General features: G+C 48.3%; 52 protein-coding genes and 2 riboswitches (1 of these 54 running past the window's edge). Of the genes, 14 read left to right on the top strand and 38 right to left on the bottom strand.

Annotation, left to right across the window (positions count from 1 at the left end):
• From QMA09_RS12840 to QMA09_RS12805, 8 genes are all read right to left on the bottom strand, one after another.
• Nucleotides 1-430 carry the 5' portion of a hypothetical protein gene (locus QMA09_RS12840; RefSeq protein WP_290213381.1) on the bottom strand. Its footprint begins 227 nt before the window's first position, so only the first 430 of its 657 coding nucleotides appear in the window; its start codon is at nucleotides 428-430; its stop codon lies off the left edge, out of view.
• Nucleotides 431-548: 118 nt separating this feature from the next.
• On the bottom strand, nucleotides 549-1,001 hold the full coding sequence (locus QMA09_RS12835; protein WP_290213380.1) for a hypothetical protein: 453 nt from the start codon (nucleotides 999-1,001) through the stop codon (nucleotides 549-551).
• Between the two features lie 105 nt (nucleotides 1,002-1,106).
• Complete coding sequence (locus QMA09_RS12830; RefSeq protein WP_290213379.1) at nucleotides 1,107-1,331, bottom strand: hypothetical protein; 225 nt, start codon at nucleotides 1,329-1,331, stop codon at nucleotides 1,107-1,109.
• Between the two features lie 86 nt (nucleotides 1,332-1,417).
• Nucleotides 1,418-1,606, bottom strand: coding sequence for a hypothetical protein (locus QMA09_RS12825; protein WP_290213386.1), 189 nt, complete (start codon nucleotides 1,604-1,606; stop codon nucleotides 1,418-1,420).
• A 334-nt stretch (nucleotides 1,607-1,940) separates the two neighbouring features.
• Nucleotides 1,941-2,276, bottom strand: a complete 336-nt coding sequence (locus QMA09_RS12820) for a zinc ribbon domain-containing protein YjdM (RefSeq protein ID WP_135504621.1) — start codon at nucleotides 2,274-2,276, stop codon at nucleotides 1,941-1,943.
• Between the two features lie 197 nt (nucleotides 2,277-2,473).
• Nucleotides 2,474-3,772, bottom strand: coding sequence for a C4-dicarboxylate transporter DctP (dctP, locus tag QMA09_RS12815; RefSeq protein WP_135504623.1), 1,299 nt, complete (start codon nucleotides 3,770-3,772; stop codon nucleotides 2,474-2,476).
• 120 nt (nucleotides 3,773-3,892) lie between these two features.
• Nucleotides 3,893-4,588, bottom strand: a complete 696-nt coding sequence (locus QMA09_RS12810; RefSeq protein WP_290213378.1) for a response regulator — start codon at nucleotides 4,586-4,588, stop codon at nucleotides 3,893-3,895.
• A complete protein-coding gene (locus QMA09_RS12805) occupies nucleotides 4,578-6,176 on the bottom strand; it encodes an ATP-binding protein (protein ID WP_290213376.1) in 1,599 nt (532 codons plus the stop codon). The genes QMA09_RS12810 and QMA09_RS12805 overlap by 11 nt, the downstream gene beginning before the upstream one ends.
• Nucleotides 6,177-6,252: 76 nt before the next feature.
• On the opposite strand from QMA09_RS12805, the gene QMA09_RS12800 reads away from it, so the two are divergent.
• Nucleotides 6,253-7,320, top strand: coding sequence for a DctP family TRAP transporter solute-binding subunit (locus QMA09_RS12800; protein ID WP_416143757.1), 1,068 nt, complete (start codon nucleotides 6,253-6,255; stop codon nucleotides 7,318-7,320).
• A gap of 99 nt (nucleotides 7,321-7,419) precedes the next feature.
• Here the strand turns inward: QMA09_RS12800 and QMA09_RS12795 are convergent, their stop codons facing one another.
• From QMA09_RS12795 to QMA09_RS12785, 3 genes are all read right to left on the bottom strand, one after another.
• On the bottom strand, nucleotides 7,420-8,154 hold the full coding sequence (locus QMA09_RS12795) for an amino acid ABC transporter ATP-binding protein (protein ID WP_135504626.1): 735 nt from the start codon (nucleotides 8,152-8,154) through the stop codon (nucleotides 7,420-7,422).
• A 30-nt stretch (nucleotides 8,155-8,184) separates the two neighbouring features.
• Nucleotides 8,185-8,952, bottom strand: coding sequence for an amino acid ABC transporter permease (locus QMA09_RS12790; protein ID WP_135504627.1), 768 nt, complete (start codon nucleotides 8,950-8,952; stop codon nucleotides 8,185-8,187).
• Between the two features lie 63 nt (nucleotides 8,953-9,015).
• The gene (locus tag QMA09_RS12785; RefSeq protein WP_183736482.1) at nucleotides 9,016-9,861 is read right to left on the bottom strand and encodes a transporter substrate-binding domain-containing protein; all 846 of its coding nucleotides are present in this window, start codon (nucleotides 9,859-9,861) and stop codon (nucleotides 9,016-9,018) included.
• Nucleotides 9,862-9,993: 132 nt separating this feature from the next.
• Nucleotides 9,994-10,175, bottom strand: a riboswitch (Lysine riboswitch).
• Between the two features lie 215 nt (nucleotides 10,176-10,390).
• On the opposite strand from QMA09_RS12785, the gene QMA09_RS12780 reads away from it, so the two are divergent.
• On the top strand, nucleotides 10,391-13,072 hold the full coding sequence (locus QMA09_RS12780) for a cation-translocating P-type ATPase (protein ID WP_290213375.1): 2,682 nt from the start codon (nucleotides 10,391-10,393) through the stop codon (nucleotides 13,070-13,072).
• A 38-nt stretch (nucleotides 13,073-13,110) separates the two neighbouring features.
• Here QMA09_RS12780 and QMA09_RS12775 read toward each other — a convergent pair whose 3' ends face one another.
• Nucleotides 13,111-13,896, bottom strand: coding sequence for a nucleotidyltransferase domain-containing protein (locus QMA09_RS12775; protein ID WP_290213374.1), 786 nt, complete (start codon nucleotides 13,894-13,896; stop codon nucleotides 13,111-13,113).
• Between the two features lie 185 nt (nucleotides 13,897-14,081).
• On the opposite strand from QMA09_RS12775, the gene QMA09_RS12770 reads away from it, so the two are divergent.
• Together QMA09_RS12770 and pgeF are read left to right on the top strand one after the other, a co-directional pair.
• Nucleotides 14,082-14,531: an SRPBCC family protein gene (locus QMA09_RS12770; RefSeq protein WP_290213373.1), complete on the top strand. Its 450-nt coding sequence runs from the start codon at nucleotides 14,082-14,084 to the stop codon at nucleotides 14,529-14,531.
• Between the two features lie 108 nt (nucleotides 14,532-14,639).
• Complete coding sequence (pgeF, locus tag QMA09_RS12765; protein WP_290213372.1) at nucleotides 14,640-15,398, top strand: peptidoglycan editing factor PgeF; 759 nt, start codon at nucleotides 14,640-14,642, stop codon at nucleotides 15,396-15,398.
• A 200-nt stretch (nucleotides 15,399-15,598) separates the two neighbouring features.
• Here the strand turns inward: pgeF and QMA09_RS12760 are convergent, their stop codons facing one another.
• The 5 genes from QMA09_RS12760 to QMA09_RS12740 all read right to left on the bottom strand — a co-directional run bounded on the left by QMA09_RS12760 (nucleotide 15,599) and on the right by QMA09_RS12740 (nucleotide 21,089).
• Nucleotides 15,599-16,648, bottom strand: coding sequence for a lipid II:glycine glycyltransferase FemX (locus QMA09_RS12760; protein WP_290213371.1), 1,050 nt, complete (start codon nucleotides 16,646-16,648; stop codon nucleotides 15,599-15,601).
• A 159-nt stretch (nucleotides 16,649-16,807) separates the two neighbouring features.
• The gene (locus QMA09_RS12755; protein WP_290213370.1) at nucleotides 16,808-18,004 is read right to left on the bottom strand and encodes a cation:proton antiporter; all 1,197 of its coding nucleotides are present in this window, start codon (nucleotides 18,002-18,004) and stop codon (nucleotides 16,808-16,810) included.
• A gap of 73 nt (nucleotides 18,005-18,077) precedes the next feature.
• Complete coding sequence (locus tag QMA09_RS12750; RefSeq protein WP_290213369.1) at nucleotides 18,078-19,070, bottom strand: Gfo/Idh/MocA family protein; 993 nt, start codon at nucleotides 19,068-19,070, stop codon at nucleotides 18,078-18,080.
• Between the two features lie 116 nt (nucleotides 19,071-19,186).
• Entirely contained in the window at nucleotides 19,187-19,606 is a 420-nt protein-coding gene (locus QMA09_RS12745) for a universal stress protein (RefSeq protein ID WP_290213368.1), read from the bottom strand.
• A 22-nt stretch (nucleotides 19,607-19,628) separates the two neighbouring features.
• The gene (locus tag QMA09_RS12740) at nucleotides 19,629-21,089 is read right to left on the bottom strand and encodes a SulP family inorganic anion transporter (protein WP_290213367.1); all 1,461 of its coding nucleotides are present in this window, start codon (nucleotides 21,087-21,089) and stop codon (nucleotides 19,629-19,631) included.
• Between the two features lie 180 nt (nucleotides 21,090-21,269).
• Here QMA09_RS12740 and QMA09_RS12735 point away from each other — a divergent pair, with 180 nt between their 5' ends.
• A complete protein-coding gene (locus tag QMA09_RS12735; protein WP_290213366.1) occupies nucleotides 21,270-21,812 on the top strand; it encodes a recombinase family protein in 543 nt (180 codons plus the stop codon).
• Nucleotides 21,813-21,842: 30 nt separating this feature from the next.
• Nucleotides 21,843-23,732 (top strand): LTA synthase family protein, encoded by a 1,890-nt coding sequence (locus QMA09_RS12730; RefSeq protein WP_290213365.1) that lies wholly within the window; start codon nucleotides 21,843-21,845, stop codon nucleotides 23,730-23,732.
• Nucleotides 23,733-23,781: 49 nt separating this feature from the next.
• Here the strand turns inward: QMA09_RS12730 and QMA09_RS12725 are convergent, their stop codons facing one another.
• On the bottom strand, nucleotides 23,782-24,645 hold the full coding sequence (locus tag QMA09_RS12725) for an HAD family hydrolase (protein ID WP_135505571.1): 864 nt from the start codon (nucleotides 24,643-24,645) through the stop codon (nucleotides 23,782-23,784).
• A 628-nt stretch (nucleotides 24,646-25,273) separates the two neighbouring features.
• Here QMA09_RS12725 and glcT point away from each other — a divergent pair.
• Both glcT and ptsG read left to right on the top strand, forming a co-directional pair.
• Nucleotides 25,274-26,113, top strand: coding sequence for a glucose PTS transporter transcription antiterminator GlcT (glcT, locus tag QMA09_RS12720; protein WP_290213364.1), 840 nt, complete (start codon nucleotides 25,274-25,276; stop codon nucleotides 26,111-26,113).
• Between the two features lie 186 nt (nucleotides 26,114-26,299).
• Nucleotides 26,300-28,366 carry a glucose-specific PTS transporter subunit IIBC gene (gene ptsG, locus QMA09_RS12715; protein ID WP_290213363.1) on the top strand — a complete coding sequence of 689 codons (2,067 nt, stop codon included), beginning with the start codon at nucleotides 26,300-26,302 and terminating at the stop codon, nucleotides 28,364-28,366.
• Between the two features lie 78 nt (nucleotides 28,367-28,444).
• On the opposite strand, the gene QMA09_RS12710 is transcribed toward ptsG, so the two are convergent.
• Entirely contained in the window at nucleotides 28,445-29,386 is a 942-nt protein-coding gene (locus QMA09_RS12710; protein WP_290213362.1) for a Gfo/Idh/MocA family protein, read from the bottom strand.
• Nucleotides 29,387-29,512: 126 nt separating this feature from the next.
• On the opposite strand from QMA09_RS12710, the gene QMA09_RS12705 reads away from it, so the two are divergent.
• Nucleotides 29,513-29,695, top strand: coding sequence for a hypothetical protein (locus tag QMA09_RS12705; RefSeq protein WP_290213361.1), 183 nt, complete (start codon nucleotides 29,513-29,515; stop codon nucleotides 29,693-29,695).
• Nucleotides 29,696-29,710: 15 nt separating this feature from the next.
• On the opposite strand, the gene QMA09_RS12700 is transcribed toward QMA09_RS12705, so the two are convergent.
• Nucleotides 29,711-31,753, bottom strand: a complete 2,043-nt coding sequence (locus QMA09_RS12700; protein ID WP_290213360.1) for a GAF domain-containing sensor histidine kinase — start codon at nucleotides 31,751-31,753, stop codon at nucleotides 29,711-29,713.
• Nucleotides 31,754-32,316: 563 nt separating this feature from the next.
• Between QMA09_RS12700 and QMA09_RS12695 the strand changes: the two genes are divergently transcribed.
• Together QMA09_RS12695 and QMA09_RS12690 are read left to right on the top strand one after the other, a co-directional pair.
• On the top strand, nucleotides 32,317-32,862 hold the full coding sequence (locus QMA09_RS12695) for an ECF transporter S component (protein ID WP_290213359.1): 546 nt from the start codon (nucleotides 32,317-32,319) through the stop codon (nucleotides 32,860-32,862).
• 152 nt (nucleotides 32,863-33,014) lie between these two features.
• Nucleotides 33,015-33,761, top strand: a complete 747-nt coding sequence (locus tag QMA09_RS12690) for an alpha/beta hydrolase (protein ID WP_290213358.1) — start codon at nucleotides 33,015-33,017, stop codon at nucleotides 33,759-33,761.
• A 149-nt stretch (nucleotides 33,762-33,910) separates the two neighbouring features.
• Here QMA09_RS12690 and QMA09_RS12685 read toward each other — a convergent pair whose 3' ends face one another.
• From QMA09_RS12685 to QMA09_RS12665, 5 genes are all read right to left on the bottom strand, one after another.
• Nucleotides 33,911-35,455: a malate:quinone oxidoreductase gene (locus tag QMA09_RS12685; protein ID WP_290213357.1), complete on the bottom strand. Its 1,545-nt coding sequence runs from the start codon at nucleotides 35,453-35,455 to the stop codon at nucleotides 33,911-33,913.
• 263 nt (nucleotides 35,456-35,718) lie between these two features.
• Nucleotides 35,719-36,657, bottom strand: a complete 939-nt coding sequence (gene mmuM, locus QMA09_RS12680; RefSeq protein ID WP_290213356.1) for a homocysteine S-methyltransferase — start codon at nucleotides 36,655-36,657, stop codon at nucleotides 35,719-35,721.
• Between the two features lie 40 nt (nucleotides 36,658-36,697).
• Nucleotides 36,698-37,438 (bottom strand): amino acid ABC transporter ATP-binding protein, encoded by a 741-nt coding sequence (locus tag QMA09_RS12675; RefSeq protein WP_290213355.1) that lies wholly within the window; start codon nucleotides 37,436-37,438, stop codon nucleotides 36,698-36,700.
• Entirely contained in the window at nucleotides 37,435-38,157 is a 723-nt protein-coding gene (locus QMA09_RS12670; RefSeq protein WP_290213354.1) for an amino acid ABC transporter permease, read from the bottom strand. Before QMA09_RS12670 ends, QMA09_RS12675 begins: the two co-directional genes overlap by 4 nt.
• A gap of 21 nt (nucleotides 38,158-38,178) precedes the next feature.
• Complete coding sequence (locus tag QMA09_RS12665) at nucleotides 38,179-38,988, bottom strand: transporter substrate-binding domain-containing protein (RefSeq protein ID WP_290213353.1); 810 nt, start codon at nucleotides 38,986-38,988, stop codon at nucleotides 38,179-38,181.
• A 114-nt stretch (nucleotides 38,989-39,102) separates the two neighbouring features.
• Nucleotides 39,103-39,209: riboswitch (SAM riboswitch) on the bottom strand.
• A gap of 301 nt (nucleotides 39,210-39,510) precedes the next feature.
• Between QMA09_RS12665 and QMA09_RS12660 the strand changes: the two genes are divergently transcribed.
• Complete coding sequence (locus tag QMA09_RS12660; protein WP_290213352.1) at nucleotides 39,511-40,446, top strand: NADP-dependent oxidoreductase; 936 nt, start codon at nucleotides 39,511-39,513, stop codon at nucleotides 40,444-40,446.
• A 283-nt stretch (nucleotides 40,447-40,729) separates the two neighbouring features.
• On the opposite strand, the gene katG is transcribed toward QMA09_RS12660, so the two are convergent.
• The 6 genes from katG to QMA09_RS12630 all read right to left on the bottom strand — a co-directional run bounded on the left by katG (nucleotide 40,730) and on the right by QMA09_RS12630 (nucleotide 49,356).
• Nucleotides 40,730-42,982, bottom strand: a complete 2,253-nt coding sequence (gene katG / locus QMA09_RS12655) for a catalase/peroxidase HPI (RefSeq protein WP_290213351.1) — start codon at nucleotides 42,980-42,982, stop codon at nucleotides 40,730-40,732.
• Between the two features lie 675 nt (nucleotides 42,983-43,657).
• Nucleotides 43,658-44,716 (bottom strand): Gfo/Idh/MocA family protein, encoded by a 1,059-nt coding sequence (locus tag QMA09_RS12650; protein WP_290213350.1) that lies wholly within the window; start codon nucleotides 44,714-44,716, stop codon nucleotides 43,658-43,660.
• 11 nt (nucleotides 44,717-44,727) lie between these two features.
• Entirely contained in the window at nucleotides 44,728-45,702 is a 975-nt protein-coding gene (locus tag QMA09_RS12645) for an ABC transporter permease (RefSeq protein WP_241666078.1), read from the bottom strand.
• Nucleotides 45,695-47,209 carry a sugar ABC transporter ATP-binding protein gene (locus QMA09_RS12640; protein WP_290213349.1) on the bottom strand — a complete coding sequence of 505 codons (1,515 nt, stop codon included), beginning with the start codon at nucleotides 47,207-47,209 and terminating at the stop codon, nucleotides 45,695-45,697. The genes QMA09_RS12645 and QMA09_RS12640 overlap by 8 nt, the downstream gene beginning before the upstream one ends.
• Before the next feature lie 63 nt (nucleotides 47,210-47,272).
• Nucleotides 47,273-48,256 carry a substrate-binding domain-containing protein gene (locus tag QMA09_RS12635; RefSeq protein WP_290213348.1) on the bottom strand — a complete coding sequence of 328 codons (984 nt, stop codon included), beginning with the start codon at nucleotides 48,254-48,256 and terminating at the stop codon, nucleotides 47,273-47,275.
• A 110-nt stretch (nucleotides 48,257-48,366) separates the two neighbouring features.
• A complete protein-coding gene (locus QMA09_RS12630; RefSeq protein WP_290213347.1) occupies nucleotides 48,367-49,356 on the bottom strand; it encodes a LacI family DNA-binding transcriptional regulator in 990 nt (329 codons plus the stop codon).
• 199 nt (nucleotides 49,357-49,555) lie between these two features.
• Here QMA09_RS12630 and QMA09_RS12625 point away from each other — a divergent pair, with 199 nt between their 5' ends.
• Nucleotides 49,556-50,524, top strand: a complete 969-nt coding sequence (locus tag QMA09_RS12625; protein WP_290213346.1) for a sugar phosphate isomerase/epimerase family protein — start codon at nucleotides 49,556-49,558, stop codon at nucleotides 50,522-50,524.
• A 68-nt stretch (nucleotides 50,525-50,592) separates the two neighbouring features.
• Here the strand turns inward: QMA09_RS12625 and QMA09_RS12620 are convergent, their stop codons facing one another.
• The 5 genes from QMA09_RS12620 to QMA09_RS12600 all read right to left on the bottom strand — a co-directional run bounded on the left by QMA09_RS12620 (nucleotide 50,593) and on the right by QMA09_RS12600 (nucleotide 54,005).
• Complete coding sequence (locus QMA09_RS12620) at nucleotides 50,593-51,786, bottom strand: DUF4317 domain-containing protein (protein WP_290213345.1); 1,194 nt, start codon at nucleotides 51,784-51,786, stop codon at nucleotides 50,593-50,595.
• Between the two features lie 147 nt (nucleotides 51,787-51,933).
• Nucleotides 51,934-52,416, bottom strand: coding sequence for a nucleoside deaminase (locus QMA09_RS12615; RefSeq protein WP_290213344.1), 483 nt, complete (start codon nucleotides 52,414-52,416; stop codon nucleotides 51,934-51,936).
• A 66-nt stretch (nucleotides 52,417-52,482) separates the two neighbouring features.
• Nucleotides 52,483-52,974, bottom strand: coding sequence for a GNAT family N-acetyltransferase (locus tag QMA09_RS12610; RefSeq protein WP_290213343.1), 492 nt, complete (start codon nucleotides 52,972-52,974; stop codon nucleotides 52,483-52,485).
• A 107-nt stretch (nucleotides 52,975-53,081) separates the two neighbouring features.
• Nucleotides 53,082-53,219, bottom strand: coding sequence for a hypothetical protein (locus tag QMA09_RS12605; RefSeq protein WP_290213341.1), 138 nt, complete (start codon nucleotides 53,217-53,219; stop codon nucleotides 53,082-53,084).
• 168 nt (nucleotides 53,220-53,387) lie between these two features.
• Nucleotides 53,388-54,005: an NAD(P)-dependent oxidoreductase gene (locus QMA09_RS12600; protein WP_290213340.1), complete on the bottom strand. Its 618-nt coding sequence runs from the start codon at nucleotides 54,003-54,005 to the stop codon at nucleotides 53,388-53,390.
• A gap of 433 nt (nucleotides 54,006-54,438) precedes the next feature.
• Between QMA09_RS12600 and QMA09_RS12595 the strand changes: the two genes are divergently transcribed.
• Entirely contained in the window at nucleotides 54,439-55,683 is a 1,245-nt protein-coding gene (locus tag QMA09_RS12595; protein ID WP_290213339.1) for a DUF4153 domain-containing protein, read from the top strand.
• A 191-nt stretch (nucleotides 55,684-55,874) separates the two neighbouring features.
• Here QMA09_RS12595 and QMA09_RS12590 read toward each other — a convergent pair whose 3' ends face one another.
• Nucleotides 55,875-56,987 carry an SPFH domain-containing protein gene (locus tag QMA09_RS12590; RefSeq protein WP_290213338.1) on the bottom strand — a complete coding sequence of 371 codons (1,113 nt, stop codon included), beginning with the start codon at nucleotides 56,985-56,987 and terminating at the stop codon, nucleotides 55,875-55,877.
• A gap of 17 nt (nucleotides 56,988-57,004) precedes the next feature.
• Complete coding sequence (locus QMA09_RS12585) at nucleotides 57,005-57,592, bottom strand: PH domain-containing protein (RefSeq protein WP_290213337.1); 588 nt, start codon at nucleotides 57,590-57,592, stop codon at nucleotides 57,005-57,007.
• Nucleotides 57,593-57,671 lie beyond the last annotated feature (79 nt).

The raw sequence follows: 57,671 nt of genomic DNA, 5'->3' as shown, positions 1-57,671 counted from the left end.
CAATATACGGGTAGTCCTGGATTGACCGTTTTAATAAGAATTCGTAATGAGCCTTATCCTTGCTCTGATAGTGGTCGGCAAGCAGCAGTGAAATAATGGATGCTATTTCCGGATCTGCTTTGTGCTGCACTTCTTCGGCTTGCTCCACGAGTTCGTCATCCAGTTCTCCTCGGTACCAGGGAGTAAAAGAAAGAATCAGGATAAAGTAAAGCAGATTGGTTGGGTGGTAATACAAGGCGTCCTGAGCAAAGTCAGCGGCTTGTTCATAATCCTCAAATGGAGCTAATGCTTCCAGCATAATCAATCGATTCCACCCCTCGATATCATAGGGATTCTGCTCGACGTAGTCGATCAATAGACGTTCAGCTGTCTCCATTTTCCCTTCCATCACCAATGCGGTAATCTGTTTTTGTAATTCTTCATCAACCATATTCTCACCGACTTCTCGTTCGATTATTTATATTCTGGCGTGACCAATAAACTTCAGAAACGAATGTAACTTAATTAGGATTAAGTTACATTCAGTTTTATATTTTTAGTTGAAGGAATTACAGAACTGATTTTTCACGCTTTAGTATTTTTTCTAAAAAACCTCTTTCAAGAACCCATAAAACTTGGAAATAAAGAAATAGCGCTATAAACCAGAATGCTAGTGTTTCAATAAAATTATTCAAGTAATTTTGCGTTGATCCCATTAGCAAATTATAAGCTGTTCCTAAAAATAAACCTGCAAGAGAGTAAAGGGCTAACCCAATAAAATATTGATTAGTAATTGTAGTTTTTTTAAAACGTTTTCTGCATCTGTCTATTATCCAAGAAGAAGGAACGACCACCACTAGGTAGAAGAGTAGATAAACCCATAGAGTTAAAATAAAGTAAACTCCTTCACCTAAATAATACACATCAGATTCTCTCTGGTTTAGTGAGACATAATTTAACACAGCAACCCCTAATCCCAGTATAACTGCGCTAAGAAAAACTCCTATAATTCTTTTAAACACTCTTCCAGCCTCCTATTTAACAACCCTTATCTGATTTATCGAAGCTGCTGATATACAACAAACGAATGTAACTTAATTCACAATAAGTTACATTCTGGTCAGGCATTAATATTCCCTAAAAGTATCGCTATATTTCTTGCTTTTCCATTCCTTTTTAAAGCGTCTGTAATTCCATGATTCAAACAGAAGAAACCATGTTAATGAACCAATAGGGGCTGAATATGTCACAGGACCACCAATCAAAATGACACTTGAAACATATCCAATTGTCATTGCAAGAAGAAAAAGTGATATCATCCATTTCTCTTGTTTTAAAAAATCTTTTTTCATGTTCTTGTCTCTTTTCCTTAATTATAGACTGGTTTGAATGTAACTTAACTGCACATAAGTTACATTCAGATCCTTGATATTCTATGTTATTTCAGTTCTTTCGTTTCTATGAGCTTCTTGCAGATATATACGACAATGTATTCTCTCTTTGTTATTTCTTTGATGTCCTGATTTTCAACTAACTCATCTAGTGCCTGATCTATTTTTTTCCATAGCTCTGTATTTTCATATTTTTCATATGGATGTGGCATTCTACTATTTACCTTCACTTTCATTTTTGTGTCTCTTCTTTATAATACTTATTTTACCATTCTTGAGTTTTATAGATAGAAGTCGATAAATTATTTCTCGCTAAAAAAGCGTTCGTAAAAGTACACCTTTCCGAATGCTCTAAAAACAGCCAAAAACCCAAAAAAAGAACGTTCGTAAATGTGCCATAACACTTTACAAACGTTCGCGATTTTTGCTGCACATTTACGACCAATCCCTCTCATCAAACAAGGAAGTCCATAGAAAAACTAGCCGCAGCGCAACCAAAAGAAGCTGCCGAATTTTCTCGGCAGCCGGCTCTTTCATTTTATAAGTATGTCCGTTTCATGTGGAACAACTTCAGCCTTTTTTGACGAATTCCGATTTCAGTTTCATCGGTCCGAAGCCGTCAATTTTGCAATCGATGTCGTGGTCGCCTTCGACAAGTTTGATGTTTTTGGCTTTGGTGCCGATTTTCAGCACTGATGACGTGCCTTTCACTTTCAGGTCTTTGATGACGGTGACGGAATCGCCGTCAGCGAGAATGTTGCCGTTTGCATCGCGCACGACTTTCGCTGTTTCTTCCGCTTCCTCTGCAAGTGTCCATTCGTGGCCGCATTCCGGGCACACCAGCAGGTTTCCATCCTCATACGTATAGGCTGACTTGCATTCAGGGCAATTTGGCAATGTTTCCATCTTTGTTTCCTCCATTCGTTGTTGAAACCGCTCGCTAAGTAGTTTCTTCTATCCTATCACGCCAGCCGTTGTTTTCGCAGCTGCTTCTTAAATACCGTCGTTCCCCCATTCGATCAGATCAATGAAAAAACGGCAGGCCTCCCGGTTTCCCGGAGACGCCTGCCGTTTGAAATTCTTGTGCATAAGGTTTTGGATTTTCAGCTTTCTGAATTCGCCGCAACCGCTGTGCCCAGCTTTTTCCGTTTGACCATTTCCGTGAAGGCTTCTTCGCGTTTCGTTTCGTCAAATTCACCGACGCTTTTCGCTACGACGATCGTCGCGATGCCGTTGCCGATCAAGTTAACAATTGCGCGCCCTTCACTCATGAAGCGGTCAACACCCAATAGCAATGCCAGGCCTTCAAGAGGAATGACCTGCAGCGCGGACAATGTCGACGCAAGAACGATAAAGCCGCTTCCCGTCACACCCGCTGCGCCTTTAGACGTCAGCATCAACACCAAAATGATGGTGATTTGCTGGGCGATCGACAAATCGACGCCGAATACTTGCGCCAGGAATACCACTGCCATCGACAGGTAAATCGATGTGCCGTCCAAGTTGAACGAATAGCCCGTCGGAATGACCAGTCCGACAACCGATTTCGAAGCACCGTAGCGCTCCATTTTATCCATCATGCGCGGCAGCACCGATTCCGAAGAGCTCGTGCCCAAAACGATGAGGATTTCTTCTTTGATGAATTTCAAGTATTTCCATAAGCTGAATCCGTACATTTTGCAGATCAAGTTCAAGACGACAAAGATGAAGATGAACATTGTCGTGTAAACGGAAAACATCAATTTCGCCAATGGCACCAGCGACGTCAGCCCGAAATGCCCGATCGTGTAGGCCATTGCGGCAAATGCACCAATCGGCGCAGCTTTCATGACAAAGCCGATGATTTTGAAGAATACCAATGACAGCTTGTCCAGCAAATCGATGATCGATTTCCCTTTTTCCCCAAGCGTAGCAAGCGCCACACCGAACAGCACAGAGAAGAAAAGCACTTGCAGAATGTCGCCTTTAGCGAACGCATCGACCATATTGGACGGTACGATGTGGGTAACGAATTCGATCCAGTTGATGCCTTGTGCGCCGGTTTCGGTGTACTGGGACACGTCCCCTTTTTCAAGTTTGCTGAAATCGAGTCCAGCACCCGGTTTGATTACGTTGACCACGATCAGTCCGATGACCAACGCCAGCGTCGTGACCACTTCAAAATAAAGGAATGCTTTCCCGCCGACTTTGCCGACTTTTTTCATATCGCCCATTTTTGCAATGCCGAGAACGATGGTCAGGAAGATGATCGGCGCGATGACCATTTTCACCGCGTTGATGAACGTATCGCCGACCGGCTTCATTTCCTTGCCGATGTTCGGCCATACCAGCCCGACCAAGACGCCAAGGGCGATTGCGGCCAGTACCTGGAATGTCAGGTTCTTGTATATTTGCTTTTTCATATGCTCTCCTCCTCAATTGAATGTCGCTTCATTTTCTGATTCTTTCAAAATGATAACGCTTTCAGTGAGAGAGGAGAAGTTTATGGTCATAATGGCTGTTTTGGTCTTTTTGGTCTCACTTTACTCGGGGTTGTAGACATAGCGGTTGACCGGCCGGCCGACTCCACCGTATTGGACATCCAGCGCAATGACGCCGCTTTTCTCCAGGTAATCCAAATAGCGGCGCGCCGTGACCCGGGCAATGCCGATCGCACTCGCCACTTCTTCGGCTGACCGCGGCACTTCCTGTGCTCGGATGGTGACGATGATTTCGTTCAACGTAAACTCATTCAAGCCTTTTGGCAATAAACCCGTCTCCACTTTTTTCGCCGGTCCTGCGTGCAGCAAGACATCCAATTGTTCTTGGGACACGGTTTCCGACCGGTTGAAGCTGGCGCGGTATGCCTGGTATTTCTCTAATGCCAGCTGGATGCGGTGCAGCTTGAACGGCTTGATGATGTAATCCATCGCACCGTTCTGCAGCATCAATTTAATGGTGTCGCTGTCTTTCGCCGCTGAAACGACAATCGTGTCCACTTCAATTTTCTGTTTGCGAAATTCCCGCAGCACCTTGATGCCGTCTTTTTTCGGCATGAAGATGTCAAGGATTACCAAATCCGGCTCCAGCTCTTTCGCCAGTTGTAGGCCTTCTTCGCCGTTGTCCGCAACCGCGAGCACGCGGAAGCCTTTGACGCTTTCGATAAATTCCTTGTTCACTTCCCTGACCATCGGATCGTCTTCGATCAATAACACAGTAAATCCTTCATCAATTGCCATGCGGTTCATCCTCCTCCATCGGGAAATCGATTATGAACGATGTCCCTTCCCCGTGCTGGGAAGAGACGCTAATCGTTCCTCTTGCTTTGTCGACAATCTGTTTCACCAAATACAGGCCATAGCCGGTGCCTGTTATTTTATTGGCCGTGAATCCTTTTTCGTAGATCTTGGGCATATGCGTTTCCGGGATCCCGGAGCCGTTGTCTTCCACCAGAATCGCGCAAATGCTGGGCGATTGTTCAATGCTGATATCGATGCGCTTCGCGTCTTTGTCGGTGCCTTCAAACGACCCGAACGCGTTTTCAATCAAATTGCCGAGCACCACCACGAAATCATGCTGGTCAGATCCCGGCGGAAAATCGGTAAAACGGCTATTGGCGTCAATGGCGACGTCGATTCCCAGCTCTTTCCCCCTTTTCACTTTGCTGAGCAGAAGGCCTGCAATGGCATCGTTCCTGATTTTTTCATTGAGGAAATAAGCGGACAATTCCTGTTCTTCAGCTGCGTGGTGAGCCAGCTGCAGCGCTTTTTGCGGTTTGCCGAGCTGAATCAAACCTGCGATGGTATGCAATTTGTTCATGTGTTCGTGGCTTTGCACGCGCAGTGCGTCCACGAAGTTTTTGACGCCGGTCAGTTCTTCTGCCAGTTTCGCCACTTCCGTTCGGTCCTGGAAAATAGCGACGGCTCCGATCAGCTCATCGTCTTTCCAGATCGGGATGCGGTTGCTGACGATGACTTTGCCGCTGACTTTGATTTCTTCGTTGTAAACCGCCTCGTTTTTTTCGACGATTTCCGGCAGACGGGTGTCTTTTAAGACCGAACGGATCGGGCGGCCGACAAATTCGCCCGTGACATTAAAGATCTTTTTCGCCTTTTCGTTGAATACCGTGATGATTTCGCTGCTGTCGATGGCGATGACGCCTTCGTTCATCGAATGGAACGTCGCCGTCCGCTCTTCGTGCATCCGTTTGATTTCAAACGGTTCCAGCTGGAACATCTGCTTTTTGATGTGGTTTGCCAGCAGGATCGAGCCGAGCAGCCCGAACAGCAGCGTCACGACGACGATGAACAGGATTTCTTTTGACAGGCCCGACATGATGTCGAGGACGCTCGGGATGCGGTTGCCGACCACGACTACTCCGGTCTGGTTCAACTCGCTGTCTTTTATCGGCACGAATGCCCGGATGACGGTGCCGAGTTCCCCTTTCGCTTTCGAGAAATACGTATGTTCCGCAAAAGAAGGCTCTTCGTCCGTGCCTTCCGAAATGGTGCCGAGCATGTCCGGGACCGGGTGGGAATAGCGGATTTTCTCCATGTTCATGACGACGATGTAATCGGCTTCGTTGATGGTCCGGATTTCTTCGACGACTGGATTGATCTCTTTCCAGCCTTTGGGCTGGTTGATAGCCGATTTGATATCGGACAATTCAGCGACTGTCCGCGCCGTGTTCATCGACCGCAGCCGGAGTTCCCGCTCTTCGGTCTGCTGGATATTGACCGCAATGACAAGTCCGCCGATCAACAGCGAAAAAATCACCACGGCATAGGACAGGATCATGATTTTCCACCGGATGGGAAGCTGTTTCATCTTCCGCCCTCCTTTCGCTTTACGGATAACGGGCTTGTGATTATGCTTATGGTATGGATTTATGAGGAGGCCAATTGTGAACAAAACTTATAAATACGCGCTGCTTTTATTGATTGGCATGGCGGCTATTGCCTTGATGGTCTTCCAGCGCATTTCATCCGAAGCGGAGACTTTGCCTTATGATGACGACCAGGAAGGGCTGAGCGGCCAGATTGTTTTTAAATTCAGCCATGTGGTCGCCGAGAACACGCCAAAAGGACAGGCGGCGGACAAATTCGCCGAACTGGTTTATGAAAAATCAGATGGCGCCATCCAAATCGTCGTTTTTCCGAACGGCAGCCTGTATTCGGATATTGAAGAAATCAATGCCTTAAAAGACGGGCAAGTCCAGATGATCGCCCCTTCGACCTCCAAACTCACGAGGCTGTCCGAGAAATGGGGCGTGTTGGATCTGCCTTACGCCTTTACTTCTTATGCTGCCATCACCGAAGGCGTCCATGGGCCGATTGGGGATGAGCTGCTGAAATCGCTCGAAGCGGACGGGCTTAAGGGGCTCGCCCATTGGCCCAGCGGATTTAAGCAATTGACCAGCAATAAAGGGCCCATCGAAAAGCCGGAAGACCTGGCCCGGCAAACGTTCCGGATCATGCAAAACGACATCATCCAATCCCAATTCAACCTGCTCGGCGCAACGGCCAAGCAGGAATCCTTCAACTTCACTTACAACCTGATCGAAGCGGGTGAAGTGGACGGCGAAGAAAACACCATTTCCAATATCTACTCGAAGAAATTCTATACTGTCCAGGACCATATGACAATCACGAACCATGGTTATTTGGGTTATGCCGTCATGATGGACCAAGATGTATGGAACCAGCAAACGGATCAGACGCAGCGGATTTTGCTGGAAGCGATGAACGAAACCACTGCCTGGAACGATGAAAATGCGCAAAAGCTCGAGTCGGAACAACTGCAGCTCATTAAAGAAAAATCGGCTATCCGCATACATGAACTTTCCGAAAAGGACAAGCTCGAATGGGAAGAGAAATTGGCGCCGGTTTATGCCGAATACGCCGATGCGATCGGAGCCGGCTTGTTGCAGGAACTGGCTGCACTTCAGAAGAAACACCTGGAAAACCAGTAAACGCATGCACAATAAAACCCGCAGCCAGAGAGGCTCTTGAACCTCTCTGCCCTGCGGGTTTTGCCTTTGTTCTCGGTGTTAACGATAGGCTGGAACGGTTTAGCGAAGCGTCCGTTTCAAAAACTCCTGGGTCCGCTCTTTCTTCGGATGGTTGAAAATCTGTTCCGGCGGCCCTTCTTCCACAATGACGCCTTTGTCCATAAAGACGACCCGGTCTGCGACTTCTTTAGCGAATTCCATTTCGTGCGTGACAATGAGCATCGTCAGCCCGCTTTTTGCTAAGTCTTTCATGACTTTCAGCACTTCACCGACCATTTCCGGATCAAGTGCCGAAGTCGGCTCGTCGAACAGCATGACCTCGGGCTCCATCGACAACGCGCGCGCAATCGCCACACGCTGTTTCTGGCCTCCGGAAAGCTGTTCCGGCTTCGCGTTGACGTATTGGTCCATGCCCACGACGTGCAGGAATTTCTTCGCGGTCTTTTCGGCGTCCTGCCGTTTGCGCTTCAGCACCTTGATCTGCCCGACGACGCAATTGTTCAGGACGTTGTGGTTGTTGAACAAATTGAATTGCTGGAACACCATGCCGAGCTTCGTGCGGTAGGAATGGATGTTATGATGGGCATCGAGAATATTTTTTCCGTTGTAGATGATCTTGCCGCCGCTCGGTTTTTCGAGCAGGTTGACGCAGCGGAGCAGCGTCGATTTCCCGGATCCCGAGGACCCGATGACGCATACCACTTCCCCTTTGCTGACAGAGAAATCGATATCTTTCAACACTTCATTCGTTCCGAAGGATTTGCTTAAATGCTGGATTTCAATTACTTTTTCCATAAGGTCTCCTCTTCTGCTTCTGCGGATTTCTTATTCTTTGATTTTGTGCTCCGTGTCTTCCGGAGTGACCACTTGCATCGGCAGTCCGCCGATCATGCTGTAATTGGACGGCCCCGCCATCTTGCGCTCAAGCTTGCGCAGCAGCAATGTGATGGTGAACGTCATGACAAAGTACAAGACGCAGGCAATGAAGAACGATTCGAAATACCGGAAATTATTGCCCGACACCGATTTGGTCTGGAAAAATAATTCCGTCACACCGATGACGTTCAATACGGCCGTATCCTTGATGTTAATGACGAATTGGTTGCCGGTTGCCGGCAGGATGTTGCGCACGACCTGCGGCATGACGACATTCATCATCGTCTGGAAATGGTTCATGCCGATTGCCTGTGCCGCTTCGAACTGTCCTTTGTCGACCGAAATGATGCCGCCGCGGACAATCTCTGCCATGTATGCGCCGGTATTGATCGAGACGATGAATATCGCCGCCGTAAAGACATCCATATCAATGCCGAACGCCATCGCCGAGCCGTAGAAAATGACCATCGCCTGTACGATCATCGGCGTGCCGCGGAAAAATTCCACATACGCGGACAGCAGGAAATTGATCGTTTTCTGGAACAGGCGCTTCACGCCGCGCTCCGGCATCGGAATGGTGTTGACGATGCCGATGATCAACCCGATAGCGGCGCCGATCAGCGTGCCGATGATGGAAATCAGCAGCGTCATGCCGGCTCCGCGCAGGAACATCGGCCAGTTGTTTGTAAGTATCGTGATAACCCATTCAAGACTCATGGTTTTCCTCCTAAAAAAATTTAAAGCCGGCTGCATTTAGCTGCAGCCGGCACCGCCTAAGCTTTATTGGGCAGCTGGTTGGTTTTGGATCGCTGTATCCATGATTTCCTGGCGCTGCTCTTCCGAGATGCCAGCCAATGTTTCGTTGATCTGCTCCGTGAACTCACTGCCTTTTTCCAAGCCGACTGCAACCGCTGTGTCGTCTTCTGACGTTTCAAAGCCGTCCGTGAATTCCACCATTGCAAAGTTTTCGTTGGCAGCGGAAGCACTGACCGCTTCCGGGCGCTCTGAAACGTAGCCGTCGATTATGCCGGACTCAAGTGCAACCCGCATTGCCGGGAAGCTTTCCATTGCCGTTTCTTTGGATACGCCTTCGATCTGGTCGATGACCGAGTAATGGAACGTGTTCAATTGCGCTGTGACTTTCGCGCCGTTGAAATCTGCCAATGTGCTCGCGCCTTCAAATTCGCCGCCTTTTTTCACGACCATCACCAATTCCGATGTGTAATAATGATCGGAAAAGTCGATGGTTTCTTTGCGTTCTGCTGTCGGGGACATGCCCGCAACAATGGCATCAATCTTGCCGGAGTTCAGTGCCGGCACCAAGCCGTCCCATTCCGTTTTGACGATTTCCAGTTCCATCCCGAGATCTTCCGCGATTTGTTTCGCGATTTCCACATCGTAGCCGCCCGCATATTCCGCATTGCCGGAAATCTTCACAGCGCCATTGGAATCATCGCTCTGCGTCCAGTTGAACGGCGCGTAGCCCGCTTCCATCCCTACTTTAAATGTCTTGCCTTCTTCACTCGAACCGCCGCCCGACGATGCGCCTTCTTCCGACCCACATCCCGCAAGCAGCATACCCAGTGACAGCATAGCCGTTAACATCAACCCTGATTTCTTTTTCATCTTCTCATTCTCCCCCTCGTGTGTTCTGTAAAATAGTTCTGAATACAGCAAAAAGGGCAGCTATGTACAAAAAAAGACCTGAGATAGACTCAGATCGCTATATGCATAGTTGCCCTAAATCCTCTTTTCCCGTATCGAGATAGCACACCGCATCAGACTGGGAGTCCCATGCGGCAGTCCTGCAATTGTTCACTGCAGACCCAGCAAGTAATAATGAGAACTATTACAAACTTCGGCGGTCTTTCCTTCTCCATAGCATCCTTGCTTCTCAAACTCTTCTATGGACTAATAAATCCCGCGCCTCTACCTCACCGGAAAGTGAGGTTATATTCACTTGTTTTTCATAGTCTACATTATTACTTTTTTCCTGTCAACGCCGCCCTAAATTCCATTCCACGCTCGACTGCTGGACCTTGCCATCAATCAAAGCTGTCCATAGAATCTGGAGCTGTTATAATTAATTCGAATATTCAATTTATTTAGGATGGTGTTATCCATTGAACGCCAGAAAACGGAGGGAGAGTTGGCCATGGATTTTCACGAGATGGACCGGGCGCAATTGCTGGAGGCAGTCAAAACCGATCCGTTGCACGGATTAAGCGCTGAAGAAGCCCGGCTGCGCCAAGACAAGCACGGCTTCAATGTATTGGCTGAAGCCAAAAAGCAGTCCCTGCTCCTGTCTTTCTTCAGCCAATTCACGGACTTGATGATTGTGGTGCTATTGGCCGCTGCCGTTATCTCTTCCGTCCTTGGCGAATGGATTGACGCGGCTGCGATTGTGTTGATCGTCATCCTCAACGCCTCCCTAGGCTTCTATCAGGACCGCAAAGCCGAAAAATCACTGGAAGCGCTGAAAAAACTTTCAGCTCCCCAAGTCCAAGTGCTGCGCAGCGAGAAATGGGCACGCCTGCCTTCGCGCGAAATTGTGCCGGGTGATGTAATACGTTTCTCCAGCGGCGACCGCATCGGAGCGGACGTGCGGCTGATTGAAGCGGCCAGCCTGGAAATCGAGGAATCCGCACTGACCGGTGAATCGATGCCCGCTGCGAAGCGGACCGAATCGCTGGCGATTGTCGACCCGAACCTGGCGGACATCAGCAATATGGCGTTCATGGGAACATTGGTGACAAGAGGCAGCGGCGTCGGGGTGGCCGTCAGTACCGGCATGAACACCGAAGTCGGGCAGATTGCGGGGCTTTTGCAGGCGTCCGAAGGGATGGATACGCCGCTGCAGCGCAAGCTCGGGCAGCTCGGGAAAATCCTGATCATCGCCGCTTTGCTGCTGACGCTGTTAGTCGTTGCCATCGGTGTATGGCGCGGCAACGATTTTTACACGATCTTTTTTGCGGGCTTGTCGCTTGCTGTCGCCGCGGTTCCCGAAGGCCTGCCGGCTGTCGTCACCATTGCCTTGTCGATTGGCGTCCAGCGGATGATCAAAAAAGACGCAGTGGTCCGTAAACTGCCGGCTGTTGAGATTCTGGGCAGCGCTTCTGTCATTTGCTCGGACAAGACCGGCACAATGACTGAAAACGAAATGACCGTTACACATTTATGGAGCGGCGGGCAGGAATGGACGGTCGAGGGAACCGGGTACGAGCCGGATGGCCGTTTTTTTGAAGCAGGCACCCCCGTCGAATTGCAAGGCGTCCCTGCGCTGCATGAGCTCCTTTTATATGGGATGTTATGCAATAACGCGAAAGTTTTTAAGAAAGACAAGGAATACGCCATCGAGGGAGATCCGACCGAAGGCGCCATGGTCGTGGCCGCGATGAAAGCGGGCATAAGCGAAAAATGGCTCATGGAAAATTTCACCGTGGTCCAGGAGCTGCCTTTTGACTCTGAACGCAAAATGATGAGCGTCATTGTCAAAGACAGGAACGGGCAGCTTCTCGCAGTGACAAAAGGGGCTCCTGATCTGTTGGCCACCCACTGCGGTTCGATTCGATGGGGCGCGCAGCAGCTGCCGCTCACTGCTGAACGGGCTGCCGAAGTGGAACGCGCGGTAATTGGCATGGCCAGCAATGCGCTCCGCACGATGGCGATTGCCTATAAACCGCTGCCCCCTCAGAAAGACATTTTTACCGAGCAGGAAATTGAAAAGGACCTCGTGTTCATCGGGCTCGAGGGGATGATCGATCCGCCGCGCGAGGAAGTGAAAGCCGCCATACAGGAATGCTGGAACGCCGGTATCCGCACGATCATGATCACCGGGGATCATGCGGTAACAGCGCTGGCGATTGCCGAAAAACTACACATTTCCGGCGAGGACGGCATTGCAGTGGAAGGCAAAGAGCTGGACGAGATGTCGGCGGAACAGCTGCAGGAAGTCGTGGAAAAGGCTTCCGTGTTCGCCCGGGTCACGCCCGAACACAAGCTGCGGATCGTCCAGGCACTGCAGCAAAACGGCCGCGTCGTCGCCATGACTGGCGACGGCGTCAACGATGCGCCTGCCCTCAAGACGGCGGATATCGGCGTTGCGATGGGCATCACCGGCACAGACGTCGCAAAAGAAGCCGCTTCCCTTATCCTGCTCGACGATAATTTTGCAACCATCAAAGCGGCGATTGTCGAAGGGCGCAATATTTATGATAATATCCGAAAATTCATCCGCTATCTGCTGGCGTCCAATGTCGGAGAAATCCTCGTCATGCTGTTTGCGATGATCCTCGCATTGCCGCTGCCGCTCGTTCCGATTCAGATTCTTTGGGTCAATCTCGTGACGGACGGGCTGCCGGCAATGGCACTCGGGCTCGACCGCCCTGAAGACGATGTCATGAAAAAGAAACCGCGCGATCCCGCTGAAGGCGTCTTCGCCAGAGGCCTCGGCTGGAAGATCCTTTCCCGCGGTTTCCTCATCGGCGCGGCCACTTTGGCGGCGTTCCTCTTTGTCTACGAGCGGAATCCGGCCGACCTGCCTTATGCGCAGACGACCGCTTTCGCCACACTTGTCATGGCGCAGCTCATCCATGTTTTCGATTGCCGCAGCGAAAAAACGATTTTTGCGCGCAATCCCTTCGGCAATAAATACCTCATCGGCGCCGTGCTGTCTTCTGTGGCGTTGTTGCTGGCCGTCATCTACCTGCCGCCGCTTCAGCCGTTTTTCCGGACCGTTTCCTTGGCCGCGGCCGATTGGCCTTTGATTCTCGGCCTTGCCGCCCTGCCAACATTCCTGTTAGCCGGGACGTTCTTTTTCAAATCCAAAAAAGACTGATCTGCTTTTTCCAAGCCGATCAGCCTTTTCGGCTGTAATTATTTCCAGACTTGTTCCAAAGTCTCTCTGAATAAGGAATCGAGCTTATCGGTCGGGTCGCCGATGCGCGGGGGCAAGGTTTTTGCATAAGCTTCCAGCGCTTCGATTTCGTTGTCCAGGAATTGGTGGATGGCCGGGATCCGATGCTCGAGGTCCAGCTCTTCCCCCGCTTTCTTGCGCACCAGCAAATCAAGGATTTCCTCTTTCAACTTCCCATCGGGCACAAGCGCTTCCATCAAGTCGTAAAAATCAATCGGCGGAATGGTCTGGCGCTCTTTGATCCAAGCCGCTGCCAACACAGGACGCAATGCGTAAAAATATTTCTTGATCTTCACCTGTTCTTTGCTGAGGTGGGTTCGGTAATTGCTTTTCGCCATGTTCAAATAATGGTAGAGGCTCGCGTTCGGGAAAAAAACTTCATCTTCCAGCCCTTTTAATTTCTCCTTGAACGAATAGGCCTCGTAATACTGGATCTCGCTGTACATCCACTCCAGAAATGGCGGGTTGCTTTTCCGGAACAGCCGCAACGCTTTCGTGATTTCCCATCCGCTGATGTCGAGCATGTCGTTAATCGGCATCTCGATGACATCGCGCTTGTCGCCGATGCCTTGCGGGTCGATCGCCAAATACCACTCCGGCTGATGGATGTAGACGAACCGGACGTCGTAATCGCTGTCCGTTGACGGAAATCCCCATGCCCGGCTGCCGGACTCAACCGCAAACAACACCTTTACTTGGAATTGCTCTTCGATTTCTTTTAACTTTTCCTGTATGATTCCATCCATCCACGCCACCACTTTCGCCTGTTATTTGATTAGCATAATGGATTTGCTGCTGGATGCCAAATTGCTCCTCAATCAAAGCAACAGTTCTTTTTATTTAAATATTCCGATATATTAGCGGTTTAATGATTTCTTCGTTGTATAATAGAACCAGAAATCATCTTTTACTCCAGGAGGCGAATGAACGCATGGCTCATACAAAACAGACCATCTTCATCAATGCTCCACTTGAAAAAGTTTTCCGCTACACCATCAATCCTGAAAACTGGGCACATTTCTACAATAACTTGGCGTCCCCGAAAAAAATTGACGGCAACGGCGAGGTCGGCACCATCGTTGAAGCCGAGTATGCCATCATGGGCATGCATTTCCCGGAAACCATTCAAGTCACGGAGTGTGAAATCACCGACACGACTGCAAAATGGACCGGCATGATGAGCGGCAGCTTCAACGCACGGCAATCAAGCTATTACGTTACGAGAGACTCTGGCACAGAGCTCAGTTTTGAAATCGAAAGCTATATCCCAGATGACTTGTTCGGCAAAATCACCGACCGGATCATCTACGAACGCCTGAGCCGGAACTCCGCTGCCCATACGCTTGAAAACATCAAAGCCATTTGCGAAAGTTCGGACTAGCGTAAAAGGAGAGTGCGCAGCACAGCGTGCTTTCCTTTTTTTGATTGGCTTATGTGCGCTGCTGCTTTATATTTTAGAGAAGGACATCCATTGAAAAGAGGTGCGAAGATGAAATCGATTTTTTATACGGACGACAGCAAGCTTCTTGCAGGCATCACAATGAAGGACGAAACGGCACCGGAAGCGAATAATATGGCGCTCCATGCGTGCGAGGATCCTGCAGTGATTGTTGAAAACCGGGCAGCCCTTGCTGCCTCGCTCAACCGCAATTTGGATGATTTGGTGTGCGCCCAGCAAACCCATAGCGCCAATTTTCACCGCGTCGAAACGGCGGATAAAGGACGCGGTGCCACAGAATTGGGGAGCGCGATAGCCGATACGGACGCGCTTTATACATACGAACCGGGCATCGTGTTGTCGAGTTTTGCGGCCGATTGCGTGCCGCTCTTGTTTTCAAATGAATCGGCCGGCGTTGTCGGCGCGGTACATTCCGGCTGGCAAGGAACGGTCAAAGAGGTTTCATTGAAATTATTCCAGCACTTGATCGAAGTGGAGCAATGCCGGCCGGAGGATTTCCGCATCCAGATCGGCCCTGCCTTGAGCCAGGAGAAGTTCGAGGTCGATGAAGATGTCTATTTGAAGTTCAAGGCGCTTGGCTATGCGGACAGCTTTGCGTATTTCAATGAAGAAACCGGCAAATACCACATCGACAACCAGCTTGTGGTGAAAAAGCAATGTGAACTCGCCGGCATCCCCGCAGATGCCATCGCGGTCGACCGCATCTGCACCTATCAGGACCCTTCCGGCTTTTCTTACCGCGAAGACCGGCAAGCCGGCCGCCATATGGCGTTTATTATGAAGAAATAAGGTCCATTCGAATAGCAGCAGGCGTTCCAGTGAAACCTGGAGCGCTTTTTTCATGGAATTGAATCAAAAGGGTTGCAAATAGAGGGTTTTAATTGGGAAATTCCGGATTTACTTCCCTTGCTGAGCGAAATACTTTCTCTTCGCCGTCAAATACGTTCCGCACGCAAAAAGGGCGCCCCGGCAAGGACGTCCTTTCTAAATCAAGCTCTGTACAAAGGGAAATATGCGCTGCTTTCATCTTTCTGTTTTTCAAAACACAGCATTTGATACAACGCAGGATTGTGGATTTTCTTCCCAATATGGAATGCCAGCGGCGCGTCTTGAGTGAATGTCTTTTTGAAGCGGTACAGGCTGTCGTCCTGTCCGGAATAACCGCCGCCCAGATGAAATGCTTCCGTGCCCCGCGCTTGGCCCCATTCGGCGATTTTGAAAAGCAGTAAATTGTTCGCGCCGAGGTTCCGGTATTGCGTCAACGAGCCGGATAAATGGTAGTGGATGAATTTACCGTGGCTCAACACCAAAGTCGCTGCGATCATTTTGCCTTCGAGGAATGCGCCGAAGAAATGAAGGTCAGGTCCGAACAGGCGGATGGTTTTACGGAAATAATCCTCTGTGAAGAAATAGTAGCGAGTGGCGTTATTGCGGCGCATCGTGTCGTAATACATCAAGATGAATTCTTCGAGGTAATCCTCTGAACTGATCTCTTTGATTTCGATGTTGTTCTTCATCGCTTTGCGGATCATGTTGCGGTTTTTGCCCGGGATGCGGCTCAGCAAATCGCCGTCCTGCTGCAGGTCGATGGCCACTGTATCGCTGACGTGGGAAATCTGCATGTCATTTTCAAAACCTTGCTGATTCCCCAATAGTGGATGGAACCGGGCAAATTCCGAAACGATGTGATGGCGCTGGCAGTAAGCGCCGAATTCTTTCCGGAATTCCGCCAACAGTGCTTGCTCATTGCCGCTGCAAGAAATCAGCGGCCCTCCGTAGCCGTAGGGTGTCGTGATATCGTATAATTCCAAATCGCTTTCATTGGCAATCGTCCGTTTGATGACTGGATATGCAATTTTGCCGTCCGCATTTTCAAAAACGAACAACATGGCCTCCCCTTCATCCAATAACAGGGCGCTCATAAAATATTCATGTGAGAAATAGATATCGGTATTTGAAAATCCGGCCAAAAGGCTATTCCAGCGGACATTGTCTGTACCATCAATGACTGTCAGCAATCTTGTTTCCTGCACCTGCATAATATGACCCCCCTGATTTTGAAAAGGCATCGGCTGCTTCACCTGATCTTATTCCCTACTTTAAAGACTGCGAATGAAATTCAGGTGAAAATGCAAAGGGGTTTTAATTTTTTTGCATGAAACGCAAAAATCGGCCGAAATTTAATTCGGCCGACAATCTTACGTGTTCTTCATTAATTTAGCTAATGGGTAAATTCCGATGCTTTGGATGACCAGCGACATCAAGATGACTGCAAACGACAAGGAAACCAGCAGCCCGGCCTCACCGGAAGCCCCTTTCTCCAGCCACAGCACCAGCGCAATGGACATCGAGCCTTTGATGCCCGACCAAGTGATCAAGGAAATCGTCTTGAAATCATTGGTGAATTCGTTTCTCCAAGCGGGTACCGCATAGATGAAACCGCCGAGCATCAGGAACCTGGCGATCAGCGTCAAAATAAAGATGATAGCGGCAAAGCCCCATTCCGGAAAATCCAAATACGAAGCTGCACGTATGCCGATCAACAAGAACAATACGGACAATAATGTCGGCGTAATAATGTCCCAAAACCCGTCCAGGGAATCTTTGATTTCATGCGCTTCAGCGGTGCGGCTGATTTCATAGGAAAGCATGATTCCGGTGACCACTGTAGCGAGAACGCCCGAAACGCCGATGGCTTCTGCGGCATAGAAGCCGCCATACGCAGTGATGATGCTCAGCATGACCTGGTACTGCTTATGATGTGTGAAATGGATGATTTTGCTCAAAATCCAGCCCAGAACAAGGCCGCTTGCAATTCCGCCAAGCGAAACGCTTAAGAATTCCACGAAGAACTTGCCCGCTGAAAATCCATTGCCGGTTTCGTACATCGCAAGGAAAATGGTGAAAAGAACGATGCTCGTGCCATCGTTCACCATCGATTCCCCCTCGACAACATCGGCAATCCCTTCCGCTCCAGTGCTTTCTTTCAAAATGGAAGTCACCGAAACCGGATCGGTCGGTATGAGGATGGCCGCAAGCAAGAAGGCGCCAGCCAATGACAGCGGCATGAAAAAGCTGCTGGCCCAATAGATGGAAAACCCCGACAATACAGCCGTCGCCAGCAAACCGAGAGTGCTCAGCGCCGTAATGATCCCAAGGTTTTCCTTAAGCTGCTTCAGTGGAAACTGATAGGCCCCCACAAAAAGCAGGGCTGGCAGAAATACGTGGAAAATCGTATCTTTCGACAGGTTTACAGATGAGAAAGCAGGGATAAATGACAGGCCAAGGCCGATCAGCACCAACACCACTGGTACTGGAAAATATTTTTTCTTCAAATCTACTGTATAGACGACATAGCCGATCAGCAACAGCAAAAGAATTTGGTGGGTTATCAATGCAATGCGCCTCTTTCCGAATCGATAATTCTACTCCCTTCCCTTATTCCACTCTTGCTGCCGGCTAAACACTTTACGCCAGGCTGTCTAAAATCCGGTCGCACAATGCCATCGTCCGGACGTTGTCTTGCGCGTTCGATAACGGCGCCGCGCCCGTTCGGCAGCATTCAAAGAAATGGGCCATTTCACCAACGAATCCGCGGAGGTACAGGTCCCGGTAAGCGCCGGACATCGGCGTTGCGGACGGCTTGTAATGGGTGTCCGCTTCTTCGATCGATTGCCATGGCTGTTCTTCGTGATGCTGGGATTTGTGGATCGTCAGCGCATTGATTTCATCCGCCAACGCGAATCCTTCATCAAATGTCACCGTGATATTCTCACTTTCGCGCGTCCAGGCGGTCATGCCGCTGAAATACACGCTGCCGACGACGCCCGTTTCAAACTTCAGCGAAATGCTATGTGAAATAAACCCGTTGCTGCTGTTTTTGAAGCCTTTCACTTCCACCGCTTCGCCGAACAGGAACCGCACGAGGTCGACCATGTGGATGGCGGCGAATTTCATGAACTGCTCGTCATTTTCGCAAAACAATGTGCTGTCGACAGCAAAACGCGCCTGGAAAGAACGCGCCATTCCGAGCGACCCGCCGTCGATCACTTCTTTCAGCTTCTGGTAAATCGGTGCGTAGCGCTTCATGAAGCCGACCATCACTTGGACGCCCGCTGTCTCAGCAGCTGCTGCAATGTCAGCCGCTTCCACTTCGGTCATTCCCAGCGGCTTTTCGACGAAAACACTCTTGCCGGCGTTGATGCAGTCAAGCACTAGCGCGGCATGGTCTTCCGGCTGCGCAACCACCACCACGCCTGCACATTCTTCTGCCTCCAGCATGCGCCGGTAATCGTCATAAGCATTGCCGTCGCTCCCCAGCCGCTGAAGCGTCTTTTGCGACCGCTCGAAACTGCGTGTCGCAATCGCTTGGATATCCGCCCCTGCTTCCAGTGCTGCGGGGTAAATATTCGTCGTCGAATGGAGGCCGGCTCCAATGAAACAGACATTTGTTTTTTTCATATGACCTCTCCTTTTTTCTTCATATCATATACCAAGAGCGTCAAAAAAAGACTATTTTCCGCACAAAAAAAGCCGTGGAATGCTTTTGCATTTCACGGCTTACATAGCTATTCGTTTTATTTAACAATCAGCACCGGGCAGTTCGCCCGTTTCACAACTTTGTGGCTGACGCTGCCGAGCACCATTTCCTGAAGCGAGTTCAAGCCGCGGCTGCCAATGACCAGGATGTCGAATTTTTCTTTATTGGCATATTCGACGATCGCCGGACCCGGCGTGCCATGAAGGATCTCGACTTTGTAAGGGATGTTCTCCGCAGCCATTGTTTCTTCGACAGGCTGCAGTTTTTTTCTGCGCTGCAGATCCAGTTCCAGGGAACTGCCGCTGTGCAGCACTTCGTTTTTGGCGTTGTCGTAATCTGCCACAAAGACGATCGTCACTTGCGACTCCGCAGAACCCGCCGCTAAATTTACCGCTTCATTCGCCGCGCGCACCGAATGGTCCGAGCCATCTACCGCAAGCAATATCCGATTATACATTGTTCAACACTCCTTCATGGGTTTAATGGGTTGGCAATTTGGCCTTATCGTTATTGAAAATAGCCAATTGGTCAATCAGTTTCTGGCTTCCGGAATCGAGGCCGGTGATCACGACGTCGTTGCGGTTTTCCTTGAATTTCAAGACGACCCGGTCAACAGCACCGACGCCTGAATCATCCCAGATATGCGCATCTGTGAAATCGATAAACACTTGCTGGCCTTCGACTTCGTAGTCGAATTTCTCCAGGAAATCGTCGACCGAGGCAAAGAACAATTGGCCGACCACCCGGTAACGGGCAGCTTCCTGCAATTCCTTCTCCACTTTGATCTTCGAAATTTTTGCGACAAAGAAAATCGCGCTCAATAAAACACCTGCAAATACGCCTTTTGACAAATCGTGCGTGTACACCACAATCGCAACGGTCGCGACCATGACGATGGCATCGGCTTTCGGCGCTTTTTTCAAATAGCTGAACGAAGACCAATCGAATGTGCCGATCGACACCATGATCATGATGCCGACAAGCACGGGCATCGGAATCTGGATAACGACGTTGCCCAGAACGATGATCAAAAACATCAGGAACGTCCCGGCTACGAACGCGGACAATCTGCCGCGGCCGCCGGATTTCACGTTGATGATCGATTGGCCGATCATGGCACAGCCCGCCATGCCGCCGAAAAATCCGTTGACGAAGTTGGCGATTCCCTGCCCTCTCGACTCTTTGTTCTTGTCACTCGACGTTCCTGTCATGTCGTCGACAATATTGGCGGTCAATAACGATTCCAGCAAACCGACTACCGCCAATGCCAATGAATACGGCAAAATAATCATCAAAGTTTCAAGATTGAATGGTACGTCCGGCAGCAGGAACGTCGGCAAGGTTTGAGTGATGGTGCCTAAATCCCCTACCGTGCGCATATCAAAACCGTAATAAATCGTAACGGCGGTCAATGCCACCAAGGCGATCAACGGAGCCGGAATGGCGGTGAAAAAACGCGGTACGATGTACACGATTGCCAGGGTGATGGCGACAAACACATACGTAAGTGTATTGATGCCGAGGAAATGCGGCACCTGCGCCATGAAAATCAGGATGGCCAGTGCGTTGACGAAGCCGATCATGACAGCCCGTGGGATGAACTTCATCAATTTCGCGACTTTGAATACCCCGAATAGAATTTGGATAACCCCTGTTAAAATGGTGGCTGCCAATAAATACTGCAGCCCGTGGTCGCGGACAAGCGGCACCATGAGCAAAGCCATAGCGCCTGTTGCCGCAGAAATCATTCCCGGCCGCCCGCCGACAAATGCGATGATGACGGCGATGCTGAACGACGCGTAAAGCCCCACCATCGGATCCACTCCCGCGATGATTGAGAATGCGATTGCTTCCGGAATCAATGCAAGTGCAACGACAATCCCTGCCAGGATATCGCCTCTCACATTGCCGAACCATTGTGTTTTCATTTTTTCTGCCAAAGCCTCTTTCTCCTTTTCACACTGTATTTTTATGGCTTTAAACTCTCATTAAAGCCGAGCCTTTTTTGCAATAGCCATAGTGTATCACCATTATTCCTAAAAGAGAACCTTTTTGGAACTTTTTTCATTCCATTTATGGTATACTGAATGGAATTCGTTTTATGTAAGGGAGATTTTATCGTGCTGATAGGATATGCAAGGCCAAGTGCAGAAGATCCGATTTGCGAAAATCAGGTTGCACAGCTGAAAAATGCAGGCTGCCAGAAAATTTACGTCGAAGAACATGCTTCTCCGAAAAAAAGAATCCGCTTGTACGAAATGCTTGAACAAGCCGGCACTGCCGACAAAATCATCGTTTCGAAACTTTATACATTGGCCGATTCCACGCGCCATTTAGTGGAGCTATTGGACACAATGGAAGCTAAAAACCTGTCACTTTTGTCGATGCGCGAAGAAATCGATACCGCCAATGAGCAGCAATACCCGTTCCAGAAAATCCTCCATTGTTTGGCCGATTTCCAAAGCGACGCCATCAGTGAAAAAACCAGAGCCGGCTTATCGGCGGCTAAAGAAAAAGGCGCTGTCTCCGGACGTCCGAGAAAAGCGGACGAAAATGTTAAAAAAGCCATTGAGATGTACGAAAGCAAAGAATACAGCCTAGCTGACATCAAAGAAAAAACGGGCATCAGCAAATCGACGCTTTATCGTTATTTGGAAAATTAATGCCCGGTATTTTTTAAAAGGAGATTTTATATGCTGAAAAAAGAATGGCCGAAACACACGATTTTGGCGATCGCCGTCCTTGCGACTTGGCTGAAAACCTATATCGTCTACAAAACCGGCTTCTCGATCACGATCGACAACGCGATGCAGGAATTGATCCTGTTCATCAGCCCCTTGAGCCTTTTGCTGTTCTTTTACGGCGGCTCCCTGTTTTTAAAAACTGATAAAAACAAAAACCGGTATTTGATTGCGGCGACGCTGATCACTTCGGTCATACTTTACGGCAACGTCGCTTTCTACCGCTTTTTCAGTGATTTCATCACGCTGCCGGTGCTGTTCCAGACCGATAATTTCGGCGATCTTGGATCCAGTGCCGCGGCCAGCATTTACCCGACCGACGTTTTGTATTTCACCGATTTCCTTGTCGTGTTGCTGGCGGTTAAATTCCTGCGCACCAAACAGACAAACGAAATGGGGCTGAAAGTCCACCGCCGCGTTTATTTCGCTTTATCGGCAGCGATTTTGTTCCTCAATCTCGGTTTAGCCGAAGCGGAACGCCCGCAGCTGCTGACACGCAGTTTTGACCGCGAGATGCTCGTGAAGAATATCGGCATGTACAATTACCATCTGTATGACGTCTATATCCAATCCAAATCACAAGCTCAGCGTGCCTTTGCGGATGGCTCTGAGCTGACAGATGTCCAAAATTACGTCCATGCCAATCAAGCCGATCCGTCTGGCGAAATGGCAGGGATTGCGGAAGGCAAAAACTTGATCGTCGTGACGCTGGAATCGATGCAAAGCTTTGCCATCAATGAAAAAATGAACGGGCAAACCATCACTCCTTTCCTGAACGAACTGACGACTGATGAAGATACCATCTACTTCCCGAATCTCTATCATCAGACTGGGCTCGGCAAGACATCGGATTCCGAGTTCATCCTTGAAAACTCGCTGTATCCGCTGAGCGGAGGCGCTGTATTCTTTACGCACGGCGGCAATACCTATAATTCAATGGCTGAAAAATTGGGCGGCGAAGGCTATGCTACGAACGTCCAGCACGCCAATACGAAAAGTTTCTGGAATCGCGACATGATGTACGAATCATTGGAAATTGATGAATTCCTGGATATCCAAAGCTTTACTGTAGGCGAAGGCGATGCGGTCAATTGGGGCATGAAAGACATTCCGTTTTTCGAACAATCCGTTGCCCATATGGCCGACATGCCGCAGCCATTCTATAGCCGTTTGATCACGCTGACCAACCACCATCCGTTCACTTTGGATGAGCAGGACAAACTGATCGATGAATTCGATTCGAACTCCGGCACGCTCAACCGCTATTTCCAGACGACGCGTTATTTGGATGAAGCGGTCAAAGAATTATTTGACGAATTAAAAGCGAGCGGCCTTTACGAAAACTCGATCATCGTCATGTATGGCGACCATTACGGCATTTCAGAAAATCATAACGATGCGATGGCCCAATACCTTGGGAAAGAAATTACGCCTTATGAATCTGCCCAGCTTCAGCGCGTACCGTTCTTCGTGCACATTCCCGGTTCAGGCAAAGGACACGTGAACGAGGAAATCGGCGGCCAGATTGATATGCGCCCGACAATCCTGAACTTAATGGGTGTTGAGACAGACAACGATATGCAATTCGGCAGTGACTTATTCTCAGAAGAACATGAAGAGAGCGCTATTTTCCGCGACGGGCGCTACGTTACGAAAGACTATGTCTACGCCGGAAACACGTGCTATGAAAACGGCACAGGCGAAGAAATCGACCCGATGTTGTGTGCACCCTTCACCGAGCAGGCACGAACAGAACTGGAATTTTCAGAGGAAATCATCATTGGTGACCTCTTGCGGTTCTACGATGAAGAAACCGGCAACTTGAATATTTCTGAGCAATAAAAAAGAGGGATGCGACGTAAATCGCATCCCTCTTTTCTTTTGGCCAACTTTATACTTTCAGCGCCAACACATGATTCTTCAAATAATGGTAAACCCCATCTTCGTCGCACGTGAATTCCGTCACTTCATCTACCACTGCCTTGATATGGTCCGGCGCATTTTTCATCGCCACTGAACGGGTAACGAATTCGAACATCTTCAAATCGTTGTCGCTGTCGCCGACCGCCAATGTGTCGCAGCCTGTTAAGCCGAAGCGTTCCAGCATCTGCTCGATGCCCGATGCTTTGCTGACATTCGCAACCATCACTTCCGCGTTATGCGGAGAAGACGGTGTCATCGTAAAGTCCATTTCCTGTTGCAATTCCGCAAGCACGGCTTTCCAATTCTCGATTTCTTCCTTCGTTCTCGCAAAGAAATAAAACTTGGAAAAATGGCTGCCGACGATTGTTTCCGTCCACTCAATTTCTTCGGCAAGTGATTTTTGGCGCGAAATCCATTCATTGATCTGCACCGAATCCGGCTTTGGCTCGCGGATGGCCGCTTCTACAAAATCCCGGTCCTGCTGCAGCACGATGCGCGATTCGCCGTAAGGGAAAAGCTCATAATAGATGCGGTGTTCACGTGCTTTTTCAATAACCGCTTCCACCAATTCCAGCGATAAAGAATGCTCGAAAACCGTCTCTTCGCCAATATAGCCGGACATGCCGTTCGCCGTAATGATGCCGTCCACCGCAAATCCTTCGGGCAGCATCTCGGCCAATTCGGTCGCCGATCTGCCAGTCGCGATGAAAACATAGAAGCCTTCGCTGCGCAATTCATCTATAATTTCCTTCGTGTGGATGCTCACTTTATTGTGGTGATTCAGGATGGTCCCATCCATATCCAAAAATACTGCTTTCGGTTTTACTGACACGTTGTTGCCTCCTTGGTATCCAAATTGAAACTATTAAGCCAGTATACGCTTGAATTTTTCCAAACTCAATAAATGCAGCCCAAGTTTACAAAAGCTTAACCCTCTCCGACGCATCTTAATCGCTATTGCAATATGGCAATAAATGATAGAATGATGCTAATCAAAAAAGTTTTATGGACGCTTTAGTTTTTTAAATATAAGTCTCGATATTCCGCAAAACAGCCTCGCTAAAACATATGCTCCTGTCCCTGTCCCTGCAACGCTGCGCTAGCTTCGGGACATGAAAGTACGTTGCATCGCTGCGCTAGCTTCGTCGTAAAGATACGCCGAACTGCTTTCGGCCATATCTTTCCTGCGAGAGTCGGTGTGTTTTGCTCCATATCTGATGATTATTAATATATTTAGAAATGGCAATTAAAATCTTCTTAAATGAACGAAGTGTTTTGATAGTAAGAGATATCCTTTGAATGGAGCGGAGGCGGCGACTCCTGTGGGATTAGTGGGACAATGGAGACCCCGGAAGTACGCGAAAGCGGACTGAGGAGGCTCCATTGCCCACCCCGCGGAAGCGTCCGCCGAAGCGCAATGAAAAGAGATACACGAAGCCAGGCGGCGGATGGAGGTTGGCATGGAACAGATTTTAATTATCGAAAAAGTATTGAATAATAATGTCGTCATCGCCCGCCATGACACCTATAAAGAAGTCGTGCTGATTGGCAACGGGCTTGGCTTCAACCGCAAAAAAGGCGACAGTATCCCTTTCGACACCGCTGACAAGACTTTTCTGCTGAAAGATGAGAAAGAGATGGAGCAATACGTCAATTTGCTGCCGCATATCGATGAAAACCTGCTGGAATTCATCCACGGCCTGCTGCTGTTCATTGAAGAAAAGATGGGCAAAGAGCTGAACGAGCACATCCACGTCGCATTGACCGACCACTTGGCGTTCGCCATCAGCCGCGCACAAAAAAACATGCAGTTCTCGAATCCGTTCCTTTATGAAATCGAGGCGCTGTATCCGAAAGAATACCTTGTCGCCCAGGAGGTCGTGAAAAAGGTGGAGTCGCATATCGGCATCACTTTTCCTGAAGGGGAAATCGGCTTTATCGCGCTCCATATCCATAGCGCGGTGACCGATAAATCGCTGCGCGACATTAATCGTTACAACGCGCTCATCTCCCAGCTGGTGGAAATCATCGAAGCGAATTTATCGTTGCAGCTGCAGCGGGACGACGTCGATTACCACCGGCTGATCCAACACCTGCACCGTGCAATCGACCGCGCCCACAAAGGAAATTCCATCGCCGAAGAGAGAAAACTCGAAGAATTGTTGAAAAAGGAATATCCGGTGTGCTATAATCTTGCGTGGAAGCTGATTAAAGTGATGCAAAATCAATTGAACAAGCCGGTAGATGAAGCTGAAGTACTGTACTTGACGATTCACCTTCAACGCTTGCTTAATAATTAAATAAGCCAAACATACGTGTTACTGATACGATCAGGCATGAGTATGAAAAGATTCAAAGATTAATCCAAAGGGGAACTCCGTCCTTTTTTAATCGTGTCTTTTCTGCTCATGCCTTTTCTTTTTAGCCAGCTGCATTCACTTTGGCCGCATCTTAGATAGTCCATTTATTAATAAGGAGGAATTTTTATGTCAGTTAAAACTGCAAAACCTGCACAATCCCGAAATATTTTCGGCCTCATGCAGCAAGTCGGTAAAGCTTTGATGCTGCCGGTTGCCCTTTTGCCAGCTGCAGGTATTCTGCTTGCATTCGGTACAAGCTTTGCCCAAGATTCTTTTTTGGAAGCGGTGCCATTCTTCGGTGCTGACTGGATTCAAAAACTATTATTCGTTATGGCCGAAGCCGGCGACATCGTGTTCGCTAACTTGCCGTTGCTGTTCGCAGTCGGCGTCGCCATTGGCCTTTCCAAAGGCGATGGTGTAGCAGGCCTTGCAGCCATCATCGGCTATTTGATTATGAATGTCACGATGAAAGCGTTCGGCAATATTACACCTGAAATGACGACAGATCCGAAGTACGCTGAAGTGTTGGGCATCCCGACGCTGCAGACAGGCGTTTTCGGCGGTATCATCGTCGGTGTCATGGCAGCATTTCTCTATAATCGCTACTATAATATCAGCTTGCCTCAATTCCTTGGCTTTTTCGCTGGAAAACGCTTTGTGCCGATTATTACCGCCTTCTCCGCCGTTTTCCTGGGCATCGTGATGTTCCTTGTTTGGCCATTCGCCCAAAACGGCTTGAATGCCCTTTCCCATTTCATGCTTGAAACGAACCGTACACTTGCGGCTTTTGTTTTCGGGACAATCGAACGTTCATTGATCCCATTCGGTTTGCACCATATTTTCTATTCACCGTTCTGGTTTGAATTCGGTTCTTATACAAACGCGGCAGGAGAAATCATCCGCGGCGACCAGCGCATTTTCTTCGCCCAGCTGCAAGACGGCGTCGACTTTACCGCTGGTACATTCATGACAGGGAAATTCCCGTTCATGATGTTCGGTCTTCCGGCAGCAGCGCTTGCAATTTACCACACAGCGCGCCCTGAGAAAAAGAAAATTGTCGGCGGCATCATGGCGTCCGGCGCCTTGACTTCATTCTTGACAGGTATTACAGAACCGCTTGAGTTCTCGTTCTTGTTCGTTGCACCTGTCCTGTTCGGTATCCACGCAGTGTTTGCGGGTCTATCGTTCATGACGATGCATTTGCTGGACGTTAAAATCGGCATGACCTTCTCAGGCGGCTTGATTGACTTCCTGCTGTTCGGCGTTATGCCCGGCCGTACGGAATGGTTCTGGGTCATCGTTGTCGGACTGGTTTTCTCGGTCATCTACTACTTCGGTTTCCGTTTCGCCATCCAGAAGTTCAATTTGATGACGCCAGGCCGTGAATCAGATGAAGAAGGCGATGACGTTGACGAAGAAATCAGCGACTTGCCATATGAAATCCTTGGAGCGATGGGCGGCAAAGATAATATCACGAATCTTGATGCTTGTATCACACGCTTGCGCGTCACTGTCGCAGATAAAAATGAAGTAGATAAAGCACGTTTGAAAAAACTTGGCGCTTCCGGCGTCATGGAAGTCGGCAATAACATCCAGGCCATCTTCGGGCCTGTGTCGGATAGCCTGCGCGGCCAGATGCAAGACATCATGGACGGCAAAACACCTCGTGCCAAAGAAGCTCCTGCAGCAAGCGCTGAAGAAGCAGCCGTTAATTTGGCAGCACTTGAGTTCAGCAGCCCGATGACCGGCGAAATTTTACCGATCAGCGAAGTTCCTGACCAAGTGTTCTCCGGCAAAATGGTCGGCGACGGTTTTGCGATACGTCCGACAGATGGCAAAGTCGTTTCTCCGGTCAACGGTAAAGTCGTTACCGTGTTCCCGACGAAGCACGCAATCGGCATCGCCGCGGACAATGGCACTGAAATTCTGATCCACATCGGAATTGATACGGTCCACTTGAAAGGCGAAGGCTTCACTTCAAGAATTGAGCAAGGCGACCTTGTTGAACAAGGCCAATTGCTGATGGAAGTGGATTTGGATTATGTCGAAAAAAATGCACCGTCAATCATTACGCCAGTCGTTTTCACCAACCTGGAAGAAGGACAAACCATTTCTGTCCAAGCAACAGGCCACGTAAAAGCGAATGACAAAAACATCGTTGCGATCAATGAAAGCGGCGCAGCGTCAAATTGATTTTCCACTAACTGAACAACAAAAAAGCCGATGCAGCTGCGAGGTAACTCCGCAGCCGCATCGGCTTTTTTTATTTTTTCAGAGTGCGAGAATTTTCGCCGTGAGGCGGGAAATTTCATGGGTATTGATGGTGGATTCCAGCTTGTTGCTGTTCGCGCAATCGATGAATTCCTTCAGTTCGTAGTACATCGTGTCAAAATCGTGTTCCACGGACAAGTCTTCTGTGCTGCCGTCGCGGTATTTGATCGTTGCAATCTTCGGGTCGCTGATGCGGTCGATTTCAATGACGCCGAGTTCGCCTTGGATTTCGCTCGGCATGTACGAATCCGATATTTTCGAGTACATGGCGATCGCTTCAAAGCCGTCGTAATTGAGGATCATGCTCCCTTGCCCTTCGGCTCCGGTTGATAACAGGTGCGTATTTTTCAACACGGCTTGCGGTTCGCCGGCAAGGTGGACAATCGGCGCGATGCAATAGACGCCCAAGTCGGTCTTGGCGCCGTTACCGAGCTCCGGTTTAAACGCATTCTCGATAATGCCTTCTTTGTATTTATCATAGCGCGACGAATACTGGTTGTAATGGAAAACGAAGCGGCGCAGCGGACCGATTTTGTCCAAGTTCTTTTTCACGTTGAGGAAAGTCGGTGTTACGGTCGACTTCATCGCTTCCATGAACAGCACGCCATACGTGCGCGAGGCCTCAACAGCCAAGTCGTATTCTTCTGCCGATAGCGCAGCAGGCTTTTCACAAAGCACGTGGATACCGTGTTTCATTGCCAAGACGCTTTGTTCCACGTGAAACGAGTTCGGCGATGCAATGTAAACCGCGTCAATCGTTCCGCTGTCGTACATCTCAGCTAAATCCGTATAGACATGTGCGACGCCGTACTTTTCGGCAAATGCTTTGCCCGTCTCTTCTGTTCTCGAATAGATGGCGCCGATGCTGAATTCCGGCAAATCCCGCGCTGCTTTAATCATTCGATCCGTAATCCAATTCGTTCCGATAATGCCAAATCTCATATACAGTCTCCTTTTCAGACAATAGTGTTCTTTTTCCTACTTAAACTGAAACTTCCCCAAGCGCTGGCCGTAAATAAAACCGAAGGCCTTTTCCAATCCTTACAAATTGATGAAGGAGTGATTTTCATGATGTGGTTTTTCGTTCCGCTCGTCTCGGTTATCGGTTTTGCAGTATTGCTCGATTGGCGAAAAAATAAAATAAAACATTCTCCTCACCATTTTGATCATCCGGACAATAGTTCAGGAAGCTCCAGCCATTATTACAGCAGCGAATCCTCTTCTTCCGACTGCGGCGGTGGCAGCGACTGACAGGACCGGATTCTTCTACAAGTAAAATTTGGTGAAGAAGGTCGTGCCTTCCGTACTCGTCTTGATTTCGATTTTGGCATTGTGGCGGGCAGCGATGGCGTAGCAGATACCCATCCCAAGCCCCGTGCCATCGTCTTTTGTCGTGAAGAACGGTGTTCCGATCTTCTCCATAACCTCAGGCCGTATCCCTTCCCCTTGGTCTTGTATAGCAAGCACGACACAATTTTCGTCCACCCGGTAATAGGTGCTGATGTACAGCAGCCCCCCTGGTTCCATCGCTTCGAGGCCATTGCGGCAAATATTGAGGATCAATTGCCGGATTTCGTTATGATTCAGCGGCAGCTCCGGAATTTCTTCGGTCTCGATTTCAATCTCTTTGCGTTGGTTGGATGTATCAATCTTGATCAACCGGGAAATGCCCTCGATGATTGAATTCAAGTTCGACATCTGGACTTCAGATGTCCGCGTATTCCCGACCGACAGGAATTCCGTAATTATGGCATTGGCACGGTCCAATTCCTCGATCATCAGGTTGAAATGCCCTGCGTGCTCCTGAAGCCCCTCTTCCTGCTCCAGCAATTGAAGAAAGCCCCGAACAGTCGTCATCGGATTGCGGACCTCGTGGCTGATGCCCGCTGCCATCTGGCCAATCAGATCCAAATTGGCGAGCCGCTTCAACTCCTTCTCGTACTTCCTTTTTTCCGTGACATCCTTCAGCATGCAGCAAATGCCTTCATCGTAAGGGTATGCCACTGCCTCAAAACAATAATCCTCCAACGAATCGATTTCGAAATGCACCGGCACCCGGTCATTCATCGCGCGGTGGAATTCTTCATACATCGCCGTTTTTGCAGCGCTCGGGAATACTTCCCACATATTCTTGCCCATCACTTCTTCCGCCGTTTTGTTATGCGGCAGGAATTGGTGTTTATTGATATAAATGTACTCCCAGTCCTTGTTCAACGCGAAAAAGCCGTCCGTGATGCTTTCAATGACGCTCGCCACTTTTTCGTTGGCGTTCTCAAGCTCACTCGTCCGTTCTTCGACCATGTTCTCAAGCTGGTCCATATGCAATAAATTCGAAAATGTCGGAGCCGTCGTGTCGACGATCGACTGTGCCATCTGGACCCGGGAATCATCGTAGCCCGCAGCTTCCGCTTCGGCCACCGCAATGACCCCCAGCGCTTCGCCCATCGACACCAGCGGAATCAGCAACAGCCCTTTACCTCCTTCGCCGGGAATATGCATGACTTTTTTAGACGCGATCGCTTCTTCCGCCAACTCCCCGTAGCTTCGGGATGGGTCAGCGGCTGCAAGCTTATTGCTCCACTCTGCTTCTGTCCAATCGGAGTTTTTGTTGACCTTGGTAAGGCCGACCGTCTTTTTCTCCACCGGCTCCAATAGATGGGCGATGATTTTTTCGCTGCCCAGGATTTTCGCCAAGTAATGGAAGCATTTGTCCAAACATTGCTGGATCGACGAGCACATCGACAACTCACGGGCCACATTGAGCAGAAGCTGATTTTCAGCGATCAGCTCTTCTTTTTGCTTGAACGTTTTTGCATTCTGGATGGCGACTGCTGCCATATTGACGTACGCTTCCACGCTTTGAATTTCCGATTCCGTCAAATACATCGGCTTGCCGAAATCGAATAAGAAAACCAAACCGAATAATTCCTGCTCGAAGCAAATTGGCAGCGCCAGCAGCGATTTCACTTCGAAAGCTTCGACCGGCGTGCGGTCTGGCCGCTCGTCTTTTAAAGTATCGGGAATGTAAATCGTTTTCCGCGTTTCAATCACTTGTTTGGCCAACATATCTGTAGCCGGGTCAATCACCTGCGTTTCGAGCTTTTGCCCGTTGATGACATCCGGTTTTCCCGCAACAGCGCGGAATGTCCCGTCATTTTGGGCCATGAAAACCCCCACTGAACTGCATTGCACAATCTCTTCTGAAATCGCCTGTGTGACATGCTGCAGCACCTCACGCAGTTCCAGCTTCGTATTGATGATCTTTGTTATATTGGCAAGTCTGGAATATCGGGTTTGTTCCGCTAACATACTTATGGTCTCCCATCACAGGCATCATTCGATTCAACGCCTTCCTGCTATTTTATCCCTTTTTACAAATAACTGCTAGAAAAGTCCGCCAATCCCTTTCAATATTTCTGCTTCTGGCTGCGTTTATTTTAGTTAAATAATAAGGGGAAAAATGAAAAAGCCAGGATCGACAGCGATTATGCTGCCAATCCTGGCTTATTTTTTATCCATAGAATAGAAAAAGCACCCTACCCGGAGGTAAGGTGCTGCTTTACGGCGTCCAAATCACGGTTCACAACGTGTTCCTAAAAGGAGTATTTGTCCGTCTTACGTAAACGAGCTCATCGCGTCTTTAACAATAAGGCATGGCGCCAGCTGTGTCAATAAATATCGCTGCCGCCTTCTTCGATCTTTTCCTATTTCTGTACGTCCATATCAAACTGACCCCTAAACTTTATCGTAAATTGATACTTTCCACTACGCCAGACCTCTGCTAATGTTAGCAGTAAATTTAAAACAAAAAGCAGCGGAACACCAGCGTCATGCGGGTTCCCCGGCCTTTTAAGAAAAGGAAGGTTATGGCTATGCAAAAAACAGCTCCTGTAGCGTCTTATTCCAGTAAGCGCACATTCAATCTCATTTTGACATCAATGTCCATTGCTCTCGTCTTCGTAGCTACATTATTATTGAACATCAAATTGCCGATCACGGCGAATGGCGGCTTGGTCCACCTTGGAACAGCGATGCTCTTCATCATCGCCCTCGTTTTCGGGCCTAAAAAAGCGGCGATTGCAGGCGCCGTCGGCATGGGCTTGTTCGATTTGGTATCCGGTTGGACGCTTTGGGCGCCGATCACCATCGTCGCGCGTGGTTTGCAGGGCTACCTGGTCGGCAAAATCGCCTGGTCGAATGGCCGCGCCGGCAACAGCGTCCGCTTCAATATCCTAGCGGCAATCGCCTCGATTCCGGTTATGCTGGCTGTCTATTATGTCGGTGAAGCGATCATCTACGGAAATTTTGTCGTGCCGGCCGCTTCGATTCCGGGCAATATCGTACAAAACGTCGTGGGTCTTTTGGTCGCGATTCCAGTGGCGATCGCATTGAAAAAAACGCCATTCTTCAAATCATAAGAACACCTGAAAAGCGCCTGGATTCTCTATCCAGGCGTTTTCATTTTGCCATGAATTTCTTTCCTCTCAAAAAACACCCACGGGTATAGGCGAAAAGGGATTCGTGAAACCGGCAACGAAGTAAATAACATCAAGCAAAAGGAGGATGGCTAATGGCAAGAGATTTTGAAGTGTTAAGCGGTGCAGAGCCCTATGCAGTAGAAGGCAGCCGCACAGGGATACTCGTTTCACACGGCTTTACAGGAACAGTGCAAAGCATGCGGCCGCTTGGCGAGGCATTCGCCCGGGAAGGTTATACGGTTATTGTTCCGCGTCTGCACGGGCACGGGACACATCATGAAGAGATGGAAGGCACGACTTATCAGGATTGGATCGCATCGATCGAAGAGGCTTACGCATGGCTAGCCGAACGGTGCGACACTATTTTCATGGCCGGTTTGTCGATGGGCGGCACGCTCGCGCTTTATATGGCGCAGCGGCATCCGGATATTCGCGCCATTTCCCTTATCAATGCGGCAGTGGATGTGCCGGCGATGAAGTCTGTCCACGACTTGCAGGAAGATGTTCGTTTCCTCGACGCCATCGGCTCAGACATCAAAAAAGCGGGCATCGTGGAATTGGCTTATGACAAAACGCCGGTTGCCTCGGTCAAGCAGATCTTGGCGTTCATGGACATCGTGCGCGACGGCTTGCCGAAGGTTCAATGCCCGGCGCTGATTTTCGTGTCGCCGGAAGATCATGTAGTTCCGCCCAATAACGCGCAGATGATCTATGAACGGATTGCTTCTACAGAAAAGACCATCATCGAGATGCCCGACAGCTACCACGTTGCGACACTTGACAACGACCAGCAGCGCATTATCGATGAAACGCTGGCCTTTTTAAAAAAACACGAATAAGAGCCATTCAACTGCCTTAAACCACCTTCGACTCGGTACCGAAATCAGAGGTGGTTTTGCGTGGAAAGAGAAGCGAAAAGGCTGCTTGGCCTCCATGAGTTTGGAGGTCAAACAGCCTTTTATGGGTTGTACTGAGTTTACCGCAACATTTACGCTTTTTCGTTGACCAATGCCGCTTGTGCGCCGGAAACTGGAGACGCAGTCACGTTTGTTTCGTTCAAGCCCAGCGATTTCGCTGTAGCCGCGTGGATTTCTTCGAACAGCGCCGGATTTTCAGCAAGCGCTGTGCCGTATGAAGGAATCATTTCTTTGATCTTCGGCTCCCATTCCTGCTTGTGTTCAGGGAAGCATTTGTCGAAGATTTCAAGCATCGCGTGGACAGCCGTCGAAGCGCCTGGAGAAGCGCCGAGCAATGCAGCGATCGAACCGTCAGCGGCACTGACGATCTCGGTGCCGAATTGCAATGTGCCTTTGCCGCCCGCTTCAGTGTCTTTGATGACCTGTACGCGCTGGCCTGCCACGACGACATCCCAGTCTTCAAGTTTCGCAGTCGGGATGAATTCGCGCAGTTCTTCGACGCGTTTTTCGTTTGACAGCATGACTTGCTGGACAAGGTATTTCGTCAATGACATTTCCTTCGCCCCTGCTGCAAGCATCGTGAAGACGTTGTTCGGTTTAACCGACCCGATCAAGTCCATGTTCGAACCTGTTTTCAGGAACTTCGGCGAGAAGCCGGCAAATGGCCCGAACAGCAAGGATTTCTTGTTGTCGATAAAGCGCGTGTCCAAATGCGGCACGGACATCGGCGGTGCGCCGACTTTCGCTTTGCCGTAGACTTTCGCGTGGTGCTGTTCGACGATTTCCGGGTTCGTGCAGACCAGGAACAGCCCGCTGACCGGGAATCCGCCGATGTGGCGGGATTCCGGAATTCCGGTTTTTTGCAGCAATGGCAAGCTTCCGCCGCCGCCGCCGATAAAGATGAATTTCGCTGTGTGGTACTCGATTCTATTGTCAGCGAGGTTCTGGACTTTGACTTCCCAAAGGCCTTCGCTCGTGCGTTTGATGTCTTTGACGCTGTGGTTGTAATTGATCTCGACATTCTTCTGCTGCAAGTGGTCAAACAGCATTTCCGTCAGCGCGCCGAAATTGACGTCTGTTCCGGAGTCGATTTTGGTTGCTGCAATCGGTTCGTTCGATGTACGGCCTTCCATGATCAACGGAATCCATTGCTTCAGTTTTTCAGGGTCGGCTGAGTATTCCATGCCTTTGAACAGCGGGTTCGTAGACAGCGCTTCAAAACGTTTCTCCAAGAAACGCACGTCTTTTTCCCCCTGCACCATGCTCATATGCGGAATCGGCATGATGAAGTCCTGCGGGTTGCTGATCCGCTTGTTTTCTACCAAATAGGACCAGAACTGTCTCGACAGCTGGAATTGCTCGTTGATTTTGATCGCTTTGCTGATTTCCACAGAGCCATCCGGTTTTTCGGGTGTATAGTTAAGCTCGCACAGCGCCGCATGCCCCGTACCCGCATTATTCCACTCGTTGGAGCTTTCCGCCCCCGCTTTTTCGAGCTTCTCAAACACTTTGATTTCCCATTCCGGTGCCACTTCTTTAAGCATTGCGCCCAAAGTTGCGCTCATGACTCCCGCACCAATTAAGATAACATCTGTTTTTTCATGTCGGTTGCTCATTATACCCTTCCTTATCCCGTATATTTGCAGATCAAGATGCACGCCTTGCCGGGCTGTACAGCTCTTCTGCCTTTTTTATAAGTTTATCATAATCCATATTGGCGATTTACATTAAATATCTGCTACCAACTTCCAATTATAAACTATTTAAAGCGCGTTATAAAGCGGAAAGCTTTATCGGCCTCTCCGTTAAATCCAATAAAAGAAAGGTCCTTATACGCACATAACCTGGCGCTTAAGAACCTTCCTTTTCTTTTTTCAACCTATGAATTGCGCACCCACGCCGCAATGCCTTCGATATCTTGCGGAGAGGTCCTGCAACAGCCGCCAATAACAGTTGCTCCCGCTCTATGCCAAACTTGGCTAAGGGAGCTGTAGCGCTGTTCAAGCGCCTTTCCATCCCACGTCTTGCTCGCAGGATCGTAGGCTTCCCCGGAATTCGGATAAACGATGATCGGCTTCGCTGTCTCGCGTGCGATTTCCTTGATCAACGACTCGACAAACCGAGGCGCGGTGCAATTGATGCCGATTGCCGCCACCTGCTCCTGGCCATCCAGGTATCTGGCGCATTCCGCAGCCGTTTCCCCGTTGCTGATGTGGAGGACGTCTTTCGCGCTGAAAGAGATCCACGCGTAGACGCCCGGAAATTCCGTCAGCACTTCTACAATCGCTTGCGCCTCCAGTAATGAAGGAATCGTCTCGCACGCTAAAATATCCGCGCCGGCTTCAACCAGCAGCTCGATCCGGCTTCTGTGAAATTCCTTCAGCTCCTCTTTGCCTACGCCGTAATCGCCGCGGTATTCCGAGCCATCCGAAAGAAATGCACCGTAGGGGCCGACGGATGCGGCCACCAGTGGTTTCGGCCGGGACGATTGGCCGTCCAGCTCCGCCCAAAATTCATCGCGCGCTTCTTGTGCCAGCCTCACCGATTTTGTGATCAAGTCCGCCGCCTCTTCAGCCGTCAGCCCTTTTTCTTTATAGCCTTCGATCGTCGCCTGGTAACTCGCCGTAATCGCGCAATCCGCGCCGGCTTGAAAATAATCGAGGTGGACTTTCTTGATCAATTCCGGATTTTCCATCAACACTTTCGCTGACCATAAACGGTCGTTTAAATTGCAGCCGTAATTTTCAAGCTCCGTCGCCATTGCCCCGTCAAGTATGACGATAGGAAAGCTTTTCAAAATTTGTTCGATTGGGTTCATTCCAAAACATCCTTCCCATATCCAAGCTCGTTGATCCTTTTTATTTATTCCGGCTTGCTTTACTTAAAAACTGCTTTGTTCTTTCCGCTTTCGGCTGCGTGAAAAGCTGTTCGGGCGTTCCTTCTTCGACAATCACGCCGTCTTCCATGAAAATGACGCGGTCCGAGATTTCACGGGCGAACTGGAGCTCATGGGTCACGATGAACATCGTCTTCCCGGTCGCTGCTACGCCTCTGATCGTGGCCAACACTTCATCAACCAGCTCCGGATCAAGTGAAGATGTCGGTTCATCGAACAATAGAACTTCGGGATTCAGCGCAAGCGCGCGGGCAATCCCCACCCGCTGCTGCTGGCCGCCGGATAATTGTGCCGGGTAATGGCTGAGCCGGTTCGTCAATCCGACCCGCTCCAGGATGTCCAGGCTCTTCTTTTTTGCTTCGTCTTTTTTCAATTGCTTGACGCTCGTAAGCCCAATCATGACATTGTCCAGCACGGTCAAATTTTTAAATAAATTATATTGTTGAAAGACCATTCCGGTCGACGTCCGCAGCGCGAACACATCTGCTTTGCTGGCGGATTCGACGTCTACTCTTTTGCCGCCGATTTCCACGATGCCGCTCGTCGGCTGTTCCAGGAAATTGATGCAGCGCAGCAGCGTCGATTTCCCCGATCCGCTTGGCCCCAAAATCGAAACAATCTCGCCTTTCGAGACCTCGAGGTCGATTCCTTTCAGGACGTGCTGGCTGCCGTAGTATTTGTGGATGTTTTCTAACTTGATCATGCCGCAATCCCTCTTTCATATCTGCGCGCCCGCTTCTCTATTTTCACGAGCACCCGCTCCACGATGATGCAAAGAATCCAGTAAACAATGGATACCGCAATATACACTTCAAAAAATGCCAAGCCGCGTGAACCGAGAATTTTGGCTTGCCCCATAATGTCGATGACCCCGATGATGAACACAAGCGACGTGTCCTTGATCGTGCTGATGAACATATTGCCGAGGTTCGGTATCGCGACGGCCAACGCCTGCGGGAAAATGATTTTCAGCATCATCGCCGTCGGGCTCATGCCGATCGCTTTCGCGGCTTCAAATTGTCCGCGGTCCACCGATTCGATGGCGGACCGGATCGTTTCGGATAAATACGCACCGAGGTTGACGGAAAATGCCAGCAGCGCATAGACTTCAGGCGCTATGCTATTGACGTCTGCCGATTGCAGCCAGCCGTATTCGATCTGCAAAAAGTAAATGATTTTCGGTATGCCGTAAAACACGAGGTAGATTTGAACGAGCAAAGGCGTTCCCCTGATAAACGAAACGTATATCGATGAAATTACGCTTAATACCGGAACTTTGTATATTTTGATCAATGCTGTAAACACGCCGATAAACAAACTCAAAACCAAGGAGCCGACCGCTATCCCGATCGTAATGGGCAGCCGGGAAACAATGGCAGGAAAACTTTCGATTAAAAAATTCAGATCCAGTAAATTCTCCATTTTCTCTTTCCTTCCACGAACCTATTCAGGAATATATTCTCCGCCAGTCCATTTTTCCGATAGTTCTGCTAAGGTGCCGTCCTGTTTAAGCTGTTCCAGGATCGGGTCTACCAATGCTTTCAACTCTTCGCCCTGCTCGCCATTTTTCAAGACAATGCCCATGTCATCATTGACCAAGGGCTGGCCCACGATCTCGACGCCCAAATCGTTCTTTTCCAACACCGCATCGATCATAATCGGATCATTGACATAAGCATCCACACGGCCATTTTGGACATCCTGCAGAATTTCCGAAGGGTTGCCGCTTTCACTGTATTTCAAGTCGATCGGGGTTTTCGCCGTTTCGTTGTATTCCTCCAGCAAAAGCGTATACGAATCGCCCGCTAATGCGCCGACCGCCTTGCCTTCCAGATCTTCGATCGTTTGGATGTCTTCTCTTCCCGATTTCACGGCAATGACCGTTTCAGCGGCAAAATAAGATTCATCGGTGAACAAGTATTTTGCCTGGCGTTCAGGCGTCTTAGCTACCTGGTCGGCGATTGCCTGGATTTTATTGGACTCCAAAGCAAGAAACATGCTGTCCCACGGCACGGCGACAAACTCGAATGCGTAGCCGTCCAATTGTTCATCAATCGCTTTGACCACTTCGATGTCGTAGCCGGTCAACTCATTGTTGTCGTCCGCAAAGGCGAATGGCGGGTAATCATTCTGCGTCCCTACCAAAATCACTTGGTCGCCCGTTGCGCTTGTCGCTTCCTTTGACGAACAGCCGCCGAGTGTGCCTGCTGCTAATAAAAACAATGATACGAATAAATAATGATTTCTTTTCATGTTCAAGCCCCTTTTCTCTGTCTTATTGTTATTATTCTTGCGGAACGTGCGTGTGATCTCCCTGTTTTTAGATGCAAAAAAGCCTCTTTCAAATAGGAAAGAGGCTCGACCAATTTCTTATCTCTCAGAATGAAAAACACCCTGCAGGAATTAGCACCTCTCATAAACATGATGGTTGCTGGACTTCACAGGGCCTGTCCCTCAGTCTCTCTTGATAAGTTATTTAATTTTTTTACATATTAACGATAGTATTTGACATTGGCTCTCCTGTCAAACACATTTTTCATTTATTTTGAATTTACACTGATTTTCCCATGGAAATTTAAGGTTTTTGATTCATAATCATATTTTGAAAGGCCTCTCCCTCTTTAATGGCGCGCAGGAATCAGGAATATTGACGGCGCTTTTCTATTTTTGTTACTCTTCTACTAATCAGCTGGAGCCAAACATTTCTGTTAACCTGCTTTTTCATGGGAAAACAGATCAGGAACTGTTCCAGCTAAAATACAGGGAGGTCATCACTTGAAAGCAATTGTCATTGACCAATATGGAGATAAAGATGTGTTACAAGAAAGAGAAGTAGACCAACCTTCAATTCACGAAGATCAAGTGTTAGTGGAGATTCATGCAACCTCCATTAACCCGATCGATTGGAAAGTTCGTGCAGGGTATTTAACCGATATGCTGCCATTTGAATTTCCGATTATCCTCGGTTGGGATGCTGCAGGAATTATTGTGAAAAAAGGAAGCAACGTAAGAAACTTTGAAGTAGGTGAGCGCGTCTTTACACGGCCAGCCACAACAAGACAGGGCACTTACGCTGAATATGCACCAGTGGATGAAAACTTGCTCGCTAAAATGCCCGCTTCAATGAGTTTCGAGGAAGCTGCGGCTATTCCCCTGGCAGGGCTCACTGCGTGGCAATGCCTGGTAGACTTTGCAGGCGTAAAGAAAGATGACAAGGTTCTTATTCATGCAGGAGCTGGCGGAGTTGGAACCTTTGCGATTCAGATCGCTAAATCACTCGGTGCTTATGTCACAACGACAGCAAGCGAAGAAAATGAAGAGTTTGTGAAATCCTTGGGTGCAGACCAAGTGATTAATTACAAAACGGAAGATTTCAGCCAAATTCTGCATGATTATGATTTTGTTTTGGATTCAATGGGCGGAGAAGTTCAGTCTAACAGCTATAAAGTTCTAAAACCAAAAGGCAAATTGGTTTCGATTGCTGCACCGCCAAATGAAGAAGAGGCGCAAAAGTATGAAGTTGAAGCAGGTTTCTTATGGCTTGATCCAAAAGGTGAACAATTGCAGAAGCTAGCTGATTTGTATGAGGCCGGGAAATTAAAAGCAGTGATTGGCGAAACTTTTGATTTTAATGAAAAATCACTTCAAGCTGCACATGCGTTAAGTGAAACTCATCATGCTCGCGGAAAAATCGTTATTAAAGTTAAATAACGCCTTTGTTTTGCAAAATATAAAAAACAGTGCCCTTCTCCACAAAAGGCACTGAAAATTCTCTTTTAAATCGATAGGAGACAGAATGGCAGTAAAGGCTGTCTTCTGTCTCTTTTTTCTGTTCTGATTATTTTTCTGAATATCTCATGACACCTTGTAATCAGCTAAAAAACAAAATGGCCCGGCCTTTTTTGCGATTTGCTTATTGCTATATGGAGTATGTAATATCCCCGTACTATTAAAAAATCCTGGCCAGCGTGTTGCTCCTGGCCAGGATTTTTGCTTATTTGTTTACAAGATCAAAACGGTCTGCGTTCATCACTTTGTTCCAAGCTTTGATGAAATCGCGAACGAATTTTTCTTTGCTGTCGTCTTGTGCGTATACTTCAGCAATGGCACGCAGGATTGCGTTCGAGCCGAATACCAAGTCAAAACGTGTTGCAGTGCGGACAACTTCTTCCGTACCGCGGTATCTGCCTTCGTATTTATTGAACTCTGCTGGTGTCCATTCGATGTTCATATCCAATAAGTTAACGAAGAAATCGTTTGTCAGCACGCCGAGTTTGTCGGTCAAGATTCCTTCAGTAGCTCCTTGGTAATTGGCGCCGAATGCGCGCATGCCGCCGACTAATACAGTCATTTCCGGAGCTGTTAAGCCAAGCAAGCTCGCTTTATCAAGCAGCATTTCTTCTGGGCTTGTTGCGTATTCTTTCTTCTGGTAATTTCTGAAACCGTCTGAAATCGGCTCCAGCACTTTGAAGCTTTCTGCATCAGTTTGTTCTTCGAGTGCATCTCCACGGCCTTGCGTGAAAGGAACGGCAAGATCGAAGCCAGCTGCTTTTATCGCTTGTTCAATCGCAGCGTTTCCTCCGAGCACGATCAAGTCAGCGATGCTGATTTTGTTGCCGGTTTCTGCTTGCAGCTGCTCGTAGAAGGCAAGAACTTTCGCTAATTCTTCTGGCTCATTTACTTCCCATTCGCGTTGAGGAGCAAATCGGATGCGTGCTCCGTTGGCACCGCCGCGCTTGTCTGAATTACGGAATGTGCTGGCAGAAGCCCAAGCTGTTTTGACCAATTGCTGCGGGTTCAGTCCGCTTTCAAGGATCTTCACTTTCAGCTCATCCAATTCCTTGTCTTTTAAAGTGCCTGGTGCTTCCGGTACTGGATCTTGCCAGATCAATTCTTCTGTTGGAACTTCTGGTCCCCAGTAACGCTCTTTTGGTCCCATGTCACGGTGGAGAAGCTTGAACCACGCGCGGGCAAAGGCATCTTGGAACTCTTCCATGTTTTCATAATAACGGCGGGAAATTTTTTCATAAGCAGGATCCATGCGCAACGCCATATCAGCCGTTGTCATCATCGTTTTTACTTTGATCGACGAATCTTCTGCATCCGGTGCCATATGGTCTTCCGGCAGATCTTTTGCCGTCCATTGGTAAGCGCCTGCAGGAGATTTCGTCAATTCCCACTCGTAGCCGAATAATTGCTCGTAATAGCCGTTATCCCATTGCGTTGGGTTGGCCGTCCATGCACCTTCGATACCGCTTGAAATCGTATCGCGGCCTTTTCCTGAACCGTACGAGCTCTTCCAGCCCAATCCTTGGTTTTCGATAACTGCTGCTTCCGGATCGTCACTTACGTTGGAAGGATCTCCAGCGCCGTGGGCTTTGCCGAAAGTATGTCCGCCTGCGATCAACGCAACCGTCTCTTCGTCATTCATCCCCATGCGCGCGAATGTCTCGCGGATATCGACTGCACTTCCAAGAGGATCCGGCTTGCCGTTCGGACCTTCCGGATTGACGTAAATCAAGCCCATTTGTACGGCTGCCAACGGGTTTTCCAATTCGCGGTCCCCGGAATAACGATTATCCGCTAACCATTCTTTTTCATTGCCCCAATATACGTCTTCTTCCGGTGCCCAAATGTCTTCACGGCCTGCAGCGAATCCGAAGGTTTTGAAGCCCATTGATTCCAGTGCCACGTTGCCCGTCAAGACAAGTAAATCAGCCCAGGAAATTTTGTTTCCGTATTTTTGCTTGATCGGCCACAGCAAACGGCGCGCTTTGTCCAAGTTTACGTTATCCGGCCAGCTGTTAAGCGGTGCAAAACGCTGGTTTCCGGTCGAACCGCCTCCGCGGCCGTCCGTGTTCCGATACGTTCCTGCAGCATGCCATGACATACGGATGAACAAGCCGCCGTAATGGCCGTAATCTGCCGGCCACCAGTCTTGGCTGTCGGTCATCAAAGCGTGAAGATCTTGCTTCAATGCATCGTAATCCAATTTCTCGAATTCCGCTTTGTAATCAAACTCTTCACCTAGCGGATTCGATTTTTTATCGTGCTGATGCAGAATGCCCACGTTGAGCATATTCGGCCACCAGTCTTTATTTTGGGTTTTGCCTGGTTTGTTCGAAGTTGTAATGGCACTGTCTCTGTGCCCGCCTGTTTGGTCGGTTGGCTGTCCGCCTCCTGCGCCCGTGATCGGACATTGTGCATCGGATGCAGCTGTGTGACGCTTTTGATCGTTGTTTTCCATCTGTTAAACCCTCCTAATGATAATGAAAATGGTGAACTTCTATCCTTAACATTACTGCTGGGTACTGCTACGGCAGATTATAATTCTTACATTAGAATTATACTAAAGTAGATATAGACTGAACAGCAATAAGGTTGCAAATGTGAGAAAGGATTTTTTCTTTTTTGAGATTAATGAAAAAACTATGGAGGTTGCGTATAGAAAGTCGCTCAAGACGCTCTGGGCATGGCTCACATAATGAGCCGGGAAGAACACCCGTCTCATTAAGAACTTTCTGCTTCTGTCCCTGCAACGCTTCGCTAGCTTCGGGACATGAAAGTGCGTTGCATCGCTGCGCTAGCTTCGAAGCAAAGGAAATGACCCAAATTCCATTTGGCCATTTCCTTGTCCAGTCCTTGGCCGCGCCTCCGCTGGATAAGCTTTTTTAGAAATAAATAAACTAACCTGGATCTGCTATTTTGTAGATACAGAGTAAAACTGCCGATAAAACCTTACGGCTCCTGTCTCTGCATCGCTACAGCTTCGAGATATTGAAGTGCGTTGCAATGCTGCGCACTTCGTCGCAAGCTAGGCAGTTTTGCGGAGTATCTTAAAAGAAATCTAAAAATCAAAAGACCTCCTCTACAAAAAAGCGGCTGTCCGCTTTAAGAAAAAGCGGGCAGCCAGGGGTTTTATTCATTTATAAAGTAGAGATTCTGTTTCGATTGTGACGACGCGTTTGGTTTCGGCGGCTTCCATGATGCCTAACACGACTTTCAGCGAGCGGAGTGCGTCTTCGCCTGTGACAATCGGCTCCTGATCCAAGCGGATGGCGTCGATGAACGCGTCAATGACGCCGCTTTTTGTCTGGTTGTCGTTGGTTTGGATCGCTTCCAGCTGGTAATTGATTTTTTCGCCGGATTGCATGATGACTTGAAGCTGGTATTCGTCGTCGTGGTAGATTTTCATGATGCCTTTTTCGCAATAGACGACGGTGCTATTGTCTTCTTCTCCGTAATACGTCCAGGAGAAGGCGGCATTTCCAAGGCGCCCTTTTTCGGTTACCAAACTGCACACGAGATTGTCGCAGACTTCGATTGCTTCGCCGTTCTCGTCCTCTTTGTGCAGCGCGCCTTGGAACGCGCTGACTTGGACGATTTGGTCGTCGAGCAAATAATGCAGCAAATCGATTTTGTGGATTCCGAGGTCGCCGCCGACGCCGAATCCGGACCGTTCTTTCTTGAAGAACCAGGTGGATTTGGTTTTATTGATGCCCCAGGCTTCCGGCCCTGAATGCCCGAATGCGGTGCGGAACGTCAGCACCTTGCCGAGCTCGCCGCTGGCAATGATTTCGCGTGCTTTTTGGTGTGCACGAGTAAAACGCTGGTTGTGGTCGACCATAAGTTTTTTGCCGGAAGTTTTCTGGGCGGCCAGAATTTCTTGGGCGTATTCGACCGTCAGGGAAATTGGTTTTTCGCACAGCACGTGCTTTCCGCTCAATAATGCCTGGGTGGAGAATACATGGTGATGCTCATTCGACGAACAATCGCTGATGGCGACGATGTCGGGATCGGCGTACAATTCCTCGACGCTTTCTGCGACCATGCCGCCGAACATCGCCGCCATCGCTTCAGAACGGTCGAGGTTGCGGTCGTAAAAGACGATTTCATCGACATATGGATTTGCTGAATATTCCGGTGCGTGTCGCATTTTGGTGATGGACCCGCACCCGATAATGCCTACTTTGATGCCCATCGGATTTCCTCCTACTCTCTTTTTTGGAACACGACTGCAATGATAATGATCAAGCCTTTGACGAATCCTTGGAGATGGGGCGAAACGTTCATCAGGTTCATCATATTATTCAGGATACCCAAAATCAGGATGCCGAAAATCGTGCCGATGATTTTTCCGCGTCCGCCGGTCATGCGCGTGCCGCCGATGATGACGGCCGCAATGGCGTCGAGTTCGTATTGCGATCCCGAACTGGAAGACGAAATCGAATTCAGGCGCGACGTTTCAATGACCGCCGCGATGCCGACGAGCGTGCCGATCAATGTATACACGCCGATTTTGATGCGGTCCACGCGGATTGCTGACAGCATCGCCGCTTTTTCATTCGACCCCAAGGCATAGACGTACCTGCCGAAGCGGGTTTTGTGCATCAAGACATAAATCAGCACCGCCATCACGAAGAAAATGATGACCGGAAAATCGAAAATCCATAAATTATTATTGGCGATTGCCGTAAAGCCGCTGACTTCACCGGAGACGCTGCCTCCTTCGGCGATGTAAAGCGCGATGGACCGCGCGCCTGCCATCATCCCGAGCGTGGCGATAAACGAGGCGATTCGCCCTTTTGCGACCATCAGGCCATTCAGGAATCCGGCGAATGAACCGACCAAGAGCGCTGTGAAAACGCCCACTAAAATGCTGCCGGATGCATTCAATGCCAACACGGAAATCACGCCGGCAAGCGCCAAGACAGAGCCAACCGATAAATCGATGCCACCAGACAGCATGACGACCGTCATGCCGAGTGCGATGATGCCGATGATCGAAACCTGCATCAAGATGTTCAATTGGTTATTGATATCGAGAAATCGGGGGTTCATCGCGGAAGCGCCGATGTAAATAATGACGAATGCGATGATGACACTGTATTCCGACCAGAGCCACGTCAGCCGGCTTTTCACGCTCGGCGATTCCGGGCTGTATTCTTTTGTGTCGATATTAGCCAATTTTCTCTCCCTCCCTTTTCGCTCCAGTGGCGTAATGCATGATTTCCTCTTCGCTCGCTTCGTCGCCAGTGAAGCGAGCCGTGATTTCGCCATGGTACATGACGTGGATGCTATGACAGATCCGCATCACTTCCGGGGCTTCCGATGACAGGATAATGATGGCTTTGCCGAGCTTCGCGAGCGTCAAGATCTGCTGGTAAATCTCCTGTTTCGCGCCGACATCGATTCCTTGCGTCGGGTTGTCGAAAATCAGGATGTCCGTTTCCGCTTCGAGCCATTTCGCGATGATGACTTTCTGCTGGTTTCCGCCGCTTAATTTATCGATGGTGATGCGCGGATTATGCACTTTGATGTTCAATGCTTTTTTATACGTATTGAATTGCTCCTGCTCTTTTTTGTCTTGGATAAACCCCATGCGCTCGAAATTCCCCATCGACGACAAACTCATATTGTGGATCACACTGAGGTCTTTGATGATGGCATTTTCTTTGCGGTCTTTCGGCACATAGCCCATACCCGCTCGCAGCGCTTTTCGCGGATGCGTGATGTGGACAGACTTGCCTTTCACTTTCACGGTGCCCGTGTATTTTTTCCGGTAGCCGAACAAACTCTCGAAAAGCTCTGTCCGCCCATCGCCCGCAAGCCCGGTAAAGCCCACGATTTCGCCTTGCCGGACGGTAAAATCGATGTTTTTGAATAAACCCGTGCTCGTTAATCCCTGCACTTCCAATGCCAGTTCGCCAAACTCGTGCTCATGCACGTACCGATCCTGTGAAATGGATTTCCCGACCATCAACTTGGTGATCACTTCCAGGTTCTCATTTTGCATGACATCCGTCTTCACCAACTGGCCATCCCGTAAAACGGTGTAGCGGTCACAGACTTCCTGGATTTCCTTTAATTTATGGGAAATGTAGATGATGGAAACGCCGGACTTTTTCAAGTTTTTCATCAAGATAAAAAGGCGGCTCACTTCATGTTCTGCAAGCGACGTTGTCGGTTCATCCATGATGATCAACTGCGATTTATGCAGCAAGGCTTTTGAAATCTCGATCAATTGCTTGTAAGAGGTCGCCAGGTTGCGCACATATTCTTTCGGATCGATGGAAACACCCAGCTGCGCCAAAATTTCGTGGGTTTGGCGGCACATCTCTTCCACGTTCAAAAACCCGAATCTGGTGCGAATTTCTGAACCTAGAAACATGTTTTCATAGACTCTCAGGTCGCCGACCATATTCAGTTCCTGATGGATAAAGCTGATGCCTTGCGCTTGCGAAACGTGCGGATTCGCCAGTTTGATTTCCTCGCCGCCGATCAAAATCTGTCCGTTGTCCGGCTGGTGGATGCCGCCCAAAATATTCATCAGCGTCGATTTTCCGGCCCCGTTTTCGCCAAGCAGCGCATGGATTTCGCCCCGTTCCACTTCCAGCGTCACCTTTTTCAAAACCGGTACGCCGTTGAAAGATTTTTCAATTCCGTTCATTGCCACAAAAGGATGCATTGCCATGTCTTACCCCCCTATAGGAAAAGAGGAAATGCAATGGAACCATCGCATTTCCTGGCAGTCCGTTTAAAATTTAGATTCCGGATCGTAATATTCTTCGACATTTTCTTTTGTCACTTGCGTCGCTTCTTTTACAACCATCGCTTCAGCCGGATCTTCTCCTTGGGCGATGCCTGCCGCGATGGTCACCGCATCTTCCACCATTGTCGGTGAGTAAAGGAACGTCGCTTTCATCAGCCCGTCGTTTTGAATATCTTCAAAGACACCTTTGGCTCCGCCTGCACCTGTGACAAACTGGATATCCGTGCGGCCCGCTTCTTTGATGGCCTGCAAGACACCTAATGCCATGCCATCATCTTGCGTGAAGACGGCATCGATTTCAGGGTTTGCCTGCAAAATGTTCTGCATGACTTCCAATGACTTCTCAGTTGAAAAGTCGCCGCTTTGGGAGGCTATGATTTCCATCCCCGGTGCCCCTTCAACAGCTTCTTTAAAGCCAGCGCCGCGCTGTTCGGTCACCGAACTTGGGGGACCGGTGATTTCAACGATTTTGCCTTCGCCGTTCAATTGCTCCACGAAGTATTTGCCGGCATTGACGCCGATTCCTTCGTTGTCCCCTTTGACGACGACCGTGGCCGCATCGTTTTCAAGTTCCCGGTCCACGATGACGAGCGGAATGCCGGCATCTTTTATCTTTTGGCCGACCGGCGTCAAAGCTGCAGATTCAATCGGCAGCATGACAATGACATCAACGCCCTGCGCGATTAAATCATCGACATCGTTTGCTTGTTTGTTCGGGTCTGCCGCATTGGTCATGACGTATTCAATGCCATCGCTTTCTTTTAAAGCCATCGCCTGTTTTTCAGCGCTGTCGATCAACGCCCCCATCCAGCCATGCGTTGCCGAAGGAAGGGAGATGCCGATCGTCACTTTTTCGTCTCCGCCTTCATCCGTTGACCCGGTCTCGCCGCCGCTTTCCGTGTCGCTGCCGCACGCTGCCAAACCGAAAATTGTAATTAAAGACAATAGAATGAGCCATAATTTCTTCACTTTATCCACCCCTTCAAGTTTTTAAAATCCCTGCACACAATCTTTTTCTTCGCTAAGACCAGCGCTCTATCATCAATCCGTTTGATCAGAGCGCGCCGGCCTCAGCCGCCTTATCCGGTAGTCGATTCCCGTATGACCAATTCAAAGCCCAAGACGACGCTGTCCACGGCTTTTCCGCGGATCTTGTCGATCAGCATCCGCGCAGCGATGGTCCCCATCTTGTACATCGGCTGGGCGACTGTCGTCAGTGCCGGGTTCGTCATATTGGAGAAATCGATTTTATCGAACCCGACTACGGCAATATCCTGCGGCACCTGGAGCCCCGCTGCTTTGATTTCTTTCAAAGCCCCGATTGCCAATAAATCCGAGACTGCAAACACCGCTGTCGGGCGGTCGTCCAAATGGAGAATTTTTTTCATCGCCAATTGTCCTTGTTCAAAGCCCAATTCCTGTGTATACGAGATATAGTTTTTATTCAGCTGAATGCCGCTTTCCTGGAGTGCGCGTTCATATCCCATGCGCCGCTCGCGGGCGTAGAGGAATTTCTCGTCGGAATTCATCAACGCGATTTTCTGATGCCCGATTTGGATCAAGTGCTTAACGGCCCGGTAAGAAGCCTCTTCGCTGTCGATCGTGACGTAAGGAATATCCATGCCGCCGCCGTATTCGCTGCACTGGATGATGGCGTAGTTTTCAGCCAGTTCCTTCAAGGTCTCGACGTTGACAGCGGGATCCATCGAAATAATTCCATCCGCCATCTTTTTCCGCAGCAAGTCGAAATAGATTTCCTCTTTTTCCGGCTTCGAATCCGTTTCGCACAGTAATATGCTGTAATTCTGGCTCAGCGCCATATTTTCAATCCCTTTGATGATTTCAAAATAAAACGGATTGGAAATAGTCGGGATCAAAACCAGCACAATGCGGCTTTCGGAATTCCGCAGATTCCGCCCCAGCATGCTCGGTTCGTAATTTAAGTATTGGATCGCCTCCTCCACTTTCTGCTTGGTTTTTGCCGTTACTGTTGTTTGGCCATTGAGCACCCGGGACACGGTTGCCACCGAAACCCCTGCATGCTTAGCCACTTGTTGGATATTTGCCATATTCTTTCCTTCTTTCTGACTCGACACGCTCGTTTCGAAATGTAATCGATTACATTTTCATCATAAATTAATCAGAATTATCTGTCAATAAGTATTTTTTTATTCAAAATACGTTGATTTTAACGCATTATTTCTATATGTTAATAATGTAATGGTTTACATGACAGTATATTCAGAAATCGAGATGGGAGGGAATTTATTGAAACTTGGAGTTTTTACCGTATTGTTTTCCGATCGAAATTTTGAAGACATGCTGGCCTATGTCTCGTCAAAAGGCATCGAAGCAATAGAACTGGGCACTGGCGGCTATCCGGGCGACGCCCATTGCAAATTGGACGAATTGCTGGCTGACGAAGAAAAGCAGCAAGTGTTCCTGCAGCAAATTGAAGATGCCGGCTTGATCATCAGCGCGCTCAGCTGCCATGCCAATCCGCTTCATCCGCAAAAACAAATTGCGGGTCCGGCGGATGAATTGCTTATCAAGACGATGCAATTGGCCTCGAAACTGAACGTGCCGGTCGTCAACACCTTTTCCGGCTGTCCGGGCGACCACGAGCACGCGCTTTATCCGAATTGGCCCGTCGCCGCGTGGCCGCATGATTTCCAAGAAGTCCTCAAATGGCAATGGGAAGAAAAGCTGATTCCTTACTGGAAAGATAAAAACAGCTTGGCTGAATCGCTCAATGTGAAAATCGGCTTGGAGCTGCATGGCGGTTTTTCCGTCCACACCCCGGCGACGATGCTGCGGCTGCGCGAAGCATGCGGCCCATTTATCGGGGCCAATCTGGACCCGAGCCATATGTGGTGGCAAGGCATCGATCCGGTGGAAGCCATCAAAATACTCGGCCGTGAAAACGCGATCCACCATTTCCACGCCAAAGACACCATTATCGACCAGGCCAATACGAACCGAAACGGCTTGACCGACATGACCGATTATTCCGAGATGAAAGACCGCGCTTGGTATTTCCGGACGGTCGGATTCGGCCATGACCAAAAAAACTGGGCCGACATCATCAGCACACTGCGCCTCTACGGCTACGATTACGTTGTCAGCATCGAGCACGAAGACGGGTTGATGTCGATCAACGAAGGCTTCACCAAAGCGGTGGAGAATTTGAAGCCGGTGATGGTGAAGGAATCGGTTGGTGAGATGTGGTGGACGTGATTCCATCTTCAACAAAAAACCTCATTCAGCTCCCTGCAACAGGGCTAAATGAGGTTTATTTCTTTTTGCTATTCCAGCTCTTCTTCTGCAAGCAGCTTAAATCCTTCAATCATCGTGTCTTCTTCCACTTCGATCAAAATGCAGCGCTTGCCGTTGTAATTGACTTCTTTGACGTAACGTAAGTCTTGCGGGCTGATCTTGATTTCCGCGACTTTCGTGCTGATTTTGATGGATTTCGAGGCATAGCTTGGTACGACATGGCTCGCTTTCATTTCGTAGCTCCGGTCTTCAACGACCTGCTGGAACGCCCGCTCCACTTTTTCGATGCTGACGTCTTTCACGCCGCTCGCCTTCAGCACACGCGTCACTTCCACCGTATCCAAAACCGGCGTTTCCACATCTTCTTTCTCCGCTTCTTTTTCCACTTCCAGCATGATGTTGATTTCATCATAAAGTCCGGCGAGCGTCCGCGAATTCACTTCGTCGCCGATGACGGCTTTGACGATTTCCTCAAACACCGCCTTGTCTTCCTCGGCCGTCATGATTTCATTGCCGTTCAAGACGTTCTCGATAAATTGAAAATCCGGTTTATTCGCTTTGCCGGAAGCGTAGACGATGTGATGGATATCCGCGGCGTTGTCCGTGAAGCTCGGGAACAGGAAGCCCCCGACAGGCGAAGCCAGTTTAATGACCGGGTCGACCAGCACATTCGACTTGAATTCTTTTTCCACAAAATCAAACACCAACGAACTTTTCGGCAGCTCGGTCTCGTTCATGCTGCAAAGGATGAACGGCGTCGTGTACACCTCATCGCGCATATCGATTTCTGTTTCATCGGCCTGGCGCTTGGTCGTTTTAAAATAAGTCCCCCGAATGAACGTGATGACCATGTCTTTTTCATACGGTTTCTCTTCCACCATTTTCAAGGCAATGCGCTGCATATTCGTTTTCCATTCAGCTGCGTCCTCTGCCTCCAGTCCTTCGTATAGGAGCCGCTGCGTATGGTCCGCCTGCCCTTCTTCCTGCGGCTGGAACTTCACCTCAAACAGCTTCACGTCCATTTTGCCGCCCAGCACCTTCTTGAAATTGGCAAGGAACAGCTCCTGCTGCTCTCGGTCCAGCATCGAAAACGAGCGGCCCTCTTCATGGAAGATTTCACTGCTTTCCTGCTGGATGTAGACGTTGTAAATTTCAGCGATTTTCAATAAATCCGTATCCAGCTTAAATCGTTTGCGAATATCTGCAATATCTTTATTGTTCATTTATAATTCCAACTCCCTGATTAAAATCCGTGGTGCACACAAAAAAAAGACCATCCAAAGCTGTATTAAGCTTTTGGTGCCCTTTTAGTATAACAAGATTTCGGATGAAACAGACATCACGATACCGAAAACAATGAAATGGCCCGTTTAATGCTTTGCCGCGTGCAAGCGCCGATGGAGCTCATGCACTTGCTCCGCCAGTTCCGGCACGGGGCCAGCCACTTCTGCATCCACGATGACATCCCGAATGGCGAGGCTGCGGACTCGCGCAGGCGGTGCGCCCAATTCTCTCATCCATCCCGACAACTGCTCCGACGAACTGGCGTAGACAATCCGGCCAAGACCAACCCAGCCATGCGCCGCCGCACACATCGGGCAATGCTCGCCCGATGTATAAACCGTCGCCTTGCTTCTCTCTTCCGGTGACAGGTTATTTGCTGCCCAGCGCGCAATCGCAAACTCGGGATGCTGCGTATGGTCGCCTCCCGCCACGTGGTTATGGTCTTCAAACAGCACTTTGCCGGCAGCTGATACCAGCACGGACCCGAATGGCTCGTCGCCTTTGTCCAAAGCGATTTCCGCCAATTCCACACAACGCTGTAAATACTTTAAATCCGTTTCTCCGATCATTTTTAAGCCCTCCTTAAAAGTTATCATTGGATTTTTGTTGTTCAATGGAGTCCTGTGTAAGGAGCCTTATGCCCGTTGATGCAATAAAAAAATGGATTCCCCGTTTTCCTCATCCACCTTCGCAAACCCCAATTTCTCCAGCAGCTGAACCGACGCCATATTTTCCGGCGCCGCTCCGGCCATAATCTTAAATTCGCCTTGCTGCTGTATCCAGTGGATCATTGCCAGGGTTATTTCATAGGCATAACCCTGTCTTTTAAAGGACGGGCTGACGGTATAGCCAATCCAGAAAGTGTCAGCTTCCTTTTTAATGAAAACATCCCCGATGAGAATTTCATCATCTTTCCTGATGATCGCAAACTGCGCGCCGCTGTCCAGGGTCGCTCTCTTCAATAGAATTTCTTTGTATTCCTCCCGCGATAACCCTTTAAAGAATTGAAATTTCATCCATTCCGGATCGTTGCGGTATGAGACAAAATCATTCAGATCGCTTTCGGCAAACCGTCTTGTGTAGCATCTTTCGGATTCGAAGATTACTTTCATTTCATCGTTTATCATGGACTCTTTCACCCTCTCTCTTCATTCACCAATGATTATTGAGCTCTCTTTATCGTCTGAAGTTCCTTTTGAACAGTATTTATTGATGTAATGGCATCTTTGGATTGTTAAGCCAATTTATCAGGCTGGTATTGAAGTTTCTCTCCCGAAGTTGCTGTGTGATGTTCCATTTTCCTTAAAAGTGGAACATCATAAATGAACCAATCGAAATCGTTTTTTTCATAGCCGATATCAATGCGCTCCATATGGTTATTTCCTAACTCCGATAATCATGCAAAAGGAATCCACCCAATTCTTGGTTTTAACGGATTCCTCATGTAGGTTTGCTGCATGTTTTGAATTGTATTCTGCACTGGGGCGTGATTTCAACTAACTGAAAATCAGCGAGATCTTACGCAGAATTTTGCAGCGGTTCAAGTCGCAATTCCAATAGATTTGTCTTCATATTGTGCATTGTTCAATGCTTTTAAAATAAAATGTGCAACATCCGCACGAGGAATAGTCTTGGATTTCTCCGGCACACCCGATTCAGTTTCTCTGTACTCGCCTGTAAAAGGCACGTTAGTCAAGCCCATCGGCCGCACAATCGTATAGGTCAATCCATGTGCCTTAATATGATCAACAGCAGCCCGGTGATCGGTTAAGGCATTCTTCAGTACTCCCATCATCAGTTTCCCGCTTACACCTGTCAATTCATTATGAACGCCCGCAGAAGCAGTATAGACAATCCGATTCACGTCATGCTCCTGCATGCCTGCAACAATGTTTTTCGCCATGTCGCTGAGTTCCGTTGATTTCTTCATCCCTTGGTCCAAACCTAAACAGGATATGACAGCCTTATGTCCGGCGATGGCCGCTGAGACTTCAGCGGAATTTAGAGCATCGCCCTGTATGACATTCACATTCGCGTGTGTAACTTCCAGCTTTGCAGGATTCCGGACGAACGCCGTGACCTCAAAACCGTTTTCTACTGCCTGTTTCACAACTGATTGGCCTACACCGCCGGTTGCACCAAAAACAATAATTTTCATGCTGCTTCACCTTTCCTTCTCATTTTTATTTTAGAAAAGACGATTTTCACTTCACTTGCATTTTCCTCCACTTGATACGCGTGCCAGATTCAATCCTAAAATCTTTACCCAGAATCCCATTACGACTGTAAATTCTCTTTGAGCCTTTAAGGTTTTAGAGCACTTCTTACTAGAGGAAGATTTTTAAAAATTAATTTTTTAACAACAAAAATATCATGATAATAAACACATATTTATTGTTAATCAATAAATAATCTGTTAAAATCAACTTAATAATACCGATGTGGGTTGCTTTTCATAAAACTCAATATACTAAATTGAAAATATGGAGAGGCAAAAGTTAAGGAGACAGTCAAAATAATCTAGTTCGATTCATAAACATCATAAAGGACAGCGGAAATTGAGACAACAATTAGTAGAGGAGGGAAAAATTGTGGAGAATAACAATAAGGTCATTGAAAATATCTCAGATCCCACCGAGCTGGAAAGATTGTTCAGGGAAGATCCAAAAGACTTTAAAAAAGATTTTGCAGAGGCTTTCGAACAAAATCCTGATTCCCCAGTTCTTGCCGTTTGGCATGAACGCTTGCATTTTAAGGAAGCGGCAACTACAGAAAAAGATTTCTTTCTTCAAAAGGAATTCTTATTCATGGGCATGTTAGCAATTCTGGCCGGCATCAGCACCCGGATCATCTTCCATTTTGTCGAACTGCAGGCAATCGCCCCCATTAACCTGGCTTTCGGCGTGCTTCCCTTTATTGCCGCTTATTTTGTTTATAAAAATCCACCGAAAAAAAGCGTTCTGTACTTTCTTGTGCTGCTGTTCTTAATCTCGGGAGTTTATCTCAATCTGCTGCCCTTGGAATATACAGACAGCATCATTCTTGCTTACTTGCATCTCCCGATATTCCTATGGGTATTGGTTGGCCTTGCATTCGCAGGGAATAAATTCGGCAATGACAGCACCCGATTAGCGTATCTCAAATTCAATTTGAATTTCGCTATGCTCTACGCCAGTTTGGCAATCAGCGGCATGCTGCTGGCGGCAGTTACCATGCAGCTGTTCAGCTTTATCGGATTAAATATCGAAGACTTCTATTTCAGCAATATCGTTTTATTTGGAGCTGCTGCCCTCGCTGTCGTGACAGCATACGTGGTTTCACGGAACCTGAAACTCGCTAAAAATGTTGCCCCGTATATAGCGAAGATTTTCAGCCCGCTCGTCCTGGTAACATTAATAGCTTATCTCATCGCAATTATTTGGCTGGGGAAAAATCCATTCTTGGACCGTGATTTCCTGCTAATCTTCAATGGCATCCTTCTTGGCGTGCTGGCCGTCACCATATTTTCCATCACCGAAAGTGGCTCAGACGAGAAAAAGAGCATCTCTGATTATGTAAATTTTGCCTTGATTGGGCTGGCGCTTATCATCGACAGTGTCGCTTTATCCGCCATCATGTTCAGGCTGACTTCTTATGGCATTACGCCCAACCGCCTTGCGGTTTTAGGCGTAAACATCCTGGTTTGGGCCAATTTAATTTGGATCATGCTTTCCTATCTGCGTTTTCTGCGAAATAAAACCGGCCCTTCCACCATCCAAGATGCCGTTACGAAATATTTGCCGGTCTACGGAATTTGGGCAGCTATCGTTATCTTTACTTTTCCGATAATTTTTTAATTAGAAAAGCTTTGTTTATAAAATAGGATTTTTTCTTTTCATTCTGAATCTGTAAAAGCCAAGAATGCCAGGCAAGTTTTCTCTCTTGCTTGGTGTTCTTGGCTTTTTTTTTATAAAAATCTTTTTAATTTTACTGAATTTTTTGGGGTTATTTTTATCTTTTCAATTTTTTTAAAAAGTTTTGCTGTAAATTATAGTCCCATAATCTCTTTCTTTTTTGTATTAAACTCTTCTTCCGTTAGGATTCCTGCGTCCATAAGGTCTTTCAATTTCCTAAGCGTTTCAATCTGCTCATCAAAGGACATCGTTTTCTTCAGCTCTGCATTAGTGCCTAATCCTTGGGCCATGTTCATTCCGAAAATCATACCACCTGCATCACCAAGACCGTAGTTTTGAATACCTTGTGCAATTTTCTGTTGTGCCGCAATATTGGAAGCCTTTTGAGAAACATCGTCATAAGCCTTAATATTCATCCTGTGAGAAGAATATTGCTTCACAAGTTCTCTTGACTCATCTGTAAGTTCGATATTTTCAATGGAAACCTTAACGATTTCAAATCCAAAGCGCTCTCCCCACGTACCCGCATTATCAGAATCATGAGTAATCATATTTGAAATAGCATTTCCCTGCGACGGAAGCTGAGAAATTCTATATGTGCTCGAAAGCGAGTTTATGACTACTGTGAATGATTGCAGGAAATCAGACAGAATTTGTGACCTTACTTGGATGTCATCAAAAGAGTAATACGTAACATTCGCTGGCACAAAGTTTCTTATGAATTTAACTACATCTTTAATTTGAATTGTAAACGACCCATATGCAAATATTTCGAGGTCTGTTCCGTAATACATGTCATTATAGACTTGGGCTCCGCGGGTTCCAAACTTAATATCTCTGATTTCGCGCAGATTTATAAATGTGATTTGTTTCTCATCTGTAGAAAGACCACCATATCCTATACGATCTTTAACTTGTTTAAAGATCGATTGTTCAATACTGTCACCGTTAAATATACTGCTCTTCCCATTTTGATATTCATATCCGCCCGCTTCTGTAATAATGTCTTCAATTCCGGACTCGCTAAAAATAAATGCAGCAGTCTTCTCGGGCACATAGATTTTTGAGCCATTAGAAATAATAACACTCGATCCATCCATATTTGTCCCACGTCCGTTATTTGTGGACTTCCGAACGCCAGGGGCCATAGCTGTGCGTTCATCAAATACTCCGGCAGTAATAATATCTTTCCATTGATCCGCGAAAGTGCCGACAATAGCTCCAGTAAATGCGGTTGTAATTCCCATATAAATGTACCTCCCTCTTATAATACTTGATCTGTGTCACAGTACTTGCAATGCATTATTTGTAGTTTTTTTCCAGTAAGAGGTGCAGAACAAGAGATACATTTTTTACTTACCATTTCGGATGAAACACTATTATCTATTTTTTTAGATTGAATACCAAAAGTATCTTTAAAAATATCAACAGTTCCTTTAATTGTTTCTGAAAAATACTCGGTTCCTAGAAGTGCAAAACCGGAGGGAACAGTGGTTGACTCATGTCCCGTTACTAACTTACTTATGGCATTTATCCATTGAACAACCTCTTTTTTGATCAAAGACTGAAATCCAAAAAATTCATGTCCATTTAGGAAATAAATTTCAAGTTGTGGACTACCATTCCGCTGTTTTCCTAAAATGGCCTGAGATTTCCCATTAAAAATTTTGATTTGATTTAAAGGGTATTTTTTTACATTCTTTGTATTTCCAAACACTCCTTTTTTAACATGTATAATATTTTGATTTGTAAGAATAAGTTCGTCCGTATAATTCGCCATTAATCCCCCATGCATTACATTCTTACTCTTAAGGATGATTGATTCATTCGGCATTAAATTAACTTTTACCATAGCATAACCTCTAATCTTTCAGCTTTATATTACTAATTGAAAATAGTTACTTTAAGTTGCATCAATCTAGTTCAATTTC

It is taken from the genome of Planococcus sp. APC 3906 (genome assembly GCF_030407685.1).
Classification (GTDB): domain Bacteria; phylum Bacillota; class Bacilli; order Bacillales_A; family Planococcaceae; genus Planococcus; species Planococcus koreensis.
Note: the sequence above shows the minus strand (reverse complement) of the source record. Positions and strands in the feature narration are given on the sequence as shown.

What these genes read in the sequence shown, in the direction of transcription:
- QMA09_RS12830 (WP_290213379.1), bottom strand. Translation starts at nt 1,331, where the DNA reads ATGAAAAAAGATTTTTTAAAACAAGAGAAATGGATGATATCACTTTTT.
- QMA09_RS12825 (WP_290213386.1), bottom strand. Translation starts at nt 1,606, where the DNA reads ATGAAAGTGAAGGTAAATAGTAGAATGCCACATCCATATGAAAAATAT.
- QMA09_RS12820 (WP_135504621.1), bottom strand. Translation starts at nt 2,276, where the DNA reads ATGGAAACATTGCCAAATTGCCCTGAATGCAAGTCAGCCTATACGTAT.
- dctP (WP_135504623.1), bottom strand. Translation starts at nt 3,772, where the DNA reads ATGAAAAAGCAAATATACAAGAACCTGACATTCCAGGTACTGGCCGCA.
- QMA09_RS12810 (WP_290213378.1), bottom strand. Translation starts at nt 4,588, where the DNA reads ATGGCAATTGATGAAGGATTTACTGTGTTATTGATCGAAGACGATCCG.
- QMA09_RS12805 (WP_290213376.1), bottom strand. Translation starts at nt 6,176, where the DNA reads ATGAAACAGCTTCCCATCCGGTGGAAAATCATGATCCTGTCCTATGCC.
- QMA09_RS12795 (WP_135504626.1), bottom strand. Translation starts at nt 8,154, where the DNA reads ATGGAAAAAGTAATTGAAATCCAGCATTTAAGCAAATCCTTCGGAACG.
- QMA09_RS12790 (WP_135504627.1), bottom strand. Translation starts at nt 8,952, where the DNA reads ATGAGTCTTGAATGGGTTATCACGATACTTACAAACAACTGGCCGATG.
- QMA09_RS12785 (WP_183736482.1), bottom strand. Translation starts at nt 9,861, where the DNA reads ATGAAAAAGAAATCAGGGTTGATGTTAACGGCTATGCTGTCACTGGGT.
- QMA09_RS12780 (WP_290213375.1), top strand. Translation starts at nt 10,391, where the DNA reads ATGGATTTTCACGAGATGGACCGGGCGCAATTGCTGGAGGCAGTCAAA.
- QMA09_RS12775 (WP_290213374.1), bottom strand. Translation starts at nt 13,896, where the DNA reads ATGGATGGAATCATACAGGAAAAGTTAAAAGAAATCGAAGAGCAATTC.
- QMA09_RS12770 (WP_290213373.1), top strand. Translation starts at nt 14,082, where the DNA reads ATGGCTCATACAAAACAGACCATCTTCATCAATGCTCCACTTGAAAAA.
- pgeF (WP_290213372.1), top strand. Translation starts at nt 14,640, where the DNA reads ATGAAATCGATTTTTTATACGGACGACAGCAAGCTTCTTGCAGGCATC.
- QMA09_RS12760 (WP_290213371.1), bottom strand. Translation starts at nt 16,648, where the DNA reads ATGCAGGTGCAGGAAACAAGATTGCTGACAGTCATTGATGGTACAGAC.
- QMA09_RS12750 (WP_290213369.1), bottom strand. Translation starts at nt 19,070, where the DNA reads ATGAAAAAAACAAATGTCTGTTTCATTGGAGCCGGCCTCCATTCGACG.
- QMA09_RS12745 (WP_290213368.1), bottom strand. Translation starts at nt 19,606, where the DNA reads ATGTATAATCGGATATTGCTTGCGGTAGATGGCTCGGACCATTCGGTG.
- QMA09_RS12730 (WP_290213365.1), top strand. Translation starts at nt 21,843, where the DNA reads ATGCTGAAAAAAGAATGGCCGAAACACACGATTTTGGCGATCGCCGTC.
- glcT (WP_290213364.1), top strand. Translation starts at nt 25,274, where the DNA reads ATGGAACAGATTTTAATTATCGAAAAAGTATTGAATAATAATGTCGTC.
- ptsG (WP_290213363.1), top strand. Translation starts at nt 26,300, where the DNA reads ATGTCAGTTAAAACTGCAAAACCTGCACAATCCCGAAATATTTTCGGC.
- QMA09_RS12710 (WP_290213362.1), bottom strand. Translation starts at nt 29,386, where the DNA reads ATGAGATTTGGCATTATCGGAACGAATTGGATTACGGATCGAATGATT.
- QMA09_RS12705 (WP_290213361.1), top strand. Translation starts at nt 29,513, where the DNA reads ATGATGTGGTTTTTCGTTCCGCTCGTCTCGGTTATCGGTTTTGCAGTA.
- QMA09_RS12700 (WP_290213360.1), bottom strand. Translation starts at nt 31,753, where the DNA reads ATGTTAGCGGAACAAACCCGATATTCCAGACTTGCCAATATAACAAAG.
- QMA09_RS12695 (WP_290213359.1), top strand. Translation starts at nt 32,317, where the DNA reads ATGCAAAAAACAGCTCCTGTAGCGTCTTATTCCAGTAAGCGCACATTC.
- QMA09_RS12690 (WP_290213358.1), top strand. Translation starts at nt 33,015, where the DNA reads ATGGCAAGAGATTTTGAAGTGTTAAGCGGTGCAGAGCCCTATGCAGTA.
- QMA09_RS12685 (WP_290213357.1), bottom strand. Translation starts at nt 35,455, where the DNA reads ATGAGCAACCGACATGAAAAAACAGATGTTATCTTAATTGGTGCGGGA.
- mmuM (WP_290213356.1), bottom strand. Translation starts at nt 36,657, where the DNA reads ATGAACCCAATCGAACAAATTTTGAAAAGCTTTCCTATCGTCATACTT.
- QMA09_RS12675 (WP_290213355.1), bottom strand. Translation starts at nt 37,438, where the DNA reads ATGATCAAGTTAGAAAACATCCACAAATACTACGGCAGCCAGCACGTC.
- QMA09_RS12670 (WP_290213354.1), bottom strand. Translation starts at nt 38,157, where the DNA reads ATGGAGAATTTACTGGATCTGAATTTTTTAATCGAAAGTTTTCCTGCC.
- QMA09_RS12665 (WP_290213353.1), bottom strand. Translation starts at nt 38,988, where the DNA reads ATGAAAAGAAATCATTATTTATTCGTATCATTGTTTTTATTAGCAGCA.
- katG (WP_290213351.1), bottom strand. Translation starts at nt 42,982, where the DNA reads ATGGAAAACAACGATCAAAAGCGTCACACAGCTGCATCCGATGCACAA.
- QMA09_RS12650 (WP_290213350.1), bottom strand. Translation starts at nt 44,716, where the DNA reads ATGGGCATCAAAGTAGGCATTATCGGGTGCGGGTCCATCACCAAAATG.
- QMA09_RS12640 (WP_290213349.1), bottom strand. Translation starts at nt 47,209, where the DNA reads ATGGCAATGCATCCTTTTGTGGCAATGAACGGAATTGAAAAATCTTTC.
- QMA09_RS12630 (WP_290213347.1), bottom strand. Translation starts at nt 49,356, where the DNA reads ATGGCAAATATCCAACAAGTGGCTAAGCATGCAGGGGTTTCGGTGGCA.
- QMA09_RS12620 (WP_290213345.1), bottom strand. Translation starts at nt 51,786, where the DNA reads ATGAACAATAAAGATATTGCAGATATTCGCAAACGATTTAAGCTGGAT.
- QMA09_RS12615 (WP_290213344.1), bottom strand. Translation starts at nt 52,416, where the DNA reads ATGATCGGAGAAACGGATTTAAAGTATTTACAGCGTTGTGTGGAATTG.
- QMA09_RS12610 (WP_290213343.1), bottom strand. Translation starts at nt 52,974, where the DNA reads ATGATAAACGATGAAATGAAAGTAATCTTCGAATCCGAAAGATGCTAC.
- QMA09_RS12605 (WP_290213341.1), bottom strand. Translation starts at nt 53,219, where the DNA reads ATGGAGCGCATTGATATCGGCTATGAAAAAAACGATTTCGATTGGTTC.
- QMA09_RS12600 (WP_290213340.1), bottom strand. Translation starts at nt 54,005, where the DNA reads ATGAAAATTATTGTTTTTGGTGCAACCGGCGGTGTAGGCCAATCAGTT.
- QMA09_RS12590 (WP_290213338.1), bottom strand. Translation starts at nt 56,987, where the DNA reads ATGGGAATTACAACCGCATTTACTGGAGCTATTGTCGGCACTTTCGCG.
- QMA09_RS12585 (WP_290213337.1), bottom strand. Translation starts at nt 57,592, where the DNA reads ATGGTAAAAGTTAATTTAATGCCGAATGAATCAATCATCCTTAAGAGT.